Here is a 57,671-nt window from a genome sequence, read left to right as displayed (position 1 = left end):
TTAAATCAATTTCTGCTTCAAAAATGGCACCACCAATTACTTGAGCTCCCCTGAAATCACGTCGTTCTGCGAAAGGCACATTTTTAGCATTTAATTTAGTTTTCTTAAAATCTAATTTGATAAACTTTTTAGAATTTAACCAACGTAATGCATTACGATAACCTATTAAAACACCTCCGTTTTTTACAAAAGTTTTTAAATTATCAGTAGCATCATTTAATGTTCGACCAGAAGTATTTGCTACAATAATAGTGGTGTATTTGCTTAGGTCAACTCTACTTAAGTCTTTGGTATCTAATTTAGTTACCGGAATTTGATATCTTGTATCTAGTAAATGCCAAATTTCACCAGCATCATAAGATGTAATACCTTCACCTACCAGAACTGCAATTTTTGGTTGTTCTAAAATTCTAAAAGAAGAACTACCTAAATCTATTCCTTGGGTAAGTCCAGTAGTTGCAGCATTAAAATCTACTCCTGTTTCTTTAGCTAGTTGCTGTAATAAAGCATAAATCTGCTCACTTGACTTTTCTTGATTGGCAACAGGAACTAAAATTGTTCCATAATCATAAGTTTTACCTTCAATACTAAAAGGTTTAGTAGCTACTTTAGCTCTAATATTATTTTTTAAAATGGTATATAGAGCTTTAGCACTATAATACTCATCCCATTCAAATACATAGGCATAATCACTTTTCCCATTTACTTTTCCTTCTGGAAAATCAAGAGAAGTAACAACTTCACCCGCTGTTGACACGTTATTAGAATACCCATAATTTAAGTCGAATGCCATAGGCAATGTCCATGCCGAAACATCATAAAACAAACTATCTTGAAAACTAGTTCTAGTTTCAAACATTGCTTTAATCATTCTATAATTAGGCTGATTGGTAGGAATGATATAACTACTATTTTGCAAGAATTTTGTACCATTAACATTTACATCTTTATTCAGTTTATGAAATTTTATTTTTTGACGTTCTAACATTTTAGCAAACTGATACGTTTTTCCTTTGTCATGGGCATCTCCAAAAACTATAGCTTTATTTTTATCTTTATTTACTTCATTTTGAGCATTTTTATAAAAATTTTGTTGATACGTTAATAACTCTTCTCTAATATTTTTGCCTGCTTCTAATGTAGATAAGGCTGCTGTAAATTGATTGCGAATGGTAAAAGGAAAAGTTAACAATCCATTTTCAGAATTTTGTGCATGACCTCTAGAACTAGCCTGTTCAAATAAAATTCCTATACCACCATTAATATCAGGAAAAGTAGAACCTTTTCCGTAGTAAAAATCATCAAAGCTTTCTTCAGAATAGTATAAAGAACCTATTTTATCAAGAGCTTTTGCATGATATTCTCCAATTTTTGCAGTTAATTGTTGGTTTAATTTAGGTGTTAACGGATGCGTTCTTGACGGAATACCTGGTTGAAAAAAGAAAGTAGAATTTGTTCCCATTTCATGATGGTCTGTTAACACATTTGGTTTCCATTGATGAAAACTTCTAATACGAGCTTGCGATTCTGGCAATTGGGTAACCAACCAATCTCTATTCATATCAAACCAATAGTGATTTGTTCTTCCTCCAGGCCAAACCTCATCATATTCTCTATCATTATTGTCTGATGTTATGTTTTGATTTTTATGAATATTTACCCAAGTTGCAAAACGATTTAATCCATCAGGATTGTAAGAAGGATCAAACAGAATAACAGTATTGTTTAATAATTCATCTATTTCTTTTCCTTCAGCAGCTGCTAGATAATACGCTACTAACAAACCCGCATTCGCTCCACTAGGTTCGTTACCATGAATAGAAAACCCTTGATAAACTACAACTGGCATATTGCTAATGTTTACATCAGTTGCCGAAGCATCTGATAATTTTAAATGCTCTGTTCTAATCTTTTCAATATTCTGATGGTTTTTTGGAGACGTAATAGTTAGCAATAATAATGGTCTGCCTTCGTAAGTTTTTCCTCTATCTTCAATAGTAATTCTATCAGAAGAATTTGCCAATGTTTGCATATAATGTACCAGTTTATCATGAGATACATGCCACTCACCTACTTGAAATCCAATAACACTTTCTGGAGTTGGTATTTTAGGATTGTAATTGACATTTTGAGGTAAATAATAATTGAGATCTATTTTTTCTTGAGCATAATTACTAAAAAAAGATAAAACAAAAAGGAACGTAATAATTTTCTTCATATTTAGATTGAATTAAATGAGATAGTATAAATAGTTAAAATTAGTTGATACAAATTAGCTATTATAAAACATCAAATACATAGCCTAGCAACCAGTATAGAATAATAAATACAAAAAAGGTTCCAATGCAGCCACATTTGCCTCCACCTATTTTTTTTGCTCCAAACCACGCTATAATAACCCTTAATAATTTTTCCATTGTATATATTATTTAGGGTAAATATACTTTTATTTTAATAAATTAAAAAATGACTTCATTTACACAAGTTTTTATCTTAGTTTGCAGAAAGATAATTTTTTTGCATAAAAAAAGACTATCAGTTACGATAGCCTTTAATTCAATTTGAGTTAGTAATACTTTAAATATCGTCAAAACTTACATCTGTAAAGCTTGTTGTTGATTTATTTTCTTCTTCAACACCAACTTCAGAGCTTGGTTTTTGATAATCTTTTTGATGACGTTCAGAAATTACTTCTTCTCCCTTTTCATTAATAATAAAATCAGTTGCTTTAACTAACATTTCATTAAATTCATTAAAATCTTCTTTATATAAATAAATCTTATGTTTCTTGTAATGAAAAGAACCATCATCATGGGTAAATTTCTTACTCTCGGTAACAGTTAAATAATAGTCTCCTGCTTTAGTAGATCTTACATCAAAAAAATAGGTTCTTCTACCGGCTCTTAATACCTGAGAAAAGATTTCTTCTTGTTCTGTATATTCTTTATCACTCATAATAATCTTAACTTAATGTGGGTAAAATTTATAAATTATATCACAAATCTAAAAAAATAAATCATTTACACAACACTTTATTATATTTCTTTTATGTTTTAAATTTAATTATGAAGCACTTTGTTCTATAAGTTGTTGGTTATAAATATTTTGATAAAAACCCTTTTGATTAAATAATTCTTCATGCGTTCCTATCTGAACAATTTTTCCGTGATCTAAAACAATTATTAAGTCTGCATTTTTAGCCGAAGAAACTCTATGACCAATAATAATTGTAGTTTTATTTTTACTAATCTTATTTAAATTATTTAAAATAATTTCTTCTGTTTCTGTATCAACAGCAGACAAGCAATCGTCAAAAATTAGTATTTTAGGTTCTTTTATTATGGCTCTTGCAATAGATATTCTTTGCTTTTGACCACCAGATAAAGTTACACCTCTTTCTCCTACAAATGTATCGTACTCTTTAGAAAAATCTACTATATTAGTATGGATATGAGCATTTTTAGCAGCATTTATAATTACTTCTTTTACAGCTTGTTCATCTCCAAATTTAATATTATTTGCTATTGTATCAGAAAATAAAAATGCTTCTTGAGGCACAAAACCAATGGCATTTCGCAAACTTGTTAAATTAACCTGATTGATTGGCTTATCATCTATTAATATTTCACCTTTATCAACATCATACAACCTTGCAATAAGTTCAGCAATTGTAGACTTTCCTGAGCCTGTCTTACCTAAAATAGCTAACATTTTACCTTTTTCGAGTGTAAAGTTCACATCTTTTAATGCTGTAGTATTTGTATCATCATAAGTAAATGTTACATTTTTAAAAGCTATTTTTCCTTCAATATTAGTAGGCTCTTCCACTAAATTTTGTATTTCAGGTTCTTCTTCTAAAAACTCATTAATTCTTTTCTGAGATGCTTCAGCTTCTTGTACAATAGAAGTTAACCAACCTATAACCGTAACTGGCCATGTTAACATATTAACATAGATAATAAACTCAGCTATTACTCCAAAACTAATATATCCATTAATATATCTTGTTCCGCCAACATATACAACCACAATGTTACTTATACCTATTAGCAATAACATTAATGGAAAAAATAACGCTTGTAATTTATAAACAGCAATATTTTTTTCTTTACTCTCTTCTGCTACTTCATTAAAATCTTTAAATGTTGGTTTTTCTATTCCGTACGCTTTAATCACATTCATTCCAGAAAAAATTTCTTGAGTAATAGAAGTTAATTTCGATAGTGTTTCTTGTTTTATTCTACTTCGCTTATTAATTTCTCTACTTAAAAAATAAATTGACAAGGATAAAATTGGCAGTGGAGTTAGTGCATATAATGTTAAAGTGATATCTTTTTGAACCATATATGGAATTACCACTACAAAAAGGGTAATTATATTAATGGTATACATAATAACAGGTCCAAAATACATTCGTACTTTAGAAACATCTTCACTTATTCTATTCATTAAATCACCTGTTCTATTTTTTTTATAAAAATTCAGTGATAATTTTTGATAGTGTTTAAATATTTCATTTTTCAGATCAAATTCAATATACCGAGACATATTAATTATGGCTTGTCTCATAATAAAAGTAAATACACCAGAGAGCAAAACAGCACCTAACATTAATAAAATGTTATGTAATAATTGATCTTTTACAGCTTGTAAACTGTGAGTTTGATTATTAATATATTTTTCTACACCGTCTAAAGAATCTCCAATAAAAATAGGGACTACTAAAGATAATACTCTTGCAATTATGGTACATAAAACACCAATTATTAATCGATATTTATATTTTAAAAAGTATTTATTTAAATAACGTAAAGATTTCACAAGATAAATTTGAATTGATAAGCATTAAAATTTTGACACGAAAGAGTAATACTCTACCTTTGCCAAGATTTTTTTCAACGCCGAATATACAAGTTTAAAATGATAGTACAAATTCTAAGTTCTTTGACTTATAAAACATTTAATTTATGTTAAACAGGAGACACCTGAGAATAAAAGTAATGCAATCCGTTTATGCCTTATTACAATCAAATAGTGATGATATAGTTAAGGAAGAAAAATTCTTAAATTATAGCATCTATAAAATATATGATTTGTACGTTTTGCAATTGAGTTTAATGGTAGAGGTAAGAAATTTAGCCGAAAAGCATCAAGAAATTGCCAAAAAGAAATATTTAGCAACTTCAGAAGATAAAAATCCGAATAGAAAATTTATTGATCATCCTTTTTTACTAGGGCTAAAAAATAATGAATCTTTAAAAGAATACATTAGTACCCAAAAATTAAAAAATTGGAAAGAAGATAGTGAATATGTTCGATTAATTTGGGATGCCATTAGAGAAAGTGATATATATGTAGATTTTATAAAAAATTCACAGTCAGATTCTCCTAAAGGAGATTTAAATTTTATAAGTGAATTGTATAAAAAAGTAATAGCACCAAATGACAAGTTATTTGACTACTATGAGAGTCAACTTATAACTTGGGTAGATGATATTCCTTTTGTAAATACTTGGATTATTAAGAATTTAAAAAAAATAAATGTGAATACCCGTTTTGATAAAAACAGCATTTATAAAGATTATGAAGATAAAGAGTTTGTTGTAGACTTGTTTAAAAAAACGGTATTGCACCATCATGAATTTAATGAAGATATTGATGCCAAAACCCCAAATTGGGATACTGATAGAATTGCTGAAGTAGATTTTATCTTAATGAAAATGGCCTTAACGGAATTAAAATATTTTCCATCAATACCTACAAGAGTAACAATTAATGAATATATTGAAATTGCAAAAGATTATTCTACCACTAAAAGTAGTTTTTTTATAAATGGCGTTTTAGATAAATTATTGAAAGAATATACCGCAGCAAACAAGATAAAAAAAATAGGAAGAGGATTAGTTTAAAAATTATTAATTTTATACCCTGAATAATAGTAATATTAAAATTAATAATACCAATTTGTAAGAATAAAATAATAAATTAAAACTTATGAGATTACCAATAAAAATATTGACTGTTTTAGTAGTATTTTCTATGATTTCATGTAAAGAAAATGCAGCTTCTAAAATTAAAGAAGAAAATTTAAAACTTGCTAAAGAACGAGATTTTAAAATGTCAGAAGGAGCTCCAGCGGTTTCTTTTTCAAAAACCGAACACGATTTTGGTGTTATTAATGAAGGTGATATTGTAGAAACAACTTTTGATTTTAAAAACACAGGGAAATCGGCTTTAATAATATCTAATGCTACAAGTACTTGTGGTTGTACCGTACCAGAATATCCGAAAGAACCAATACCTGTTGGAGGAACTGGATCTATTAGAGTTAAATTTAATTCATCTGGAAAACCAAACCAGATAAACAAAGTTGTTACATTAACAACCAATACAGCTAACGGAAAAGAAACGGTTTTAATAAAAGCAAATGTAACCCCAAAACAAAACCCAAGTTAAAATAAATAAATATGTATTCAGCAATAGTATTACAAGCCGGAGATGGCGGAATGGGAAATTTTATATTAATTCCGGCCATGTTATTGGTTATTTATCTTTTTATGATAAGACCACAAATGAAGAGAGCAAAAAATGAAAAAAAATTTCAATCTGAAATAAAAAAAGGAACCAAAGTGGTTACCACAAGTGGTATTCATGGAAAAATAGTTGATTTAACCGATGATGCAGCTATTATTGAAACAGGAGCCGGTAAAATAAAGTTTGAACGTACTGCAATTTCAATGGAACTTAGTAAAAAATATGTAAGTCCAGCGGAAACAAAAAAGTAGGATTATCAAAATTAAGTAAGAAGTGAGTTTTATAACAATAGAACTCACTTTTTTTGTTTATATTTAAAGGTTTATGGCAGTAAAAGAGAACAAAACCCCAATAAAAATTAAAAACGCAAAAAAAACCAAAATGATTTTGGGTTTCTTAATATTGTCATTTTTATTTTGGATATTAATAAAGCTGTCTAAAGAATATATAGATGTTATACCCGTTAAGGTAGATTATTATAATTTACCTGAAGGCAAAATGCTTCAAAAAGAGCCACAAAAAGAAGTCTTTTTAACAATAAAAACTTATGGTTTTGACTTGATTAAATATCATTTCTTTAAAAGAAACGTAAAGGTAGATTTAAAATCAATAAAACCAAAAAGTAAGCATATTTATTACCAAACATCTCAAGAGTTAATGACAGAAATTAAAAGTCAATTGCTATCAGATGTTGAAGTTTTTTCAGTAAAACCAGACACTCTTTTTTATAACATAGGCCAAAGCACCACAAAAACAGTAAAGATTGAACCAAATATACACATTGCATATCAATCTGGTTATAATTTATTTGGAGATTTAAAAATAGAACCTAGTGAAATTACCATCTCAGGCCCCGAAATTTTAATAGACTCAATAAAAAAAATAACTACTACTAAAACAGAGTTAAAAAATGTAAATTCTAATTTTGAGGTAATGGCTCCACTACTACAATTGGCTTCAAATTCAAAAGTGAGATATTCTGCCGATAAAATTAAAATTAGTGGTGTTGTAGAAAAATTTACGGAAGCCAAATTTTCCATACCTATTACAATAGAGAATTTACCAAAACAATTTAATATTACCACGTTTCCTGAACAAGTTGAAATAATTTTTCAAGTAAGTATTTCTGATTATAACAAAATCAATAAAAACGATTTTAAAATAAGTTGTGATTATGAACGGTCTGTAAAGGATGATTTAAATTATTTAATTCCAAAAGTAGTATTAAAACCATCATACATAACCAATATTAGAATAGTACCCAACCAAATTGATTATTTAATAAAGCAATGATAAAAGTAGGATTAACAGGTGGTATTGGTAGCGGAAAAAGCACAGTAGCTAACTTTTTTAAAGAACATGGAGTTCCTGTATATTTTGCAGATATAGAAGCAAAAAAACTCATGGAAACCTCATCGAGAATAAAAAATAAATTGATAGAGGCCTTTGGAGATCAAACCTACACAAACAACACATTAAACAGAGCCTATTTGGCTAAAGTTATATTTAATAATAAAAAAAAGTTAGCCATTATCAACAGCATCGTTCATCCAGAAGTTGACAAACATTTTGCCAATTGGGTAAAACAACAAAATACACCATATTGTATCCAAGAAAATGCAATAATTTTTGAAAATAAAAAAGCTGCTAATTTCGATTATATCATTTCAGTTACTGCCCCTTTAGAAACTAGAATTAATAGAGTTATTAGTAGAGATGGTGCTACCAAAGAGCAAGTTCTAGCAAGAATTAACAATCAGTGGAATGAAACTAAAAAAAATGAATTGGCTGATTTTGTCATAGTAAACGAACAACTTTCAGCGACTAAAAACCAAGTAAAAAAAATTCACAACACGTTATTAAATTTTGCCAAAAAAAGCAACTTTTCTTAAATTACTGTTAAATATATTTACATTTAGTTAATCTTAGTTAAATCAATCCTAAAAGTAAAATAGTTAAGTTAATTTTGTTAAAATGAGTAAACGGGTATTTGTACTCCTAATTATATTAATGAGTATTGCTTTAATAGGTATTATTGCAGTACAAATTTATTGGATAAACAGTTCTATAAACATACGTGAAAAACAATTTACGAATGATGTTAAATTTGCATTGGCAAAAGTTTCTGATAATATCCAAAAAAGGGAGGTAAGTGATTATTTTAAAGAATACAAAACGCTAATTGATAGTGCCTCAAGATCTGGAGAACTTATTAAAAAAGAATTTGTATTTCAACAAATTGATACTGCAAAAAATCAAGTTTATTCATTTAGAAAAAGTATATTAGAAAATGATTTTAAATCTTCTATACCTCTTTTCGATAACGATTCTTTGACATTCAAATCTTTTTATGGTGAAAAGGAAGAAAAAATTACCAAGTTAGAAGATTTTAAATTAAGTGATGTAGACGAACAAACACCCGAAGAACGAATATACGAAGTAGGAAGAATGATGAAGTTAGAATCAGTAGTGTTCGAAGATATTTTTAATGATTTAGCACCGCGAAAACCTATTTATGATAGGGTGAGTTCAAATGAAATAAAATTAAATCTAGAAAACGAATTAAGAGACAGAGGGGTTGATACTAAATTTGAGTTTGGTGTTTATGGAGATGGGTTAGCGACTAAAGTGAAATCAAATAAATTTAAAAATATAGAAGGCAAAAGTTATGGTGTTCCTTTATTTATTGATAATAATGGAAATAGTGATTATGAATTAAGAGTAGCTTTCCCTTCCAAAGATGAATATATATTAAGTTCAATTACTAGTATTTTAATATTGGCAGCTGTTTTTATTTTGGTAATTATTTTTGCCTTTGGAAGTGCCCTTTATCAATTGATAAAACAAAAACAAATTTCGGAAATAAAAACCGATTTTATAAATAACATGACACACGAGTTTAAAACACCTATTGCTACAATTAATTTAGCATTAGATGCCATTAAAAACCCGAAAATAATTAATGATACAGAAAAGGTGTTGCGTTATTCTGAAATGATTCGCCAAGAGAATAAAAGAATGCATGGGCAAGTTGAAAATGTATTGCGAATTTCACGATTGGAAAAAAATCAATTGGATATAACGAAAGGAGTTAATGATTTACACGACATAATAGAAGATTCAATTACTCACGTTGAGTTAATTATTAAAAACAAAGGTGGTTATATTAATTTGCATTTAGAAGCATTACAAAGTGAAGTAATGGTTAATAAATTTCATTTTACCAATGTAATTACAAACATATTAGACAATGCAATAAAATATACTAATGAACCTCCTAAAATTGATATATATACTGAAAATGCAGGTAATTATATCATTTTACATGTTAAAGATCAAGGAATTGGAATGAATAAAAACGTTCAAAAACACGTTTTTGATAAGTTTTATAGAGAACAAAAAGTAAATATACACGATGTAAAAGGCCATGGATTAGGCTTGTCTTATGTAAAAAAAATAGTAGAACACCACCACGGTAATGTTTATGTAGAAAGTGAAAAGGGAAAAGGAAGCACTTTTACAATAAAATTACCCTTAATTTAATTTTAAATATTATGGCAAATAAAAAAATATTATTAGTAGAAGATGATCCAAATTTTGGAACTGTGCTAAAAGATTATCTAATGTTAAATGATTATTCCGTTTCTCATGCAAAAGATGGTCTAGAAGGGTTAATTATGTTTAAAAATGAAGAATTTGATCTTTGTATTTTAGATGTAATGATGCCAAGAAAAGATGGTTTTTCATTAGCAAAAGACATTAGAGCCACCAACACCGATGTGCCTATTGTTTTTTTAACAGCAAAAACCATGAAAGAGGACGTTTTAAAAGGGTATGAATCTGGTGCTGATGACTATTTAAATAAACCTTTTGATTCTGAAGTATTACTTCATAAAATAAAGGCTATATTACAGCGTAAAGAAATTGACATGAGTACCGATGATGAAAAGCATGAATTTCAAATTGGTAAATTTTTCTTAAACTCAAAATTAAGACATTTATCTTTTGATGGTGGCGAACCTCGTAAATTATCACCTAAAGAAAATAAATTATTAAAAATGTTAGCAATCCATTTAAATGACTTAATGCCAAGAGAGTTGGCTTTAACAAAAATTTGGAGAGACGACAACTATTTTACTTCTAGAAGTATGGATGTTTATATTGCTAAATTACGTAAATACTTAAAGCCAGACCCTAATGTGGAAATTATTAACATTCATGGTGAAGGTTTTAGACTTATAGTTGGTGAAGACAATAATTAAGAATAAAAAAAAGACTATCAATTAATTGATAGTCTTTTTTTTTATTTTGGATTTTATAAAATCAAGTTTCATCTGATTCAATCCCCAAAACTTTTCCTTTCTCACTTACTAATAATACATAAGGAAAATTTTTACGTTCTATTTTAAATCTATATACCTTATCTGATTTTGTATTTGTAGACCTTAATTTATAACTTACATCTTTAGATATTGTATAGCCTGAATAGTTTTTCAATGTTTCTTTAACACTATCAGGTACTTCAAGCATTTGAACTTTATACACTTTATCATCATCTTGTTTATCTGATGTAGATTGAGCATAGCTATTGCACAGACCAAAATATCCTAAACAAAATAATACGGCAATAATTTTTATATTTTTCATTTTTTTGATTTTTTTTAATTCTATTATTTTCTTGAACTCCAGCTTGTATTAAACCTACCGGCATCAAAATCGTAACCTAACACTATTAATGGCGTTCCGTAAGAACCTAGTTCTACAGATTCATTAATATTAAATTGATACCCCAAACCAAGGTACATTTTATCTTTTTTCAATCCTAATAAAGGAGAAATAGATAATGGTTTAAAGCTTTGATCATTTAAGAATCTTGAATTAATACCTGCCCAGTAATAACCATCGTCGGTTAATTTTCTAGCCTTAAAGTTAATATCAGAAACAGAGCGACCATCAGCTTCAAAATATTTAAAGAATAAAGAAGGCTCATACTCATACTCATCATTGTCACTCAAAAATGTATAGCCAGTATACAAGTAATAAGTTCTTAACTTAACAGGCTCTGTATTCGCAAATATTTTAGTGGTCTTATTTAAAAGATTTGAAGCATTAAGTCCTATAAAATAATTCTTCACCCTATACAATCCTCCTACTTCAAAGTTATGATTTGCAGTAGACTGGCTAGCTCCTACACTTGGATCATTATGTCCTGTACCGGTACCATCATCAAAATTACCTGTATCAATTTTAAAATGGTTGAATTTATAAGATAGTCCAAATGAAAGATACTCATCATTTCTTTCTGAAATAACAATATGATATGCATAAGACAACTGAGCTCCCATTTGTTTCGTGTTACCATTTCTATCGTTATACAAAATAACACCAACACCTGCATTTTCACTTATTCTAGTATCGTAAGACAATTGTTGAGTTAATGGTGCATCTTTTATTCCTATCCATTGAGCTACTCCACTTAATCGCAATTTATGTACATCATCAATACCTGCATAAGCTGGAGAAATAACAAAGGTATTTTCAACTAAATACTGCGAATATGGAGATAATTTTAACTCTTGTGAATTTGCCATTAATGTAAAGGCAAATAATGCTATATAAATATATTTTTTCATTGGGTTAACTAGTTTTAATGTTATCTATATAAGGTAAAGTTGCCTTTAAACTCTCTTTTGTCATTTGGTGCATTAAGCTTAATTAGATACCAATAATCTCCTGATGGCAACAATTTACCTTTATAAACACCATCCCAAGAATGTTGAGTTCCTTGATAACTAACAATTAATCGTTGATACCTATCAAATATTTTTACCGTGATATCTGGATAAATTTCTATATTTCTAGGATACCAAGTATCGTTAATACCATTACCATCTGGCGTAAAGAAATTTGGAATTTCTATATCCTTTACTTCAATTATTTCAGAAACAATACATCCTTTATTATCTTTTACATAGAATGTATAAAAGCCAGCTCCACTTACAGAAAATGTATTTAAACTTCCAAAATCACTATCATTAACTTCAGGAGAAGTAAATTTATCTGTATTTTTAAGCATTGCATATTGATATTCTGGTTCGCCATTTCTTGCATTGACAACATATTCTACTAATGAATCTGTGTTTTCAATATCAAAACTTACAGGAGTATAAGCTTCTACATAAACTGTTACTGGCTCGTCAGTACATCCTGTAGTAGTATTTCTTACCCTTACAGTATGTTCACCATTTGAAACATCTTCAAATATATTAGAAGATTGATAAGGGCCTCCGTCTAAACTATATTCTACTTCGTTTTGATACTCTGTTGCAACATTTGCAATAATCTGATTTTCTGACCCTTCACATTTAAAACCAGCATCTGCTGTAAATTCTAAATATGTCAATTGATTTAAACTTACAGATTCTGTAGTTTCACAAGTATTTACACCTTTTACTTTTCTAATAATAATTTGATAATCACCACTTGATAGTCCAGTAAAAGATGATGAAGATTGGAATGTATTACCTCCATCAATACTATAAGACAATGTATTACCTGCTGTATTTTGACTTACATTAATAGTAATTGATCCGTCACTACCTCCATAACATAAAACATCTTGTTTTTCTACTGTATATTCTATTTCTTCGTCGAAATCAATATTAGCTACTGTCGTTGTTGTACAACCATTAGCATCCTTTACAGTAATTGTATGATTTCCTTCTGTTGTTACTTCAAAAATGTTTGATTCTTGATAACTAGCACCGTTATTAATACTATACTGATATGGTGGCGTACCTCCGGTTCCAGTTACTTCAATTCTTCCACTCAAAGCATTCCCATTACAAGGCATAATATTGTCTAAAACACTATTACTTGCCTCTAATAAAGTTGGCTCCGCTATGGTAAATTCTTGTACATCAAAACAACCATCTGCATTTGTAACCCTTGCCGAATAGGTTCCTATATCTAATCCTGTAAAATCATATGATTTATCAGCTGTTGGTCCATACGTAGCAATTACGCTACCTCCTTTTGATAATTCATAGGTAAAACTGTTAGAATTATCATCAATAGTTATATTTACTTTTCCATCTGCACTATCTTTACACAAAGCATCTGAGGGTGTAAAAGTAACATCTAAACCAAGTACAGTTATAGTTCTTGTAGTAACCGTACATCCTGTTTTTGTTTGAGTTACTGTATAAACGCCAGGTCCATCAACAACAATTTCTTTACCTGTACCTAAATCATTACCATTTTGATCAACCCATTCATATAAGTTATAACCATCATGGCCTGAAATTGTTAAATTATTATTACAATATTGCTCAGTACTATCAAATTGACAAGAGCTAGTGTCTACATATAAATCCATAGACCCTTCTGTAGGTAAACCACAACCATTAATACCAATTAATCCTGGCTGATCAGATACATTTTCTCCTGATGTAACTCCTCCATACGAAGAACTAATTGTATTTTGTAATAAATTAGTACAAGCATCAGTATAATCGAAACAGTCATTTGAGGCTGTAACTTTATATCTAATATTATAAGATTCAATATTTTTTAACACAAGAGAATCATCTATAGTAAATGTTATTTGTCTGTTGGCAGCATTATACGAATAGTTAATTAAGCCTGGTGCTAAAGGTGTACCAAATTCATCTAAAAATTCAAATGTTGTATCATCTAATGTTACATTTAATGGTAGTGTATTTGTTACTACAACATCTTTAGCATCATCAGTACCAATATTTCTAAAATTAATATTATACCATACCGTAGCTCCTAAAGGAACAGGTGAGTTATAAGTAATTGGATTGTTTGAATCGTCTTCAACACTTGTCAAAACTTGTAAAATAGGCTCAATAATATTGATTGAGAACGTATTTAAAAAAGTAAAAATATGATCTCCTCCTGCAGTATTGGTAACACGTACAGTGGCTCCTGTTTCTCCATTACCTATTAATGAATTTCCTGTGTTTAATGGGGTAAAGTCTAATATTTTTTGATCCCATCCTAAAGTATTAGTACTATTTAAGTTTCTATCACTAACAATAACACCATCGTGAGTTATATTACTACTGAAAAAATTGTTCACATCATTTGCATCATCATATAACGGTGTAAAACTGGCATTACCATCAGCTTTAAATTGCATTTGATCACCATACAAACCTAAATCACCTTCTAATGCAGCAACACCAACTTTACCTTCAACAGGTCCAGATGGCGGCGTTGTAAATCCTGAATAACTAAAATCTACCGTTCTATAAGCTCCATTTCTAACCGCTGACATACCATCAAAAGTACTGATGTACTTTCTAGGTTCAGAAGGATCTTCATATACAATTACTAAAGACCATCCTGCAGAACTGTTTCTCCCTACGTTTGTACTTATATCTGCCACATAATAATCACCGTTAGGGTTTGTATTAGAAGCTACTATACTGGTAACATCTTTATAAAAAACTAAATCTAAATCTTCTCTTTTAGAAGCGTCCGCAATATCAGCGGTTATCACCTGATAACTTCCTCCTGGTATTTTAAATTTAACTTCATTGGGTGCTGGAGATGAAGGTGCACTTACTGCTCCCCAGTATAAACCAGCATAAACAACACGATTACATGATCCTGTTGTAAAGTTTGCACTACTCGAGTTAAAAGTAGAAGGATCATTATCAATATCAACAAAAACCATATCAATGTCATTGTTACGGTCTGTACCATTGTACGGCATATCACTGGTTTCTCCTAAAATAGAATTTCCAATGATAGTTAACTCACCATTAATCCCCGAAGTTTCATATCTCTTTTCAAAAGGAATAGTTGTTTGTGCTTTAACAAACAACGGAATAAATAATAGTGCTAATAAAAGTAAAAGTGTTATGTAAATAAAATTACACTTTTGTGTAGTCTGAGTTGATTTCATAAATACAAATGTTTAGCGATTGCATGATTTAAACGATTTGTTTTACGAATTATTATATACAACTCTAATGCTTATAGGTTATATAATCAAATATAAAATTATAAATATCTGTTTGAAAAGATGTTGTAAAAAATTAGAGAGCACAAAAATTACATTTTTTGTACTGAATTTTTAAGAATCGATAACATTATATACATTAAAATAATAATAGGAATTGACACAAATTTAAAACTAATGATTAAGACTAAACTAATTAGCAAAAATACAAGTTCTATACTATTATTTTTTAAAGAAAAATTCTTAAATTTTAATGAAAAAAGCGGCAACTCAACATTCATTAAATAACTAAAAAACAACGTAATACCAATCAAAAAATACGAATTTGATATTAAATTAATTATAGATACAATATTACTAAATGCTAAAATTATTGGCAAGCTAAGCACAAATAATGCCATTGCTGGTGTTGGCAATCCGATAAATGAAGTAGTTTGACGTTTATCTAAATTGAACTTCGCCAATCGATACGCAGCAGCTAAAGTTAGTAAAAGCCCTATAAAAGGTACTAATTGAATGGTTTTAAACTTAAAACCAACCCAAGTCATCATGGTTGCACTATCAAAAAAAGAAGCCTCAAAAGAATTTTGATTCACAGACCTTAATAATAACTGAAACATAACAATACCTGGCACTACTCCACTTGTAACCACATCTGCTAACGAGTCTAATTGCAAACCTAATTCACTTTGAACTTTTAACAATCTAGCTACTAGCCCGTCAAAAAAATCAAAAAAGATACCTAATAGTACAAAAATAGCTGCAGTTACCAAATCGTTATTTGCAGCAAACATCACTGCAATTACACCTGATAACAAATTTAATAATGTAATAATATTCGGAATCTGTTTTTTAATACTAGTTGATTTTTAAGTGTAAAGCAAATTTAAAGAAATTAATAACAAACCAATAACTATGTTAATAAAATGTACCAATACTTTTTTATATTTTATCTTGTTTTGTTATTTTAGCAATCACACAAAAAATCACACATCATTTAATGTCAGAACAAACCAAATATACCGAAGATAATATTAGATCGTTGGACTGGAAAGAGCATATTCGTATGCGTCCAGGAATGTATATTGGAAAACTAGGTGATGGTTCGTCACCAGATGATGGTATATACATTCTTATAAAAGAAGTTATTGACAACTCTATTGATGAGTATGTAATGGGAGCCGGTAAAACCATAGAAATCTCTGTTAGAGATAAAACTGTAACTGTAAGAGATTATGGACGAGGTATTCCTCTTGGTAAAGTAGTTGATGTTGTTTCTAAAATGAATACAGGAGGAAAATATGATTCCAGAGCATTTAAAAAATCAGTAGGACTAAATGGAGTGGGTACAAAAGCTGTAAATGCTCTTTCTTCTCAGTTTAGAGTACAATCTGTAAGAGATAGTAAAACAAAAATTGCAGAATTTGAAAAAGGAAATTTAGTTAATGAAAGTGAAATTCAAGACTCTTCATTAAGAAAAGGTACTAAAGTTAGTTTTACTCCAGACGATAGTATTTTTATAAATTACAAGTATCGTAACGAGTATATTATAAGAATGATTAAGAATTATGTTTACCTCAATCCAGGGTTAACTATAATTTTTAATGGTGAAAAATATTTTTCTGAAAATGGATTAAAAGATTTATTGGAGGAAAACATCTCTGAAGAGGATATGGTCTACCCTATTATTCACCTCAAAGAAGACGATATTGAAATTGCATTAACTCATAGTAAATCTCAATATAGTGAAGAGTTTTATTCTTTTGTAAATGGACAACACACAACCCAAGGAGGTACACATCAAAATGCATTTAGAGAAGCTTTAGTAAAAACAGTAAGAGACTTTTTTGGAAAGAATTATGACGCATCAGATATAAGAAAATCTGTAGTTTCCGCTATAAGTGTAAAAGTAATGGAACCCGTTTTTGAAAGTCAAACTAAAACGAAATTGGGTTCAACTGAAATGGGTGGTAAATTACCAACTGTACGTACATTTATTCTTGACTTTGTTAAACGAAATCTCGATAATTATTTACATAAAAATCCTGATTCCGCTGAACAAATGCAGAAGAAAATCCTTCAAGCTGAACGCGAACGTAAGGATTTATCAGGTATTAGAAAATTAGCTAGAGACAGAGCTAAAAAAGCCAATTTACATAACAAAAAACTACGTGATTGCCGTGTTCATTTAGGAGACATGAAAAAAGACAATCGCTTAGACAGCACTCTGTTTATCACAGAGGGTGATTCTGCAAGTGGGTCTATTACCAAATCTAGAAATGTAAATACACAAGCAGTATTTAGTTTACGTGGAAAACCATTAAATTCATTTGGCATGAGCAAAAAAATTGTTTATGAAAATGAAGAATTTAACTTACTCCAAGCTGCATTGAATATTGAAGATGGTATTGAAAATTTACGCTATAACAATATTGTAATTGCTACAGATGCCGATGTTGATGGAATGCACATTAGACTTTTACTAATTACGTTTTTCTTACAGTTTTTTCCTGAATTAATAAAAGAGGGACATTTATATATTTTAGATACACCACTATTTAGAGTAAGAGATAAAAAACAAACTTTTTATTGCTATTCAGAATCAGAAAAACAAGATGCTATTGAAAAGTTAAGAGGAAAAGCTGAAATTACTAGATTTAAGGGGTTAGGAGAAATTTCACCAAATGAGTTTGCTAACTTTATTGGAGATAGTATTCGATTAGATCCAGTAATGCTAGATAAAGAGATGTCTATAGAACAATTATTAACTTTTTACATGGGTAAAAATACTCCCGATCGGCAAAAATTTATCATTAATAACTTAAAAGTTGAACTTGATTTAGTTGAGGAATTATAATGCAAGAAGAAAACCAACCCAAGAATAATTCAGAAAATCATTCAGAAGAGACCATCACCAAAGTAACTGGTATGTATAAAGACTGGTTTTTGGATTATGCCTCTTATGTAATTTTAGAACGAGCCGTACCTGCTATTGTTGATGGTTTAAAACCTGTACAGCGTCGCATCATGCAATCTATGAAAGATTTAGACGATGGGCGTTATAACAAAGTAGCTAATTTAGTAGGTCATACCATGCAATACCACCCACATGGGGATGCTAGTATAGCAGATGCTATGGTTCAACTTGGTCAAAAAGAACTTCTTATTGACATGCAAGGTAACTGGGGTAACATCCTTACAGGAGACAGTGCTGCTGCATCACGTTATATAGAAGCGAGATTATCTAAATTTGCCTTAGAAGTTGTTTTTAATCCTAAAACTACAGTTTGGCAATCTTCTTATGATGGAAGAAGAAAAGAACCTATTAATTTACCGGTAAAATTTCCTCTACTCTTAGCTCAAGGAGCTGAAGGTATTGCTGTAGGACTTTCTACTAAAATATTACCTCATAACTTTAATGAACTTATTGATGCTTCTATAAAACATTTAAAAGGAAAAAGTTTTAAGTTAATTCCCGATTTTTTAACTGGAGGAATTGCCGATGTTACCAATTATAATGATGGCAAACGCGGAGGAAAAGTTCGAATTCGAGCAAAAATTACTCAGTTAGATAAAAATACACTGGTTATCAACGAAGTACCTTACGGAACCACAACTTCTTCTTTAATAGATTCTATATTAAAAGCAAACGACAAAGGAAAAATAAAAATTAAGAAAATTGAGGATAATACCGCTGCAGAAGTTGAAATTTTAGTACACTTACCAAATGGCGTTTCTCCAGATAAAACCATTGATGCTTTATATGCTTTTACTTACTGCGAACAATCCATTTCTCCACTTTGTTGTGTTATTGAAGACAATAAACCAATTTTTGTAGGTGTAAGTGAGGTTTTACGTAAATCTACAGACCATACAGTAGCTTTATTAAAACAAGAACTTGAAATTGAACTTGGCGAATTAGAAGAACAATGGCATTTTGCTTCTTTAGAGCGAATTTTTATTGAAAACAGAATCTATCGTGACATTGAAGAAGAAGAAACTTGGGAAGGGGTAATTACAGCTATTGACAAAGGCTTAAAACCACACATAAAACACCTTAAAAGAGCTGTTACTGAAAACGATATAATTCGTTTAACCGAAATAAGAATTAAAAAAATATCAAAATTTGATATAGACAAAGCCAAACAATATATTGAAAGCTTAGAAGATAAAATTGCACAAGTAAAACATTATCTTGCCAATTTAATTGAATTTGCTATCGATTATTTTAAAAATTTAAAAGATAAATACGGAAAAGGAAAAGAAAGAAAAACAGAAATTAGAATTTTCGAAGACATTGTTGCTACTAAAGTAGCAATGAAAAATGCAAAACTATATGTCAATCGTAAAGAAGGATTTTTCGGAACCTCACTTCGCAAAGACGAGTTTGTTACAGATTGTTCTGATATTGATGACATTATTGTCTTTTTAGAAGACGGTAGAATGATTGTCTCTAAGATAGACTCCAAAACATTTGTCGGAAAAAATATTATTCATATTGCTGTTTTCAAGAAAAAAGACAAACGGACCATTTATAATATGATATATCGTGATGGTAAAGCTGGTTCAACCTTTATGAAACGCTTTGCGGTTACCAGTATTACACGTGATAAAGAATACGATTTAACCGCTGGTAATAAAAACTCTAAAGTTTTATACTTTTCAGCAAACCCTAATGGTGAAGCTGAAGTAGTTATGGTTTATTTGCGAGCTATTGGCAGTATTAAAAAATTAAAATTTGAAATTGATTTTGCTGATTTAGCAATAAAAGGACGTGGTAGTAAAGGAAATACTGTAACAAAACATGCTGTTAAAAAAATTGAACTAAAAGAAAAGGGTATCAGCACATTAAAACCACGTAAAATATGGTTTGATGACACCGTTCAACGATTAAATGTTGAAAACAGAGGGGAATTATTAGGTGAATTTACAGCTGAAGATCGCTTATTAATAATCACACAGTCGGGTACTATAAAAACAATTATTCCTGATCTCTCTACTCATTTTGAAGAAGACATGATTGTTTTGGAAAAATGGATTCCTAACAAACCTATTTCCGCCATTCATTATGACGGAGAAAAAGAACGTTATTATGTCAAACGATTTATGATTGACAACCCTAACAAAGAAGAAGTTTTTATCTCAGACCATCCAAAATCACAATTAGAAATTGTAGCTACTGATTATAGACCTATCGCTGAAGTTGTTTTCTCAAAACGCTCTTTAGAAAATGAGATTGTAAACTTTGAAGAATTTATTGCAATAAAAGGTATCAAAGCAACTGGAAATCAACTCACTACCGAAAAAATAAAACAAGTAAACTTATTAGACCCACTGCCCTATGAAGACCCTGAAGTAAATTCAGTTGATGTAATTGATGAAGACGATGTAAGTAGTAAAAATAATGATGATGATGAAGGTCAAATAACCCTGTTTTAAAAAGGAAAATTTAAGTAGTACTTTTCCATTTTATATTACATCCAATACTAGGTTTTTGAGTCTTAGTATTTTTTGTGCCTTGCAATAAACAATCAAGAGCATTACGTAAGTCATTTCCCGTAACCTCTATACCATTTCCAGGCCTTGAATCATCTAATTGCCCTCGGTATACCAATTTTAAATCTTTATCAAAAACATAGATATCAGGTGTACAAGCCGCATCATAAGCTTTTGCCACCTCTTGTGTTTCATCATATAAATAAGGAAAAGGATAATCTAAATCTTCTGCAACCTTTTTCATTAAATGAGGTGCATCTTGAGGATAGTTTTCAACATCATTGGAAGAGATTGCTACAAACGAAATTTTAGTTTTGCTATATTCATTTGCTATTCTTACCAATTCATTATTAACATGAATCACAAACGGACAATGGTTACAGATAAATAAAATTACCGTTCCAACATCTCCTTTCAAATCATCTAATGATAAAACTTTATCATCTAAAGCATTTCTTAAATTAAAATTAGGATCTTTAGTTCCTAAAGGAATCATATTTGAAGGTGTTCTCGCCATTTTTTTAGATTATATTTGTAATTTTACATTAAGAAAATTCCACAACAAAAGATAAAATTACAAAAAATATGTCAGACATTATTTCTTTTGAAGATTTCACGAAAGTGGACATAAGAACAGGTACTGTTATTGAAGTAAATGACTTTCCAAAAGCAAAAAAACCAGCATACCAATTAACTATTGACTTTGGTAAATTAGGGATAAAAAAATCTAGTGCACAGATAACCAAATTGTATTCTAAAGAAGACTTACTAAATAAACAAATAATAGCCATTATTAATTTTAAACCTAAACAAATAGCAAATTTTCTAAGCGAGTGCCTGGTCTTAGGAATTGAAAATAGTAAAGGAGAGGTAGTTCTTCTAAAATCAGCTTCAAAAACAATTAACGGAACACAGATAAATTAATATGCCCTCAACACTTCAACCTAACTTAATACAATTGTCAAATAAATTAAAAGGCCAACTTTATTTTGACAATCTATATAAAAGCATTTACGCCACCGATGCTTCTGTTTATAGAAAAATACCGTTGGCTGTTGCTTTTCCAAAAAACATAAACGATTTAAAAATTTTAATAGATTTTGCTCAACAACATAAAATTACATTAATACCTCGAACAGCTGGAACTTCTCTAGCAGGACAATGTGTAGGTGATGGTATTGTCGTTGATGTTTCAAAACATTTTACAAAAATTTTGTCTTTTGATGAAAAGGCTAAAACAGTTACAGTTCAACCTGGAGTGGTAAGGGATGAATTAAATCGGTATTTAAAACCTTACGGATTATTTTTTGGGCCAAACACCTCAACCAGCAATCGATGTATGATTGGCGGTATGGTTGGTAATAATTCTTCCGGAACTACATCTATTCAATATGGTGTAACCAGAGATAAAGTAATTAAGTTAGAAACCTTACTGTCAGATGGTTCTGAGACTGTATTTAAACCTTTAAATAAAGATGAATTCTATAAAAAATGTAAAGGAGATAGTCTAGAAAACAAAATTTACAAAACTATTTTTGACGAATTATCCAACCAAGAAAATCAACAAGAAATTTTAAAGGAATTCCCCAAAGTTTCTATACATAGAAGAAATACAGGATACGCCGTTGACGAATTATTAAAAACCAATGTATTTTCAGAGTCCGAAGAACAAATTAATATTGCCAAATTACTTTGCGGAAGTGAAGGAACGTTAGCATTTACTACATCAGTTACTTTACAATTAGACAATCTACCACCAACACAAAGTGTTGTGGTTGCTGCCCATTTCAATAGCATTCAAGAGAGTTTAGAAGCTACTGTAGTTGCCATGAAACATAATTTACACACATGTGAATTAATGGACAAAACCATACTTGATTGCACAAAAAATAACCGAGAACAAATAAAAAATAGATATTTTGTAGAAGGTGACCCTAAAGCCATCTTACTATTAGAAATCAAAGCAACCACAGATAAAGAAACTGATAAATTAGCAGACTTATTAATTGACGATTTAAAAAAACATAATTTTGGCTATGCATATCCAAAATTATTTAATGAAGAAAGCGAAAAAACAGCAGAACTTCGTAAAGCTGGCTTAGGCTTATTAGGTAATATTGTTGGAGACAATAAAGCTGTAGCTTGTATTGAAGATACCGCTGTAGATTTAGAGGATTTACCCGCTTATATAAAAGAGTTTAGTGCGATGATGGATAGTTACAAGCAACAAGCTGTATACTATGCTCACGCTGGTGCAGGCGAATTACACCTCCGCCCTATTCTTAATTTAAAAAAGAAAGAAGATGTTTCTCTATTTAAAACTATAACCACAGAAACCGCCAAACTCGTAAAAAAATATAATGGTTCTTTTAGTGGTGAACATGGTGACGGCATTGTTAGAGGAGCATTTGTGCCATTTATGATAGGCAATAAAAACTATGAGCTTCTTAAGCGAATCAAATATACATTTGACCCTAATACTATTTTTAATAAAGGAAAAATAGTAGATGCTTTTCCGATGGACGAATCTTTTCGTTATGAAATAGATAGAAAAGAGCCTGAAATTTCGACTATTATGGACTTTTCAGATTCTCAAGGAATTTTAAAAGCTGCTGAAAAATGTAATGGTTCTGGTGATTGTAGGAAAACTACTAATGCTGGAGGAGCAATGTGTCCAAGTTATAGAGCTTCTTTAAATGAAAAAGATACTACACGAGCAAGAGCCAATGCTTTACGAGAATTTTTAACCAATTCAGAATCTAATAATAAATTCAATCACGAAGAACTAAAAACAGTTTTTGATTTATGCCTTAGCTGTAAGGCATGTGCAAGTGAATGCCCAAGTAACGTTGATGTTGCAAGTTTTAAGGCTGAATTTCTATACCAATATCAAAAAATAAACAAACCATCTTTTAGAACTAAAATGTTTGCTAATAATACTAAATACAGTAAACTAGGTAGCGTTTTTCCTCCCCTTACTAATGCAATTTTAAACACTTCTATTTCTAAAAAAATAATGGGTATTGCTAAAGAACGTAGCGTGCCAAAAATAGCCCATACCACTTTAAAAAAATGGATTAAAAATAATCAATCCGAAATCACCCCCAAGTCTTTAAAAGGTGAACTAACTCTATTTTGTGATGAGTTTACTAATTTTTATGATGTTCAAGTTGGTATAGACACTATTCACTTACTTACAAAGTTAGGCTATAAGATAAACTTTATAGAACATGAAGAAAGTGGTAGAAGTCATATTTCTAAAGGCTTTTTAGACGAAGCAAAAATTTTAGCTACTAAAAATGTTGCTATTTTTAAAAGCAACATCAATAAAGACAATCCACTTGTAGGGATAGAACCTTCAGCAATTTTATCTTTTAGGGATGAATATTTACGTTTAGCTGATGATAAAGAAGCCGCAAAATCCCTAGCTACTCATGTTTATACCATTGAAGAGTTTATTAATAATGAAATTTTAGTTGGAAATATTCACACATCTCAATTTACTTCTAATAAAAAAGAAATAAAAATTCATGGGCATTGTCATCAAAAATCATTATCCACTATTTCGGCAACTTTTACAATGCTAAATCTTCCTGAAAATTATAATGTTACCATTATCAATTCAGGATGTTGTGGCATGGCTGGTTCTTTTGGATACGAAAAAGAACATTATGATCTCAGTATGCAAGTAGGTGAACAATCTCTATTTTCAAAAATTAGAAAATTTGACCCTAAAACTGAAATTTCAGCTGCCGGAACTAGTTGCAGACATCAAATATACGATGGCACTAAAAAGGTTGCTTTACATCCAGTTCAAATACTAAAACAAGCTCTTATATAAGACTTTACTAGTGTCAATTTTTCTTAAAAAATTTGTTTAATTGGTTTTTAATTGACATTTTAGCATTCTAATCCAAATAATATATAAGATGAAAAACAAACTACATTTCATGTTATCACTAATTTTAGTGTTAGCAGTGCAACTTACGTATGCACAAAAAAAGACCGTAACAGGTACGGTTACGGACGATTCAGGTCCTTTACCGGGAGTGAGTATTCTTATTAAAGGTACATCAATGGGTACCGAAACTGATTTTGATGGAAACTATTCCATTCAAGTCAACACTGGTGACATACTCGTATTTAGTTTTGTGGGTATGGCAACACAAGAAAAAACTGTTGGTTCTTCAAACACAATTGATGTAGTGTTAACTGCAGACAATTTACTTGATGAGGTAATGGTAGTTGCTTATGGAACAACTAAAAAGAGTGATTTTACCGGATCAGCAGCACAAATTAATAGCGACGATTTAGCTAAAATCACAATGTCAAATCCAACTAGTGCAATTGAAGGTTCTGCTGCTGGGGTTACTGCTACATTTGGAAGTGGTCAACCTGGTTCTGGGCAAAATATTCGTATTAGAGGTTTTGGGTCATTTTCTGCTAGTAGTTCTCCTTTGTATGTTGTTGACGGTGTCCCTTTTACAGGATCAATTAATTCGATTAACCCAAACGACATCGAAAGCCTTACCATTTTAAAAGATGCTTCTTCTACCGCACTATATGGTAATAAAGCAGCTAATGGTGTTGTAATGATTACTACAAAAAAAGGAAAAAACAGAAAGGGTGAATTCTCTTTAAATGTATCTGCTAGTATTGTTGATCGTTCAATTCCTGAATATGATAGATTAGGACCAGATCAATATTATGAAATCATGTGGGAAGCATTGCGTAATGGAGAGGCAATACCTGGTATTGACGACCCTGCAGATGTAACTGCAGCTAATTTATATGCTACCAATAACATCTATGATGAATTGAAAAATAATCCATACAATGTACCTAATGACCAAATAGTAGGTATAGATGGTAAAATCAACCCTAGTGCTAGCTTGTTGTATCCTGATGATTTAGATTGGGAAGATGCAATTACTAGAAAAGGATTTCGTCAAAATTATGATATGAGTTATCAAGGAGGTACTGAAAAAAGTGACTTTTATGCGTCATTAGGGTACTTAAAAGAAGAAGGTTATATCTTAAACTCAGATTTTGAAAGAATTTCTGGACGTGTTAACGTAAATCACCAAGCAACAAAATGGTTAAAAACTGGATTAAATGTTGGTATTTCAAATTCAGCTGGTAACCAAGCACAAGCTACATCTGCTCAAACTTCTTCATTTGTAAACCCTATACGTTTTACAAGAGGAATTGGACCAATTTATAACATACACAAACATGACGCGTCGGGTAATTATATTTTAGACGATAATGGGAATAAAATATATGATTTAGATGCTAAAAGAGCTAGTGGTGCTAGTGACGGTAGACATATAGCTGCCGAAATAGATTTTAATGAAGATTTGGATGAAATCACCTCAATTAATGCAAAATCTTATGTTGACATAACATTGACGGATGGATTGGTTTTTACAGTTAATGCTAGTTTTGACCAACGCCATTATTACAATACAGATTTCGAAAATAAATATGTAGGTGACGGAGCTCCTGGTGGTAGAGCTGGTCGCACATATGAACGAAGAACTGCTGTTGGTTTTAATCAATTGTTAAACTACAGCAAAACTTTTAATGACAAGCATAATTTTAAAGCTTTATTAGCTCACGAATCTCTTGATTATAAAATTGATTATTTAGATGGTTCTCGTCAACAACAAATTGTTGATGGAAACTCAGAGTTAATCAATTTTGTAACTACGTTAAGTTTAACCTCTATATTAGATACAAGAACTGATGAAAGTTATTTTGGACGTTTAAATTACGATTATGATGGAAAATATTTTTTAAGTGCATCATATAGACAAGATGGTTCTTCAAAATTTTCAAAAGATACCAGATGGGGTGATTTTTGGTCAATAGGTGCAGCATGGCGTCTTGATCAAGAAAGCTTTATACAAGATTTAGATTGGATAAATGCTTTAAAACTTCGTGCTTCTTATGGAGAATTAGGTAATAATTCAGGTATTAGTTTTTATGCCTACCAAGGATTGTACGATTTAGGTTATAACAACCAGTCAGAACCTGGAATATTACAAGCAGGCTTAGCTGCATCTAACTTACAATGGGAGGCTAGTGAAAGCTCTGATGTTGCCCTTGAATTTCGTTTATTTGACAATAGGCTTGATGGTGTTATAGAATATTACAACAGAAATTCTGACAATCTATTATTTGATGTACCATTACCTCTTTCTAGTGGTAGCACATCGATTCCTCAAAATATCGGATCTATGTATAACAGAGGTATTGAAGTTAGTTTAAATTACGATGTAATAAAAACAGAAAACTTTAACTGGAACTTTGGAATAAATGCTACTACCATAAAAAATGAGTTTACCAAATTACCTCAAGAAGAAATTATTAATGGTTCAAAAAAATTAATGGTTGGTAGATCTATTTACGACTATTGGTTAAGAGATTGGTATGGAGTTGACCCTGCTGATGGAGAAATTTTATATGTTGCTGAGGAGGGAGCTTCAGGCTCTTCTGTTAGAGAAATAGACGGAATGACCTTAACTACAGATGATGCTCAAGCAAGATATCACTATGCTGGTACTGCAATACCTGATTTAATGGGTTCAATTAACAATAACCTTTCTTATAAAGCTTTTAATTTATCATTTTTATTAACCTATCAAATAGGTGGTGAAATATTAGATAGCAATTATCAAGGTCTTATGAGCTCTGGAACTTACGGCTCTGCATTAAGTGTTGATATTTTGGATAGATGGCAACAACCTGGAGACATTACTGATGTACCTAGAATGGATCCTAGCAACACTACAGATTTTAATGCCACCTCAGATAGATGGCTAACCGATGCTTCATATCTGAATTTAAAACGTGCTAATTTATCTTACAATTTACCTGAAAGTGTACTTAGTAGTATTGGCGTATCAAATGCATTAATTTATGTTAGTGGAGAAAATTTATTTTCTGTAAATGCAAGAAAAGGATTGACTATACAACAAAATTTTAACGGTACCGTAAATAATGTTTATACGCCATCAAGAATTGTAAGTATCGGTTTAAATGTTAAATTTTAAAATGAAAAAAATGAAAAAAATATTTATAATTTTTATCGGAATACTTGCCACAAACGTTTTGTTTACAGCTTGTGACAAAGACTTTTTAGAAACATCTCCTACAGATCAGATTGGAGCAGATGTTGTTACAGCAACTACAGACAACGCTATGGCCGCTTTAAACGGAATACATAGAGCCTTATATATACGATATGGTAGCCAAGGCCGTGGAGGTGCAGGACATTTTAATATGCATATGTCTGAAATGGGAGAAGACCACGTTTTCAATTCTAGTACCTGGACAACTGCTTTAAGATGGATTTTAACTGATTCTCCAACTAACTCATATAATACGGCTCATTGGGCTATGTTTTATGAATGGATTGCAAATGCCAACATTTTAATAGCTGGTATTGATGATGCCGTTGGAGAACAAGATGATAAAGATAATATAAAAGGACAGGCTTTATTATACAGAGCATATTGTCACTTTATGTTAGTTCAAACTTGGGCTGGACGTTATGTAAAAGGACAAAACAACGATCAGTTAGGTGTACCATTAAAAACAGAACCTTCTACAGAACCTATAGCACGTTCTACAGTAGAAGAAGTTTATACACAAATAAACAAAGATATTGATGATGCTATTGTTTTATTAGAAGGTAAGTCACGTCCAAATAAATCTCACCTTAATCAAAGCATTGCTAAAGGACTAAAAGCTAGAGTTGCTCTTGTACAAGGAAATTGGGATATCGCAGCCCAATATGCTGTTGAAGCCAGAGATGGGTATGATTTAATGGATCAAGAAACTTATAAAAAAGGGTTCTCTACTTCTTTAGATCAAAATAGTGAATTTATGTGGGCCAGTCATATTGTAGAAGATCAAACAAATTATTTTGGAAATTTAGGAGCTTATATTTCTAGAAACTATAGTTCTTCTTCAATACGAGCAAACCCTAGATCTATTAACAAACCTTTGTATGACATGATACCTGAAACTGATGTACGTAAGATATTATGGTCAGAAGATGGTGAACATGCAGATTTACCTGATGGTTATGAAATTTCATCTAATCATAGTAGATATCCATATACAAATCAAAAATTTCTTGCTGAAAGTACATCAGTAAGTTTAATGGATGTACCAATGATGCGTGCGGCAGAAATGTATTTAATAGAAGCTGAAGCCTTAGCCAGAGATGGTCAAGATGGTTTAGCTGCACAAGTTCTATTTGATTTAGTATCTACCAGAGATGATAACTATGTGTTATCTACTAACACTGGGCAAGATTTAATTGATGAAATTATGATACAACGTAGAATAGAATTATGGGGAGAAGGATTCCGTTGGTTAGATCTAAAACGATTAGCATTACCTTTAAACAGAGAAGAACCTGGTTCTAACCATACTTCAAGTCGAGTTGGAGGTGTATTGCGTGTAGAGCCTGATGATAACAGATGGGTATGGTTAATTCCTCAAGATGAAATGGATGCAAACCCTTTAATGGAACAAAACCCATCAAATTAAACTGTATTAATTTTTATTTAAATAGTCAAAACTCCGAAGTAATGCTTCGGAGTTTTGTTTATTATAATAATTTGTACTATCTTAAATACACAAAAACAAATAAAATGGACAAAAATAAAGTTATATCTATAGTCTCAATTTTATTAATAGTACTTGGAATTTCCATGATATATATTGGCAGTTTTTATGGTCCAAAAGTAATGCTACCACCAATTATTACAGGTGTTGGCTTTTTCTTAATTTCATGGGTACTGAAAGTGCTAAAAGAATAGGTAAGTTATAGCCAGAGACAGTCCAGAGTATCTGTAATTAAGTGAAATAGTAAACCAACAGCTATAATTCTAGTTTTTTTAATAAATAGTATTATTACATAAATAAAAGCTGCAAAATAACTATGTAATGGGTGAAAATTAATACTACACCTATTCGCATCAAAAATTGGAGTTGCTAAAAGGTGATCTAAATCTATAAACATAGTTAAAATCATGATACCCCATGCTCTTTTCCATACTTTAGGAAATAAAAAATAAGCTAAAACTCCTGGAAAGACAAAATGTAAACTATAATGAATTAGACTTCTTATAACTTCTATTTCCATTCTACTTTCTGAGCTTCTAAATAATTAATAGCATTGGGACCTTCCATAAATAATAAATCTAAAATACTTAAGTTTTGGATATACCCATATTTATCGGAAAATACTTGGTAGTATTTAGATAAATTAAAGTCTTGTTTTGATTTTGCATTAGCTAAGAAACGGAAATCCGAACCTTCAGGATAATCTAGATGAAATTCGGTTGTTTTAGTAATTTGAATTTCCATTGGTAAATTATCAATAATAAACTGCTGAGTATCCAGGTTTAAGTCTAGCAAATATTTATGTTTTTTTAATAATAATGCAATCAATTCATCCTCATAAAACTCATAAAAGGGTGAAGATTTATAGGCTGAAGCCATAGATTTTATATGCTGTTGATGCCAATTTACACTATGGTCAAGCAGCACATCTTTAGTTTTTTGCTTGCTGTTGGCTTGCAATATAGGTACATTAAGCAATTGACGTCCGTTAGCTCCATAAATATAGCATCTTGTTCTATAGGTCTGCTTTTGATAATTATCTTCAACCTCAAAAAAAGCTTCATTTTTATGAGCCATAGCCACAAAATGAATTATTGGAGAAAAGTATGTAGGATAAAGAAGTAGCAAAGGTTTTATTCAGTGTTATTATTCTAATTACCGTTATTGTTTTATGACAATAATCTTACTAAATGTTATAAATAAGTACCCATAAATAACTAACTCAATCAAATAGATCTCAACCAATTTTAAAACTAAATAACTATGATATTATTTTTTCCTTTTTTTTCTAAAATAATCAAAAACAAAGAAAAGTACTACCAAGCCAACAAACCATTTAAAATAGGAAACTGGTTTTCCATTACCTCCAACTGTGGTAAAGAAACGTTCCCATCGAGGACTAGAGCCTTCCCAGCTCATCCAAATTAGCACAGGCTTTCCTACAACATGATCAAAAGGTACATATCCCCACGCACGTGCATCTAAAGAGTTTTGACGATTATCACCCATCATCCAATAATAATCTTGCTTAAAAGTGTAGTTATCTGCATCTTTTCCATTGATTAGAACTTCATCTCCATTAATAATTAAATTATTACCTTCATACTCTCTTATTATTCTTTTATAAAAAGGAATACTTTCTTTAGTTAATTTAACTGATTCACCTTTTTTAGGTATATAAATTGGACCAAAATTATCGATATTCCAACCTAGAGATGGTACATGAGGAAAAACACCTCCATCTCTACCTTTAGGCTGTATAGATTTTGTAACACTTTTTACAACAGGATTTTTAGCAATTAATGCAGCTTCTTCATCTGTTAAGGTTAAATGATAATTACCATCTTGAAGCCTCCCTCCTTCTCTAACATTATATCTGCCACTTAAAGCTGCCTGACTAATTGCTTGTCCGCCCGTATTTACAAAGAAGTTATACTGTATTTTAGCCCTATCATTATATGTTGTACGTTCTCCGTTTATATAGATATAACCATCTCTTATTTCTAATGTATCTCCAGGAATAGCGACACACCTTTTTACTAAATTTGTTTTTTTATCTATAGGTTTATAATAATTTCTATCAGGATAAAAATCATTCATATCCAGCAATGTATCTGCTGGTTGATTAAATACCACAATATCATTCCTTTTTATTTTCTGAAAACCAGGCAACCTCATGTATGGTAATTGCAACTTATTTTTCCAAGAAGTTTCTTTCTTCTCAATACGATCATCAAATAAATAAGATTTATTATTGGTAAAAGGAATGGTATCATGAACCATAGGCAGAGCTATAGGGGTCATAGGCACTCTAGCTCCATAATGAAACTTACTTACAAAAAGAAAATCACCAACTAATAACGTTTTTTCTAATGAAGAAGAAGGAATGGTGTAAGGTTGCATTACATATGTATGCACCAAGGTTGCCGCAATGATAGCAAAAATGATAGAACTTATCCACTCTCCTGCAGAAGATCTAGGTCTCAAACTTCTATTTTCTATATAGTCAACATCTGCAACGTAGTTGACATAAAATATATAGAATCCCAAAGTAATAATCACCAAAATAGTATCTATTCTAGAATTTTTACCAAAACTTCTAATGGTTTCCACCCATACAACTGGAAACATTAACATGTTAACCACAGGAATAAATAGTAAAATTACCCACCACCATGGACGGTTAATAATTTTCATCAAGACAATTGCATTATAAACAGGAACTGCTGCTTCCCATGCTTGTCGTCCTGCTTTTACATATAATTTCCAAGTTCCTAAAAAATGTATTACTTGAATAATCAAGAAAAATATAAACCATTCTGTAAATGTCATCTTAATTCTATTATTTATTCTTATTTAAATTAACCAAAACTATTAATAATCTAATTTACTAAAATTAAATCAGTCAGAAATTACAATTTATTTCAAACCCAAAACATCTTTCATTGTAAAAACTCCTTTTTTGTCTTTAAGCCATTCAGCTGCTATAACCGCTCCTAATGCAAATCCGTCTCTGTTTTTAGCGGTATGACTTATTTCAATTTCATCAATAGAAGATGTATATGAAACAACGTGTGTTCCTGGCACATTTTCTATCCGTTTTGATACTATTGGTATGGTGTGTTCATCTTCTGTTACACCTAAACTCCATTTTTCTTTTGTCGTTTGTTCAATTATGCCTTCAGCTAATGTGATTGCCGTTCCGCTTGGAGCATCTAATTTTTGAGTATGATGAGTTTCTTCTAAACTAATAGTGTAATCATTAAAATCTTTCATCAACTTAGCCAACTGGGTATTTAATTCAAAAAATAAGTTAACCCCTAAACTGTAATTAGAAGCATAAATAAAAGCTCCATTATGCTTTTCACAATTCTTTACTGCCTTACCAAAATCTTTTAGCCAACCTGTTGTTCCTGAAACAATTGGAATGTTTTTACTAAAGCATAAATTAATGTTGCTAAAGGCAACAGAAGGAACACTAAAATCAATAGCCACGTCTACTTCTGACAGCTCATAATCTTTAGAATCTACATCTATTTTAGCTACAATGGTATGTCCTCTTTCTAATGCTATTCTTTCAATGGTTTTGCCCATTTTACCGTATCCGAATAATGCTATTTTCATTTGTAATAATTAGTTAACAATCTTCTATTTTTCTATTCTTTTTAAACCTATCAATAGCTAAAAATTAAAACTCACTGTGGCACCAAATGCCGCTTGACTTGTAACAGGCATATTAAAGATTGTAGGATTAAATGAGATGTTAGTATTTAATGCTTTATCTGGCAAGTGAGCATCTACATTAGCTTCGATTATATTTAATATATAAATACCAATGGTGATAAATAAAGACAAATCTCTATTTTTTTTATAAAAAGTTTGAGCTCGTTCTAAACTTGCTTGTGTCAATTGAGGGTTTTCTCCAGTACCATCAAACTCATGAGGTCTTCCTGTAAGTTCTAACTTAAAAGCATCTCTATACCTATTGTATTTATTATTGTTATCAACATAAAAATACACACCAGTACCTATTGCTCCCCAAACAATTGGGGTTTTCCAATACTTTTTATTATAAATTTGACCTAAACCAGGAAAAACAGCAGAATAAAATGCTGCTTTAGAAGGAGCCAAAATATTTATCTCATCTTCAACAAACGTAGTATCTACTTTACTAACTTTTAAATCAGCAGGTATTTCTTGAGCAAAAACTGATGCAAAAGACCCCATTAAAAATAAGATAAATACCCACCATTTAATCATTTACTGCAATAATTTTTTAATACGATTAAAATCTTCTTTAGAACTAAAAGGAATTTCAATCTTACCTTTATTTTCACCCGAAAGTTTAATTTTCACCTTATTTCCTACAAAATCACTAATTTCTTTAGTGCTTTGTTTAATATAATCAGGAATAGTATTTGTATTTGTAGCGGGCACCTTTTCATTTGATTTCCCTTGACGTACATTTTTTACTAATTGTTCTGTTTGCCTTACTGAAAGATTATCTTTTATTATTTTTTCGTAAATTTCCAATTGTTTAGCAAAATTATCAACACTTATAAGTGCTCTTCCATGCCCCATAGATAAAAATCCATCTCTCATACCGGTTTGAATAATGGGGTCTAACTTTAGAAGTCTTAAATAATTAGTAACAGTAGACCTATCTTTACCTACTCGATTACTCAATTCTTCTTGAGTTAAATTAATTTCTTCAATTAATCTTTGATATGATAAAGCTACCTCTATAGGATCAAGATCTCTACGTTGAATATTTTCAACCAATGCCATTTCAAGCATCTCTTGATCATTAGCTAATCTAATATATGCCGGGATAGTTTTTAAACCTATAAGTTTAGAAGCTCTAAAACGACGTTCTCCAGAAACCAACTGAAATTTTTGACCATCTAATTTACGAACAGTAATAGGCTGAATAACACCAAGCTCTTTAATAGAACTAGCTAATTCTTTTAAATCATCTTCATTAAAATAAGTTCTTGGCTGAAATGGATTTACTTCAATAGAAACCAAATCAATTTCAACAATATTTCCTACTAATTTATCAGCATTTTTATCTTTTACAGAACGAATATCATCAACAGGATCTTTTAACAATGCTGATAATCCTCTACCCAATGCTTGCTTTTTTGTAGCTTTAGCCATTCTTGTTCTTTTTTAATATTTCGTGTGCTAAGTTAATATAATTTACGGCTCCTTTACTAGTTGCGTCATAAGCAATAATACTCTCACCATAACTTGGAGCTTCTCCTAATCGTATATTTCGCTGAATAATTGTTTTAAACACCATATTTTGGAAGTGCTTTTTCACTTCTGCAACAACTTGGTTAGACAATCGTAAACGAGAATCATACATTGTTAGCAATAACCCTTCAATATCTAACTCAGGATTATGTACCTTTTGAACACTTTTAATTGTGTTTAACAACTTTCCTAATCCTTCAAGAGCATAATATTCACATTGAATAGGTATAATTACAGAATCTGAAGAGGTTAATGCATTTAAAGTAATTAATCCCAAAGAAGGAGCACAATCTATAAGGATAAAGTCATACTCATTTTTAACTTCTTCAATCGCTTTTTTGAGCATGTATTCACGTTCATCTTGATCAACCAATTCTAGCTCAATAGCAACTAAATCTATATGTGAAGGTACAACATCCACATTAGGCGAGTTGGTTGAAACAATAGTTTCTTTGATATTTACAGAATGCTCTAACAATTGATATGTGCCTGATGTCACAGCTTCAACATCAATACCTAATCCTGATGTAGCATTAGCCTGTGGATCAGCATCTATCAACAAAACTTTCTTTTCTAGAACGCCTAGAGCTGCAGCTAAATTAACCGATGTGGTTGTTTTACCTACACCTCCTTTTTGATTTGCAACGGCTATAATTTTCCCCATTAAACTCGTTAAATTTTTAGGCCATAAAAATACAACTATTTATTAGTTATAGAAATGAAGTTGTAAACAAAGCATCAACAAAAAGTTATAAATAATTCTTAAAATAACTATCAGAAGAATAGAACAATATAAATATTATATTAAACAAAGTATACATAAAAGGAATTAATTTTTTGTATCAACCTTATTCATATTTATAAAAATAACAACTTTGCCGTCAACAAAATTGACTTTTATAATATTTTTACTACTAAAAAAATAACATAAAAAACTCCCCAACAGTTTAAAATCAGTGAGAAGTTCTTTTAACAAAATTTTATAGATTATTATTCTATTTATTCATGATTTTCAGGATGTAAAATAAGTACTCGTTTAACTTTTATTTTTTTTAGATCGAATCATAGTTTCTAACATATCCCACATTTCTTGCGGTATTTGTTCTAACATGTTAAATTGTCCAGCTCCTTGTAACCACTCTCCACCATCTATAGTTATTACTTCTCCATTTATATAAGCGGAAAAATCTGATATTAAATATGCTGCTAAGTTTGCCAACTCTTGATGTTCTCCAACTCTTCGTAAAGGAACTTTCTTTTTCATATCAAACTTATCTTTTAAATCTCCTGGCAATAGCCTATCCCACGCTCCTTTTGTAGGAAAAGGTCCTGGAGCAATTGCATTAAATCTAATATTATATTTTGCCCATTCCACAGCTAAAGAACGTGTCATTGCTAATACGCCTGCTTTAGCAGTTGCCGAAGGCACCACATAAGCAGAGCCTGTCCAGGCATAAGTAGTAACTATATTTAATACGGTAGCTTTTTCTTGCTTATTTGCTATCCAATGCTTACCAAAGGCAAGTGTACAATTTTTTGTTCCTTTTAAAACAATATCAATAATGGTATCAAATGCATTTGATGATAATCTTTCTGTAGGACTTATAAAATTACCAGCCGCGTTATTTAAAAGTCCATCAACTTTTCCATATTCAGCTATTGATGCATTTAGCATTGCTTCTACCTCATCATAATTTCTAACATCACATTGAACAGGCAAAACTTTGCCTCCTGTTTTTTCTTCTAATTCATCTTTGACAGCTATTAATTTTTCTAAATTTCTTGAAGTAATTACAACATTAGCTCCTAATTCTAAAAAATAAGTTGTCATCGACTTCCCTAATCCACTTCCTCCTCCAGTAACTACAATTACTTTATCTTTTAAGCTCCCTTTTTTGAGCATTGGTTCTTGATATGTATCCATTTATATTTATAATTTTTATAAATTTATTGAATATTTCTAGAAATAGAAAGTAAATTGTAAAAACATTTAGAGGAGTCTTACAATAACATAAGAAAATTGAATACTCTTTTAGATTAAAGATTTATTACATCAATAGTAACAATAATGGTATTTAAAATAAATTTAATATAGTTAATTGTTTCTTTAGCAGCTTTGGTAAGCTATTAAAAATTACATGATTAAGTAATAACAATTACAAACTTTAAATTAACCAAATTTTTATTTAAAAAACTGTTGCAGAAAACAAAAGGATTTGTATATTTGCCACCGATTTTAGCAAGGGCTTAACAGAAGCTCATTTAATTGATAAGAAGATTTTTAAAGATTTAGAAAATGAGTAAAAGAACATTTCAACCGTCAAAGAGAAAGAGAAAAAATAAACACGGCTTCAGAGAAAGAATGTCTAGTGTTAATGGAAGAAAGGTTTTAGCCCGAAGAAGAGCTAAAGGCAGAAAAAGACTTTCAGTATCTTCTGACCCTAGTCCGAAAAAATAATGATATTAGATCTCATAATACAAGGTGTTACTTTTTTTTAAGTAACACCTTTTTTTATATCTTCTTAATAAGTTTTCAAATTAATTGGTACATAAAAAATAGTTTTTTCAAATATTTGTACCCCTAAAAAAATAAATAATATAAAATGCCAAAAAATCCAGCCATAAAATCCGTTTTAATTATAGGTTCAGGTCCAATCATTATTGGTCAAGCTTGTGAGTTTGATTATTCAGGTAGCCAATCCATTCGTTCACTAAAAGAAGAAGGAATTGAAGTTACTTTAATAAATTCTAACCCCGCAACAATTATGACAGACCCATCATTGGCGGATAATGTTTATCTAAAACCATTAACTACAAAATCCATAATAGAAATTTTAGAACAACATCCTAATATAGATGCTGTTTTACCGACAATGGGTGGACAAACGGCACTTAACTTATGTATAGAAGCACAAGACAAAGGCATTTGGGATGATTATAATGTTACTTTAATTGGTGTTGATATTAATGCTATAAATATTACAGAAGATCGAGAACAATTTAGGAAGTTGATGCTTGATATTGGTGTAGGTCAAGCTCCTTCAACCACAGCAACATCATTTTTAAAAGGAAAAGAGATTGCTCAAGAATATGGTTTTCCTCTCGTGATACGTCCCTCTTTTACACTTGGTGGATACGGAGCTTCAATAGTTTATGATAAAAATGACTTTGACGAGTTATTAAGCCGTGGTTTAGAAGCTTCTCCAATTCATGAAGTTATTATTGACAAAGCATTATTAGGCTGGAAAGAATACGAGCTTGAGCTACTAAGAGACCAAAATGATAATGTAGTTATTATCTGTACAATAGAAAATATGGATCCTATGGGAATTCATACGGGAGATTCAATAACTGTTGCTCCTGCAATGACTTTATCAGATAAAACATTCCAAAAAATGCGTGATATGGCCATTCATATGATGCGTTCTATAGGTGATTTTGCCGGTGGCTGTAATGTACAGTTTGCTGTAAGTCCTGATGAAAACGAAGATATTATCGCCATCGAAATTAATCCTCGTGTTTCTCGTTCATCTGCTTTAGCTTCAAAAGCTACTGGATATCCTATTGCAAAAATTGCTACTAAATTGGCTATAGGTTATCATTTAGATGAATTAGAAAATCAGATAACCAAAAACACATCTGCATTATTTGAACCAACATTAGATTATGTAATTGTAAAAATACCAAGATGGAATTTCGATAAATTCGAAGGTTCTGATCGTACTTTAGGCTTGCAAATGAAGTCTGTTGGAGAAGTAATGGGTATTGGAAGATCTTTTCAAGAAGCTTTACATAAAGCTACTCAATCACTTGAAATTAAGCGAAATGGAATTGGTGCTGATGGTAAAGGAGAAAAAGATTATGATAAAATTATTGAAAAATTAAAAAACCCTAGTTGGGATCGTGTTTTTGTCATTTATGATGCTATCCAGATAGGAATGCCCCTAAGCAGAATTCATGAACTTACAAAAATTGATATGTGGTTCTTAAAACAATATGAAGAATTGCATTTTCTAGAAAAAGAAATATCTTCTTATAGTTTAGAAAGTTTGCCTAAAGATTTATTACTTGAAGCAAAACAAAAAGGCTATGGTGATAGACAAATAGCTCATATGCTTGACTGTTATGAAAGTGAAGTATATAAAAAACGTGAAGAGCTTAACATAAATAGAGTTTATAAATTAGTTGACACTTGTGCCGCTGAATTTAAAGCTCAAACACCTTACTACTACTCTACTTTTGAAAATAATAGAATAATAGATGGTGTAGCTTCTGCTGAAAATGAATCTATTGTTAGCAATAAAAAGAAAATTATAGTACTAGGCTCTGGGCCTAATCGAATCGGACAAGGAATAGAATTCGACTATTGTTGCGTACATGGTGTTTTGGCTGCTAAAGAAGCTGGTTATGAAACTATTATGATCAACTGTAATCCAGAAACTGTTTCAACAGATTTTGACACTGCTGACAAACTTTATTTTGAACCTGTTTTTTGGGAACATATTTACGATATTATCCAATACGAAAAACCTGAAGGTGTGATTGTACAACTCGGAGGTCAAACAGCATTAAAACTAGCTGAAAAGTTAGATAAATATGGAATTAAAATTATTGGAACGTCTTTCGAAGCACTAGATTTAGCTGAAGATAGAGGTCGTTTTTCAAATTTATTAGAAGAATTAAATATCTCATTTCCAAAATTTGGAACAGCCACTACAGCCGATGAAGCATTAGCAGTGGCAGACGAATTAGATTTTCCAATTTTAGTAAGACCTTCTTATGTATTAGGTGGTCAAGGAATGAAAATTGTTATCAATAAAGAAGAATTAGAAACCCATGTGGTTGATTTATTACAAAAAATTCCGAATAATGTATTGCTTTTAGATCATTATTTAGATGGTGCCATTGAAGCTGAATCAGATTCTATTTGTGATGGAGAAGATGTATACACTATTGGAATTATGGAACATATAGAACCTTGTGGAGTCCACTCTGGAGATTCTAATGCTACCTTACCAGCTTTTAATATTGGAGAGTTTGTTATGCAACAAATAAAAGATCATACAGCTAAAATTGCAAAAGCTTTGAAAACTGTAGGTCTTATAAACATTCAATTTGCAATAAAAGATGACACTGTATACATTATAGAAGCTAATCCAAGAGCGTCTAGAACCGTTCCTTTTATAGCAAAAGCCTATGGTGAACCTTATGTTAATTTCGCTACTAAAGTTATGTTGGGTGATAAAAAAGTAAAAGACTTTACTTTTAAACCTCAACTAAAAGGTTTTGCTATTAAACAACCCGTATTCTCATTTAATAAATTTCCTAATGTAGATAAAAAACTTGGGCCTGAAATGAAATCTACAGGAGAGAGTATTTTATTTATTGACAGCTTAAAAGATGACCAGTTTTACGAATTGTACTCTAGACGAAAAATGTATTTGAATAAGTAAATAGAAATGATTTATTAATAAAATATGTAAGCTAAAGAATAATTGTACATTAATTTCTGTGGTTGTATTTTGTAGATTTTAAACTGATTTTTATATTAAAAACAAACCCATTAACTATCTAAAAATATTGATAAAATGTTCAAAAATCTATTTAATAAAAACTCAGAGAAAAATATAGAAATTAAACAAGACTGGGCTTCATATTTTACAAGAGTTGACGACAATCCTGCAAGTATTCGTTTAAATTTAGGGCTTTATGAAATAGCTCCTATTGAAAAATACGAAAATAGACTTTGGTTTTCTGTGCAACTTTTAAATCCAGACCATAACGGATTTACCACAAGGGAAGAATTTCCTGCAATATGTAAAATTGAAGATGACATTTCTGATGCATTAGAAAAAAAAGGTGCCATTGTTGCTGGAGCATTAAAAACCAATGGTACTTTTGATCTCTATTTTTATACTACAACAAAAATAGATATCGCTAAACTTGCTAGCGAAGTAATGCAAAGACATCCTAATTATAGATATGCCACTGATAGTAAAATAGATGTTAAGTGGAGTGATTATTTTGACTTCCTATATCCTAATGAGTATGAATATCAAACCATTTTAAATCAACGTGTATTAAATAATCTTCATCAAGAAGGAGACAATCCTAATTCTGAAAGACCAATTGATCATTGGATTAACTTTCAGACAGAAGCAGATAGAAACTCATTTATAACTGCTGTTGAGAAAATAGGATTTAAAATTTTATCTAAAGAAAAAACAGAAAAAAATTTATTTCAATTAAATATTTCTAAGATAAGTGACATTAATTGGAACACTATTAATGATTCTGTTTGGGAGCTTATTACTATCGCTAAAGATAATAATGGCTTTTATGATGGTTGGGGTTGCCCTATTTCAAAATAGATTGTCAAAAATTATATTTTAAGGTAATAGTATCTTCTCTTTTACTTTTTCTATCTTCGCAATATGCAACAAGAAAAAGCTCTAGCTATATTAAAGTCAGGAAAAAATGTATTCTTAACAGGTTCTGCTGGCACAGGTAAAACTCATGTTTTAAATGAGTATATAAAGTATTTGCGTGCTAGAAAAGTACCTGTTGCAGTTACAGCTTCTACAGGAATTGCAGCAACTCATATGAATGGGATGACTATTCATTCTTGGGCTGGCATTGGAGTAAAAGAACATCTCACACAGGGAAATTTGGTAACAATGAAAACCAAAAAATACCTAAAGAAAAACCTTGAAAAAGCTCAAGTTCTAATTATTGATGAAATTTCAATGTTACACAAAAACCAATTAAATTTGGTTGATAGAGTATTGCGTTTTTTCAAAGAAAATCAAGAACCTTTTGGTGGAATTCAAGTTGTATTAAGTGGTGATTTTTTTCAGCTTCCTCCTATTGGTAAATATGGTGAAAAAAGTAGAGATAAATTTTCATTTATGTCTGAAGCTTGGGTAAATGCCAATTTAAATGTTTGTTATTTAACTGAACAATACAGACAAAGCGACTCTAAATTAAATACTATTTTAAATGAAATTCGTAGTGGTAAGGTGTCGCAACACAATTTAAAAATTTTAGAAAAAGCCACTAAAAACACTCTTAAAAATAAAGAAGTTCCCACTAAACTTTTTACTCATAATGTTGATGTAGATAAAATTAATATTGAATATTTAGCAGAACTTGAAGGACGAACTAGAACTTTTAAAGCTACATTTAAAGGAAATAAAAAATTAATTGATTCTTTAAAAAATTCAGTTTTAGCAAGTGAAAATTTACAATTAAAAATTGGAGCTAAAGTAATGTTTGTAAAAAACAATACTGAAAAAGCATTTGTTAATGGCACTATTGGTAAAATAACAGGATTTAATGAAGAAGGACAACCTAAAGTAAAAATAGCTAATGGTAGAATTATTACTGTTGCTAAAGAAGATTGGTCTATACAAGACGATCACAATAAAGTGTTAGCAAGTTTTAGTCAATTTCCTTTACGATTGGCTTGGGCTATTACCATTCACAAATGCCAAGGAATGACTCTAGATGAAGCAGAAATTGATCTTTCTAAAACTTTTGAACTCGGTCAAGGTTACGTTGCTTTGTCACGATTAAAAAAAATTGAGAATTTACTATTAAAAGGTTTTAATGAAATGGCGTTAAAAGTTGATCCTTTAGCATTTAAAGCCGACATCCGTTTTCAAGAACTTTCAGAGCAAATTGATAAAAAATATTCTATTAACGACTTACTAAAATTGGCTCCAGCATTTATTAGAAAATGTGGAGGAACAACTAATATAAAAGATATTCGTAAAAATTCTAATAAAATAAAAGAGAAAAAAACAAGCCAAAAATCTACTTACGAATTAACTTTATCTTATTTACAACAAAAAAAATCCATAACACAAATAGCAGAAGAAAGAGGATTAACAACTAATACAATTAACACACATATTATTAAGATTCTTGAAAATTTCCCAAACGAAGATTTAAGTTTTTACAAGCCAAAAAAATCCATTTTAAAAAAAGTTAAAAGTGTATATGATTTACAACCTAAAAACAAACCTGTAAGCTCTAAAGTAATTTTTGACGCTTTAAATTCTGAAGTAAGTTATGAAAATATTAAGTTGTGTATTGCTTTTCTTAAATAATTTTAATTAATGCGATTTCAAAATTTAATTAAATGAAAATTTTAGATATTATTTTTGGTAAAAAAAATACAATTAATCATCCAATTTTAGGGAAATTGGTCAGCGATAGAATTAGAGGCAATAATCAAACTAAATCATATACTTGGGTTGGAAGTAAAACTTTAGGAAATACTACTAAAGAAACAACCCTAATAATGGAAGGAAATCCAACAGGTCCAAATCCATTACATATTAATTTTATAAGTGATTTAGTCCAAAATTGGGAACAAGAATATCTACCTAAAATTGAACGTATTATTTCTGAAAAAAGGATTGATAAAAAAGAAGTTTTTTTAAAGTGGAAAAACGATTTCTATGTAGGAGGAATTGTACCTTTAGACAATAGAAAGTCTGAGTTTGAGTTAACTATTGAACCTTTAGATGATAACGTTTCAAAATCAATAGGTATTGAATTTAAAAACCATAACATTATCAAAGTATATACATATTAATACCACTATAAACGTAAGATTTCCTTTAACAAGAATTTAGAATTTCATAATCGCATTTTTATGTAATTTTGCATTAAATTAATTAATTTGAAAAATTTTTTACTTCTAGTATTATTTATAACAACATTTATTGTGCATGCTCAGCAAAAAAGGGTTGAGATTTTACATGCTGATATCAGTATTATAGATGAAGAAAAATATCCGAATCAAGAAATAGGTTTGGGTGATGTGGTTGTGGTGCATGAAGGAATTACGCTTCGTTGCAAAAAAGCAATTCGATACAAATCGCAAAATATCATAAGAGCCTATGGAGATGTAGTGCTGAATCAAGGTGATACTATTATCCAAACTAGTGATTATGTACAATATAATGGAAATACTAAAAAAGCTAAATCATGGGGTAAAGTAGTATTGAAAGACCCCTTAATGACCTTAACTACAGATACCTTAGATTTTGACCGTGTTAAGCAGCTGCTATACTATAATAATGGTGCAACAATTAAAGATACCACAAATGTTTTAGTTAGTAAAAAAGGTAATTATTTTTTAAGAACTTCTAAATTTCAAGCTCTTTCTGAAGTTGTTTTAACCAATCCTGATTATATTCTAGAATCTGACCATCTCAATTATTTTACAAACAACGGACAAACATTTTTATATGGCCCCTCTACAATAACAGGAGAAGATGTTCATATTTACACTGAACATGGATTTTATGATACAAAAAAGAACATTTCACACTTTACAAAAAACTCTACAATAACCTATAAAAATAGATCAATTACTGCTGATAGTTTATATTATGATAGAAATAAGGCTTTTGCTTCGGCTACTAATAATATAAAAATGTTAGACACAGTAAATAATGCTGTTGTACGTGGTAATTATGGAGAGTTTTACCAAAAATTAGATTCTGCTTTTGTTATAAATAGAGCTGTTGCTATAACCGAAATTGAAAAAGATTCCATGTATATACATGGTGATACATTACTTATTACAGGTAAACCTGAAAATAGAATTATAAGAGCATATCATCGTGTTAAATTTTTTAAAAGTGATTTAAGTGGTAAATGTGATTCCATCCATTCTAGTCAAAAAACAGGTTTAACACAAATGTTTGTAAACCCTGTATTATGGTCTCAAGAAAGTCAAATTACAGGAGATACAATTCACTTACTTTCTAATCCTAAAACCGAACAATTAGACAGTTTAAAAATTTTAAAAAATGCATTTGTAATTCAGAAAGATTCTGCCGGTTATAATCAAATTAAAGGTAGAAATATTCTCGGAAAATTTAATAATAATCAATTAGAGAATGTTGATGTTATTGGAAATACAGAAAGTATTTTTTATGCAAGAAATGAGAACGATGAGCTAATAGGAATTGATAAAATGACATGTAGTAAAATCAATTTTAAAATTAAAGATAATAAAATTGTTGCTATTACTTATTTTACAAACCCTGAAGGTCCATTATCACCTCCTTCAAAGGTTAAGTTGCCTGATCGTAAGTTTCCGGGTTTTAATTGGCGTATTAAAGAAAGGCCTTTAAAAATGGAAGATATATTTATTAAAGATGATGTAGATAAAACATTGGAAAAAAATGTAACTAAAAACGAATTAAACTCCAATAAAAAACTTATTAAGAATCAAGAATAGCTGTATGAAATCAGATTTTCTAAAATATCAAGCACAAACTTCTTCACATCCACTATCTATTGAAATAGCACGTGCGGAAGGTTCTTATGTATATGACATTAATGAAAAAGTATATTTAGATTTTATAGCGGGTGTTTCTGCAAATAGTTTAGGTCATAATCATCCAAAAATTAATAAAGCTATAGTTAATCAAGTTCAAAAATATACCCATGTTATGGTATATGGAGAGTTTATTCAAAAACCAGCAGTTGAACTATGCAAACTATTAACTTTACAATTACCAAACTCAGAAAATTGGTCTGTATATTTGACAAACTCAGGGACTGAAGCTACTGAAGGAGCACTAAAACTCGCCAAAAGATTTACAGGTAGATCAGAAATTATTGCTGCCAAAAATGCATACCATGGTAATACACAAGGAGCTATGAGTATTTGTGGTAATGAAAATCAAAATAGAGCCTTCAGACCCTTAATTCCAGGTGTTAAATTTATCACCTACAATAAAGAAGATGAAATTTTAAAAATTACTAATAAAACGGCTGCGGTAATATTAGAAACAATACAAGGTGGTGCTGGATTTATTGTTCCACAAAATGACTATTTAGTTAAAGTAAAAAAACGTTGTATAGAAGTTGGAGCATTGTTAATTTTAGATGAAATACAAACAGGAATTGGAAGAACAGGAACTTTTTTTGGCTTTGAAAATTACGGTACTACCCCAGATATTATTATTACTGGTAAAGGGTTAGGTGGAGGTATGCCAATTGGTGCATTTATTGCTCCTAGAAATATAATGTCTACTTTAAAAGAAAATCCAAAATTAGGGCATATTACTACTTTCGGGGGGCATCCAGTGATTGCAGCTTCGGCTTTAGCCACTGTAAATGAAATAACTTCTTCAAAACTTATGACAGATGTTTCCCATAAAGAAACTTTATTTAGACAATATTTACAGCACCCAGCTATCAAAGAAATTAGAGGAAAAGGATTATTATTAGCATTAATTGTTGATACGCCAGAAATGGCTTCACAAATTATATTAAAATCTCTAGAAAAAGGGTTATTACTATTTTGGTTACTTTATGAGAATAGAGCTGTAAGAATAACGCCCCCTTTAAATATTTCTGATACTGAAATTAAAAACGGATGTGAGATTATACTCAATGTTATCGATGACATAACAAAAAAATAAATAACTTATTTACTCCGAAATTAAGTCGTTTAATAATTGTTTTACTTTATCGCTATTCCAATTGGCTGCTCCTGTTTCAAATAGGGCTACTTTTCCATTTTTATCTAAAATATATGTAGTAGGAAGCGTAGTATAATCAATTTGTTTAGGAAGTTTTGAGATTAAATTGTATGTTGGAAAATTATAATTATTTTTTGTGTAAAATTGTTTAACCTTCTTTTGATCTTCATTGGTTACAAAAAGAAATTCTATTTTACCATTATAATCTGTATAAAGACTTTTTATCATAGGCATTTCAGCTATACAAGGTGGACACCATGTAGCCCAAAAATTTATAAAAACAACTTTACCTTTTAAGTCTTTTAAATTTATATCATTGGCAGAAACTAGTCCTTTTAAATTTACATTATATGTATCAAGAGAAATACGTTCTTCAGATTTTTCTACAGAAGGAGAAAACACTAAAGTTCTAACATAAGCCACACCTTGTGTTAGTTTAGCTCTTGTCCCTAATCCAAAAGGAGTGAAAAGAAAAATTATAAATCCGAAAAATAAAATATTAGAAATGGTACTTCTGTTAAACTTCATAATTATTACTTGCTTAGAGTAACTATTTTTACAATGTTAAAAAATAGAAAAAAAAGATATAATTATTGTTATATAAACAATAGATTATCTTCTTTTGCTATTATTCAAATTAAATAATATCATTAAAAATGACATGATTATACTCAATAAAAAAAGTAGGCAATAAGCCGGATTCTGTTTTTCAGTTGAACTGAAACCCTTATCATTTATCTACGTTGTGCATTACTGCATAACTTTAGCTGTTTACCCCTTGAAATTGGACGCGAAATCCTTACCCTTTCGGGACTTCAATATACGTAACATTGCATCTCATAGAGTTTACCTGATTTCACTACAGCCTAACTGTACTTGCTTTCTGTTGCACTTGTCCTTGGCTTACGCCAGACGGATGTTATCCGCTATGATTCGCTATGATGTCCGGACTTTCCTATTCTACTATTGTAGAATCGATAAGGTAGCCTACTTTTAAATTTTCGTTCAAAAATAAAACTAATAAAAATGGAAATCTATAAATTTAAGTTAAAAAAATCCCACTCCTCAATAAAAAAGAGTGGGAAAATTGCTATGAAAAAGAAATATTACTGAACTACTGCTCAGCAATACAAATATAATAACGCAGTCTATAATATTTTATTGCAACTTTTAACCAATTATTAACAGTACTCGACACAAAAACCATAAACACCTGTAATACAACAAGATACAAAATGTTAAAAAGTGAAGTAAAAAAAACCCACTCTAAGTTAGAGTGGGAAAATTGCTATGAAAAAGAAAAAGTGTTGAATACTATAGTTCAACACCACAAATATATGAATTATATTGTAAAAACATAATATTATTATCAAATAAATAATAATATTATGTTAAAATTAAGAAAACATATCTTTAACTTTTTCAAAAAATGATTTATCAGATTTAGTTGGAATCGGTGTAAAATGTTCATCATCTTTCATTGCTTCAAAAAATGCTTTTTGATCTTTAGATAAGCTTTTTGGGGTCCAAACATTTACATGAATTAGCAAGTCTCCTTTACCATATCCTTCAAGACTTGGCAACCCTTTTCCTCTCAATCTAAGTATTTTACCTGATTGTGTACCAGCCTCAATTTTAATTCTAACTTTACCTGTTAAGGTATCAATTTCTTTACTTTCACCCAGAACTGCCTCAGGTATACTAATATACATATCATAATGTAAATTATTACCTTCACGTTTTAATTTATCATGTGCAACTTCCTGAATAACAACTAATAAATCTCCTGAAATGCTATTACCAGGAGCTTCATTTCCTTTGCCTGATACCTTTAGCTGTACACCATCAACAACTCCAGGTGGAATTTTAATTGACACACTTTCTTCTTTTTCTACCAACCCTTGAGCATTAGCACCACTTGGTCTATTATCAATAATTTCACCTGCACCTTGACATGTTGGACAAGTGGTAGCAGTTTGCATTCTTCCTAATATAGTATTTGTAACTCTAGTAACTTGGCCTTGTCCATTACATGTATCACAGGTTTTATATGTAACACCTTGGGCTTTAACCAAACGCTTTACTTTTACCTTTTTTTCAACACCATTAACAATTTCTTCTAAAGTTAGTTTAACTCTAATTCTCAGATTACTACCTTTTACCCTAGCACCACCTCTACTTCTACCTCCGCTAAATCCAGAAAATCCACCACCACCAAAAGCACCACCAAAAATATCTCCAAACTGACTAAAGATATCTTCCATATTCATACCTCCTCCGCCAAAGCCACCGTGACCACCTTCAAAAGCAGAATGCCCAAATTGATCATATCTAGCTTTTTTATCTGCATTACCTAAAACTTCATAGGCTTCTGCAGCTTTTTTAAAATTTTCTTCCGCTTGTTTATCGCCAGGGTTTTTATCAGGATGATATTTTATAGCCATCTTTCGATAAGCTTTTTTTATTTCTGCAGAAGTAGCATTTTTATCAATACCTAATATTTTATAATAATCTTCTTTCATCTATACTATTTATTATTTTTAATTGGTAGTCTCTTTTAACACAATATTTTTGTTAAGAATAACTTTATTGCCCAATTACCACTTTTGGATAACGAATAATTTTATCTCCTAATTGATATCCGTTTTCAGTAACATCTATTACTTTACCTTTTAATTTTTTTGAAGGTGCAGGAATTTGAGAAATTGCCTCGTGAATTTCAGCATCAAAAGTATCGCCTTTTTTTACTTTCATCTTTAACAAGCCTTTTTGTTCTAAAGATTTAATTAATTTTTGATAAATTAATAATATTCCTTTACGTAATTCCTCTGCCTCTTTATCTTCTTCAATATGTGCCAATGCTCTTTCAAAGTCATCAATGATTGGCAATAAAACTGTCATAACTTCTTCATTGGCAGTTTTAAACAACTCTATTCTTTCTCTTGAAGTTCTTTTTTTATAATTCTCAAATTCTGCAAAAAGTCGTAAATATCTATCTTTTTCCTTTTGAACTAATTCTTCTGTAGTAGGCTCTGCTTGCTCTTCAGCTTTAGGTTCTTCCTGTTCTACTTGTTCTTTTTCAATATCTTGTATTTCTTCTTGGTTTTTATTTTCTTCTGTACTCATTACTAAGGTATTTTAAACATTAAAAATTAAGCTTGCAAAAGTACTGCCAATTACTTTAAAATGCCATAATGTCAGCAGATAATTTTTTCAAAAAAAAGTTATAATTTCAAAATTAACTACCTTTATTAATTCTAAAATTTTGTTCAAGACTAAAGATCCAATTTTACACAGATAAAATTGGATCTTTGATATGCATTATAACTTTATAAACTTATTCTACACGAATAATTTTTGCTCCAATAGCTTTTAAACGCTCATCTATACGCTCATACCCTCTATCTATTTGTTCAATATTATGGATAGTTGAAATGCCTTCTGCTGAAAGTGCAGCAATTAATAGTGAAACTCCTGCTCTAATATCTGGAGAAGTCATTGTAGTAGCCTGCAATTTAGATTTAAAATTGTGACCTATTACGGTAGCCCTATGTGGGTCACATAAAATAATTTTTGCTCCCATGTCAATTAATTTATCGACAAAGAACAAACGGCTTTCAAACATTTTTTGATGTATAAGTAAGCTTCCATTTGCCTGTGTTGCCACTACTAAAATAACACTTAATAAATCAGGAGTAAATCCAGGCCAAGGAGCATCTGAAACTGTTAAAATAGATCCGTCAATATAACTTTGTATTTTGTAACCATCTTTATGTTCTGGTATATGAATATCATCTCCTTGACGCTCTACAGTAATTCCTAATTTCCTAAAAACATTAGGAATTACACCTAAATCATCCCAACTTACATCTTTTATGGTTAACTCACTTTTAGTCATAGCCGCTAAACCTATCCAACTTCCAATTTCTATCATATCAGGTAACATTTTATGTGTAGTACCTTGTAATGATTTTACACCTTCAATATGTAACATGTTAGAGCCTACACCTGTAATTTTGGCTCCCATTTTATTTAACATTTTACATAATTGTTGTAAATAAGGCTCACAAGCTGCGTTATATATTGTGGTTTTCCCTTCTGCCAATACAGCTGCCATAACTATATTAGCTGTACCTGTTACTGAAGCTTCATCTAACAACATATAAGTTCCTTTTAACGACTTAGCTTCAACTCCATAAAAGTGATCTGTCTTATTAAAACGAAATTTCGCTCCTAACTTCATAAAACCCTCAAAATGAGTATCCAAACGTCTTCTTCCAATTTTATCGCCACCAGGTTTGGGGATATATCCTTTTCCAAAACGTGCTAACAAAGGTCCTACAATCATAATAGAACCTCTCAAACCACTTCCGTCAATTTTAAATCTTTCTGATTCTAAGTATTTTAAATTGACATCATCTGCCTGAAACGTATAAGAACCTTGTCCATTTTTTTGAATTTTAACGCCAAGATTTTCTAAAAGGTTAATGAGTTTATTAACATCTACAATATCTGGTATATTAGAAATTGTAACTTTTTCTGGTGTTAATAACACCGCACATAAAATCTGTAAGGCTTCATTTTTTGCACCTTGAGGTGTAATTTCACCTTTTAGCTTATGACCTCCTTCTATTTTAAAAGTACCCATTAATTGTTAGGTTTTTAGGTTTAGTTATTATGCTTTTATAGTAAGCTACACTATAAACAAACAGATTATCTTTTTCTACGTTGTTTGCTTGATTTATTATTTTTATTCTTATTCGTAGTTTTTTTTCTTAATAGGTTTTTACTATCAGAAAGCGTTTCGTCTTTCTCTGATAAATCTATTTCTCCATGAGACAACTCTTTCAGATGCTTAAATATTACTGCATCTTCTACAGTATCTTTATTCCAATTCAAATAACACTTTTTCATGTGATTTGCAATAGTATAGATAAGAGCGTCTTTAAGTTCTCCATCTTCCCATGTTAATGCCGTGTCAATCATTGTTTGAATATTATGACCGTAGAATTTGTATTTAGACGCTGCTTTCGGATAATTTAAACGCTCAGGATGTGCAGATAATTCTTCTTTTGAAAGCGTAGGATATGGAGAATCTGCATCTAATTTAAAATCAGACATAATAAAAAGTTGATCCCATAGCTTATGTTTAAAATCTGGAACATCTCTTAAATGTGGCTGTAAGTTACCCATAACATCAATAATGGCATTTGCCATTTCATTACGTTTTTCTTTCGTTTCTAGTTGAATACAATGGTGTACCAGCTTTTGAACATGTCTTCCGTATTCTGGTATTATCAAGTGTTCTCTAGCTGAATTGTATTCTAAATCAAATTTGTCCATATTTATATGTGTGTAGTATTTTTGTTTTTAATTAAAGGATACTAATTTTTGGGAAACAACTAAAAAGTTAAAAGTTGCATTTACATTAAGAATAGTACTATTAATAGCTAACGCAATATCTTAACAACTATTTTATTATCCTAATATTTTAAGTTTGGCAAATTGCAATAATAATTTTTTATTTCCAACAGAATCAAAGTTTATTTCTGCTTTTTTATTTGAACCAACACCTTCTAGACTAACAACTTCTCCTTTTCCAAATTTTGAATGCTGAACCACATTACCTACAGTAATATTACTATCAAATAAGTTTTGATTAAGGTTACTCACTTTTTTTAAGTTTTTAGGAGCACTTATTTGTATTGTTTTAGGAACCGTCTTTGGCTTTTGTTTAGACTTTGGCTTTATAATAGCTCTTTGCACTGGTTTTTTGAATCGTACTTTATCTTGTGGCACATCTCCAAAAATATCTTCATTAATAAATTTATTAATATTGGGAGATACTTTAGGAGTCATAAAATCGATATACTTATCATCAATTTCTTCCAAAAAGCGACTTGGTTCACAATCTACCAATTTGCCCCATCTATAACGTGAATGGGCATAAGATAAATAAGCTTGCTTTTCGGCTCTAGTTAAAGCCACGTAAAATAAGCGGCGTTCTTCTTCCAATTCACTGCGGGTATTCATGCTCATAGCAGAAGGGAATAGATTTTCTTCTAACCCAACTATATAAACATATTCAAATTCTAATCCTTTGGCTAAGTGAATTGTCATTAAAGAAACACTGTCTTCATTTTTATCCTTTTCATTATCCAAATCAGTAGCTAATGCAACATCTTCAAGAAAAAAAGCTAATGAAGTATCTGTTTTTCTTTCAGTTCCATCTTCTGGCTCTTCATTTTGCTCGTCGATAAAATCTTTAATACCATTTAACAATTCTTGAACATTTTCTACCTTACTAACAGCTTCTGGTGCTGAATCTTTCTCAAGTTCTTTAATTATTTTAGTTTGCTTGATTACAAAATCTGCAACTTCAAAAGCATTTTTTATCTGGGCTTCAATTTGAAAACTCTTAATCATAGTTACAAAATTTTGTAGTTTTAATTTTGTTCCTGAATTAATTTTCAAATCGACTTTATCAATGTTTTCTAATATTTCGAAAATTGATTTTTTATAATGATTGGCTGCTACACTTAACTTTTCAATAGTAGTTTGTCCTACACCTCTAGCTGGATAATTTATTACTCGTTTTAAAGCCTCTTCATCATTAGGGTTTACAATTAATCGCAAATAAGACAATACATCTTTAATTTCTTTACGCTGGTAAAAGGATAAACCTCCATAAATACGATACGCAATATCTTTTTTACGCAATGCATCTTCAATTGCTCTTGATTGAGCGTTAGTTCTATATAAAACCGCGAAGGACCTATTTTTAAGTTGGTGATTCATTTTGTTTTCAAAAATTGAATTCGCCACAAAACGCCCTTCTTCCCCTTCAGAAAGAGTACGCATCACCTTTATTTTCTCGCCCTTACTATTATCTGTCCAAATTTCTTTATCTAATTTCGTCTTATTTTTATCAATTACACTATTAGCAGCTTCAACTATATTACTAGTAGAACGATAATTTTGCTCTAATTTAAATATCTTAACATCTTCATAATCTCGTTGAAAATTTAAAATATTTTGAATATTTGCTCCACGAAAAGCATAAATACTTTGAGAATCATCACCTACAACGCATATATTTTGAAACTTATCTGCTAATGCTCTAACAATTAAATATTGCGAATGGTTGGTATCTTGATACTCATCAACTAATATATATCTAAACCTATCTTGATATTTAGCTAACACATCTGGAAAACGAGTTAATAACTCATTGGTTCTCAACAATAAATCATCAAAATCCATAGCTCCTGCTTTAAAGCATCGGTCTACATATTGCTGGTAAATTTCACCAATCCTAGGACGATTGGCCATTTTATCAGTCTCTTGCAATTCAGAATTGTTGTAATAGGCTTTTACTGTTATTAAACTATTTTTAAAGGATGATATTCGGCTTAATACTTGTTTAGGTTTATACCTATCCTTATCTAGTTGCATTTCTTTTATGATGGCAGATATAAGTCTTACTGAATCTTGTGTGTCATATATTGTAAAATTTTTAGGAAAACCTAACTTATCAGCTTCTGAGCGTAAAATCCTTGCAAAAACCGAGTGGAATGTTCCCATCCAAAGATTTTTTGCTTCACTATGCCCAACCATTTTTCCAATTCTATCTTTCATTTCTCTAGCCGCCTTATTGGTAAAAGTCAAAGCTAAAATACTAAAGGAATCAACGCCTTGTTTCATTAAATGAGCAATACGATAAGTTAGTACACGGGTTTTTCCCGAGCCTGCACCCGCTATTATTATCATTGCACCGTTTTTCTGTAAAACGGCTTCTCTCTGGGCTTCATTTAATTGATCTAGGTAATTTGTCACTAATGTAATTTTTATTTCTTCAAAAATACAACTGTAATTGCGTTATAGCAATTTTATTGTAAAAAATATTAATGGGCTATAATTTAGAATCGATTTTTAACTACAAAAAAAGTAATATCCTATAACATTTACCACAGGTGTATGTAATAAATTTCATAAGTCTGTTTTGCTATAAAAAATATCTTGCTCTCAACAATAGATAACCAAATCAACTTGTTATTTTTGTTAACATTGGGTATTTCTAAAAATTGTAAAATAGCATTATTTTTACAACAATATTGAATGTAAAAAATAAAACAAGTAATTAAAAATATGGTTATCTTTCTATTTTATCAATTTTAAAGGTCCATGCATATTTACTTGTAGGTTTATTTCTTAACTTTTCTGGTATAATCACTTTAAAACCTTTATTTAATTTTTCCCATTTTAGTCTTTTATCAGCCCCCAACATGGTTATTTTTGTGCCCTTTTTTGGTGTAATTGATTCAACTATTATTTCATTGGGTATTGTTCTTTCATTATCATCTGCCAAATAGAAAAAAAAGACATTTTCCTTTTTATTTTGAGTAAAACATATATTCTTTTCTTTGTAAGGTGCAATAGGTTTTGTATTATATATTGCGGTTCCGTTTACATTAATCCAATCTTCATATTCTTTTAATAAATCATAAGCTCCTTGTTGCCATTTTCCATCGGGTCCAGGGGCAATATTTAATAATAAATTCCCTCCTTTAGCAACAATATCAACCAACATATGTATACCTTCTCTTCCTGTTTTATAAGTTGCATTAAAAGTATGAGACCATCCGCCTCCAGAAATAATACAAGATTCCCAAGGATATGGCAATGCTTTTTCTGGCACTCTATTTTCTGGCGTTAAATAGTTTTGATTTTTACCATGTACAGCTCGATCAACTACAATTAAACCTGGTTGTTTTTTTCTAGCTTTCTCTACCAATTCATCCATTTTAATATCTTGACTTACCACACGATGCTTAATAAAACCATTACCTGATTTATTTTCAGTGAACTTAGAAATGTATTGTTTTTTTATTTCTTCATCTGAAAGCTTAGTTACCCAACCACCATCCAACCACAAAATATCAACTTTACCATAATCTGTTAGTAACTCTAAAATCTGATTGTGTGTAAAATCTACAAATTTTTGCCATTTTTCAGGATATTCTTCAGGATCGTAATTCACATTTCTGTCTAAAGGAGGAAAATATGGATTCCAATAATTTTCATTATTCCAATCAGGTTTCGAAAAATAGGCTCCTATCCAAAAATCTTCTGCTCTAAAAGCATTAAAAATTTCTTTAGTAATATTTGATCTTGGATTTGTACTAAATGCACATTCTGGATCAGTGACTTTGTAATCTGTATATTTAGAATCAAACATTGAAAAACCATCATGATGTTTAGTTGTAAAAATCATATATTTCATTCCTGCTTTTTTGGCCGCATTTGCCCATTTTTCAGGATTAAATTCAGTAGGATTAAAAGTCTTTTTTAAGCCTTCATATTCTTTTTTATAATCATAATAATTCTTTGGGTTTTTACCTTTCTCTCTTTGCGTCCAACCATAATCTTCTGGACAAAGTGACCAAGACTCTACAATACCCCATTGGCTATAAGTACCCCAATGCATTAACAACCCAAATTTTTTATCTTGCCATTGATCAAGTTTTTCTAAAACTAACGGATCTGTCTCCTTTACATATCGCTCATCTTCATAAATGGCTTGAGAAAAACTGTAGGTAACTGTAAATAATAAAATAATTATAAAATTACGTTTCATTTTGCTAAAGTTTTAGTTTTTAATTTGATTTTTGCTTAAAGAGAATGGTGTATTTTCTGGCTTACTTGCCCAATCTTTGTTAGGAGTAGCTCCCATTTTAAAATGTAATTTTCCGCCATTTTGTAAATCATTAAACTTTAAAAAACTATTTTGATAGTCTACATTATTAAGCGTTGCACTTTGAATATAAACATTATCTTTATTATTATTTTCAGTACTGATTACAAAGGTGTTTCCATTTTCTAAATACAGTGTAGCTTTATCAAATAATGGGCTACCTAAAACATATTCATCTGCTCCAGGAGTAACTGGATAAAACCCTAAAGAACTAAACACATACCATGCTGAAGTTTGTCCATTATCTTCATCTCCACAATAACCATCTGGTGTTGCTGAATATAATTTGGTCAACACATTTCTAACTTTTTCTTGTGCTTTATAAGACTTATTAGCATAATTATACAGATAAATCATATGTTGTATGGGTTGATTACCGTGAGCATAATTCCCCATATTTACAATTTGCATTTCTCGAATTTCATGGATAGTAAATCCATAGTAAGAATCATCAAATACAGGAGGCATTTCAAAAACCTCATCTAGCTTTCCTACAAACTTTTCTTTTCCTCCCATTAAAGAAATTAATCCATCTATATCTTGAAAGACAGACCAAGTATAATGCAAACTATTACCTTCAGTAAAAGCATCACCCCATTTTAAAGGATTAAAAGGCGTTTGAAATTTCCCATCTTTATTTTTACCTCGCATCCAAGAAGTTTCTGGATCAAAAAGTTTTTTATAATTCATTGCTTTTTTATAATAGACATCAGCAATATCATTTTTACCTAATTCTTCAGCCATTTTAGCAATTGTAAAATCAGCGTATGCATATTCTAATGATCTGGCTGCATTTTCATTAATACCAACATCGTAAGGTACATAACCCAATTTATTATAATAATCTACTCCTGCTCTACCCACTGAATTTACTGGTCTTCCCTCATTTACAGTTGCGTTTTTTAACATTGCTTCCATAAGTAAATCTGTATCCATTCCTTTTACTCCTTTTAAAAATGCATCAGCAATTATAGGAGCAGAATTAGAACCTATCATTACATCTCTATGCCCAGGACTTGCCCATTCTGGCAACCAACCTGATTCTTTATAAGTATTTTCCAATCCTTTCATTATTTTACTATTTAACTCTGGATACATCATATTAAAAAATGGAAAAACAGCCCTAAACGTATCCCAAAATCCATTATCAGTAAACATATATCCAGGAAGCACTTCTCCATTATATGGACTATAATGAACTACCTCATTAGCATCATTAAACTCATAAAACTTTCTTGGAAAAAGTAATACTCTATACAAGCAAGAATAAAAAGTTCTGATATTATCTATGTTACTATCTTCAATTTGAATTCTATTCAATTCTGCATTCCAAGCTTGCTTTGCCTTCTCTTTTGTTTGGATAAAAGTATCTTTACCAATTTCTCTATCTAAGTTTAATTGAGCTTGCTCTAGACTAATAAATGAAGATGCCACTTTTACATGAACCGTTTCTCCTTTTTTGGTTTTAAAACCTACA

The 57,671-nt window shown here is 30.3% G+C and carries 45 protein-coding genes and 1 other RNA gene (2 of these 46 only partly in view); 21 read left to right on the top strand and 25 right to left on the bottom strand.

Going from position 1 to position 57,671, the window contains the following annotated elements:
• The 3 genes from EGM88_RS06590 to EGM88_RS06580 all read right to left on the bottom strand — a co-directional run.
• On the bottom strand, nt 1-2,218 hold the 5' portion of the coding sequence (locus tag EGM88_RS06590) for a M14 metallopeptidase family protein (protein ID WP_123897170.1). The gene continues 305 nt to the left of window position 1, outside the view; only the first 2,218 of its 2,523 coding nucleotides appear in the window; it begins with the start codon at nt 2,216-2,218; the stop codon falls past the left edge of the window.
• 359 nt (nt 2,219-2,577) lie between these two features.
• On the bottom strand, nt 2,578-2,955 hold the full coding sequence (locus EGM88_RS06585) for a PUR family DNA/RNA-binding protein (RefSeq protein WP_123897169.1): 378 nt from the start codon (nt 2,953-2,955) through the stop codon (nt 2,578-2,580).
• A gap of 108 nt (nt 2,956-3,063) precedes the next feature.
• Entirely contained in the window at nt 3,064-4,821 is a 1,758-nt protein-coding gene (locus EGM88_RS06580) for an ABC transporter ATP-binding protein (protein ID WP_123897168.1), read from the bottom strand.
• 146 nt (nt 4,822-4,967) lie between these two features.
• Between EGM88_RS06580 and nusB the strand changes: the two genes are divergently transcribed.
• The 7 genes from nusB (at nt 4,968) to EGM88_RS06545 (ending at nt 10,796) form a co-directional block, all read left to right on the top strand.
• Entirely contained in the window at nt 4,968-5,909 is a 942-nt protein-coding gene (nusB, locus tag EGM88_RS06575; protein ID WP_123897167.1) for a transcription antitermination factor NusB, read from the top strand.
• Nucleotides 5,910-5,994: 85 nt separating this feature from the next.
• Nucleotides 5,995-6,456: a DUF1573 domain-containing protein gene (locus tag EGM88_RS06570; protein WP_123897166.1), complete on the top strand. Its 462-nt coding sequence runs from the start codon at nt 5,995-5,997 to the stop codon at nt 6,454-6,456.
• Between the two features lie 11 nt (nt 6,457-6,467).
• On the top strand, nt 6,468-6,785 hold the full coding sequence (yajC, locus tag EGM88_RS06565; RefSeq protein WP_123897165.1) for a preprotein translocase subunit YajC: 318 nt from the start codon (nt 6,468-6,470) through the stop codon (nt 6,783-6,785).
• Nucleotides 6,786-6,858: 73 nt separating this feature from the next.
• The gene (locus EGM88_RS06560) at nt 6,859-7,827 is read left to right on the top strand and encodes a CdaR family protein (protein WP_123897164.1); all 969 of its coding nucleotides are present in this window, start codon (nt 6,859-6,861) and stop codon (nt 7,825-7,827) included.
• Entirely contained in the window at nt 7,824-8,426 is a 603-nt protein-coding gene (gene coaE, locus EGM88_RS06555; protein WP_123897163.1) for a dephospho-CoA kinase, read from the top strand. Before EGM88_RS06560 ends, coaE begins: the two co-directional genes overlap by 4 nt.
• A 118-nt stretch (nt 8,427-8,544) precedes the next feature.
• The gene (locus tag EGM88_RS06550; protein WP_238988395.1) at nt 8,545-10,077 is read left to right on the top strand and encodes a sensor histidine kinase; all 1,533 of its coding nucleotides are present in this window, start codon (nt 8,545-8,547) and stop codon (nt 10,075-10,077) included.
• A gap of 11 nt (nt 10,078-10,088) precedes the next feature.
• Nucleotides 10,089-10,796, top strand: a complete 708-nt coding sequence (locus tag EGM88_RS06545) for a response regulator transcription factor (RefSeq protein WP_123897161.1) — start codon at nt 10,089-10,091, stop codon at nt 10,794-10,796.
• Nucleotides 10,797-10,857: 61 nt separating this feature from the next.
• Here the strand turns inward: EGM88_RS06545 and EGM88_RS06540 are convergent, their stop codons facing one another.
• From EGM88_RS06540 to EGM88_RS06525, 4 genes are all read right to left on the bottom strand, one after another.
• On the bottom strand, nt 10,858-11,181 hold the full coding sequence (locus EGM88_RS06540) for a hypothetical protein (protein WP_123897160.1): 324 nt from the start codon (nt 11,179-11,181) through the stop codon (nt 10,858-10,860).
• Nucleotides 11,182-11,204: 23 nt separating this feature from the next.
• Nucleotides 11,205-12,167 (bottom strand): PorP/SprF family type IX secretion system membrane protein, encoded by a 963-nt coding sequence (locus EGM88_RS06535; protein WP_123897159.1) that lies wholly within the window; start codon nt 12,165-12,167, stop codon nt 11,205-11,207.
• A 20-nt stretch (nt 12,168-12,187) separates the two neighbouring features.
• The gene (locus tag EGM88_RS06530) at nt 12,188-15,472 is read right to left on the bottom strand and encodes a T9SS type B sorting domain-containing protein (protein WP_123897158.1); all 3,285 of its coding nucleotides are present in this window, start codon (nt 15,470-15,472) and stop codon (nt 12,188-12,190) included.
• A 149-nt stretch (nt 15,473-15,621) separates the two neighbouring features.
• Nucleotides 15,622-16,365, bottom strand: a complete 744-nt coding sequence (locus EGM88_RS06525; protein WP_394336877.1) for a CDP-alcohol phosphatidyltransferase family protein — start codon at nt 16,363-16,365, stop codon at nt 15,622-15,624.
• 164 nt (nt 16,366-16,529) lie between these two features.
• Here EGM88_RS06525 and EGM88_RS06520 point away from each other — a divergent pair, with 164 nt between their 5' ends.
• Together EGM88_RS06520 and EGM88_RS06515 are read left to right on the top strand one after the other, a co-directional pair.
• Nucleotides 16,530-18,386, top strand: coding sequence for a DNA topoisomerase IV subunit B (locus EGM88_RS06520; RefSeq protein WP_123897156.1), 1,857 nt, complete (start codon nt 16,530-16,532; stop codon nt 18,384-18,386).
• Nucleotides 18,386-20,968, top strand: a complete 2,583-nt coding sequence (locus tag EGM88_RS06515) for a DNA gyrase/topoisomerase IV subunit A (RefSeq protein ID WP_123897155.1) — start codon at nt 18,386-18,388, stop codon at nt 20,966-20,968. Before EGM88_RS06520 ends, EGM88_RS06515 begins: the two co-directional genes overlap by 1 nt.
• 10 nt (nt 20,969-20,978) lie before the next feature.
• Here the strand turns inward: EGM88_RS06515 and EGM88_RS06510 are convergent, their stop codons facing one another.
• Nucleotides 20,979-21,542: a thioredoxin family protein gene (locus EGM88_RS06510; RefSeq protein WP_123897154.1), complete on the bottom strand. Its 564-nt coding sequence runs from the start codon at nt 21,540-21,542 to the stop codon at nt 20,979-20,981.
• Nucleotides 21,543-21,610: 68 nt separating this feature from the next.
• Here EGM88_RS06510 and EGM88_RS06505 point away from each other — a divergent pair, with 68 nt between their 5' ends.
• From EGM88_RS06505 to EGM88_RS15755, 5 genes are all read left to right on the top strand, one after another.
• Complete coding sequence (locus EGM88_RS06505) at nt 21,611-21,949, top strand: tRNA-binding protein (protein ID WP_123897153.1); 339 nt, start codon at nt 21,611-21,613, stop codon at nt 21,947-21,949.
• A gap of 1 nt (nt 21,950) precedes the next feature.
• Entirely contained in the window at nt 21,951-24,866 is a 2,916-nt protein-coding gene (locus EGM88_RS06500) for an FAD-binding and (Fe-S)-binding domain-containing protein (RefSeq protein WP_123897152.1), read from the top strand.
• 88 nt (nt 24,867-24,954) lie between these two features.
• Nucleotides 24,955-28,083: a SusC/RagA family TonB-linked outer membrane protein gene (locus EGM88_RS06495; protein ID WP_123897151.1), complete on the top strand. Its 3,129-nt coding sequence runs from the start codon at nt 24,955-24,957 to the stop codon at nt 28,081-28,083.
• Between the two features lie 10 nt (nt 28,084-28,093).
• A complete protein-coding gene (locus tag EGM88_RS06490; RefSeq protein ID WP_203229436.1) occupies nt 28,094-29,590 on the top strand; it encodes a RagB/SusD family nutrient uptake outer membrane protein in 1,497 nt (498 codons plus the stop codon).
• 104 nt (nt 29,591-29,694) lie between these two features.
• Nucleotides 29,695-29,862, top strand: coding sequence for a hypothetical protein (locus tag EGM88_RS15755; protein WP_162497550.1), 168 nt, complete (start codon nt 29,695-29,697; stop codon nt 29,860-29,862).
• A gap of 5 nt (nt 29,863-29,867) precedes the next feature.
• On the opposite strand, the gene EGM88_RS06485 is transcribed toward EGM88_RS15755, so the two are convergent.
• The 8 genes from EGM88_RS06485 to EGM88_RS06450 form a co-directional block, all read right to left on the bottom strand.
• Nucleotides 29,868-30,188: a DUF6122 family protein gene (locus EGM88_RS06485; protein WP_123897149.1), complete on the bottom strand. Its 321-nt coding sequence runs from the start codon at nt 30,186-30,188 to the stop codon at nt 29,868-29,870.
• A complete protein-coding gene (locus EGM88_RS06480; RefSeq protein WP_123897148.1) occupies nt 30,179-30,796 on the bottom strand; it encodes a WbqC family protein in 618 nt (205 codons plus the stop codon). The genes EGM88_RS06485 and EGM88_RS06480 overlap by 10 nt, the downstream gene beginning before the upstream one ends.
• A 141-nt stretch (nt 30,797-30,937) precedes the next feature.
• Nucleotides 30,938-32,500, bottom strand: a complete 1,563-nt coding sequence (gene lepB / locus EGM88_RS06475; RefSeq protein WP_123897147.1) for a signal peptidase I — start codon at nt 32,498-32,500, stop codon at nt 30,938-30,940.
• Nucleotides 32,501-32,587: 87 nt separating this feature from the next.
• Nucleotides 32,588-33,292 (bottom strand): 4-hydroxy-tetrahydrodipicolinate reductase, encoded by a 705-nt coding sequence (dapB, locus tag EGM88_RS06470; RefSeq protein WP_123897146.1) that lies wholly within the window; start codon nt 33,290-33,292, stop codon nt 32,588-32,590.
• Nucleotides 33,293-33,349: 57 nt separating this feature from the next.
• Nucleotides 33,350-33,928 (bottom strand): DUF5683 domain-containing protein, encoded by a 579-nt coding sequence (locus tag EGM88_RS06465; protein ID WP_123897145.1) that lies wholly within the window; start codon nt 33,926-33,928, stop codon nt 33,350-33,352.
• Nucleotides 33,929-34,828 (bottom strand): ParB/RepB/Spo0J family partition protein, encoded by a 900-nt coding sequence (locus tag EGM88_RS06460; RefSeq protein WP_123897144.1) that lies wholly within the window; start codon nt 34,826-34,828, stop codon nt 33,929-33,931.
• Nucleotides 34,821-35,591 carry a ParA family protein gene (locus EGM88_RS06455; RefSeq protein WP_123897143.1) on the bottom strand — a complete coding sequence of 257 codons (771 nt, stop codon included), beginning with the start codon at nt 35,589-35,591 and terminating at the stop codon, nt 34,821-34,823. The genes EGM88_RS06460 and EGM88_RS06455 overlap by 8 nt, the downstream gene beginning before the upstream one ends.
• Before the next feature lie 372 nt (nt 35,592-35,963).
• Nucleotides 35,964-36,851: an SDR family oxidoreductase gene (locus EGM88_RS06450; RefSeq protein WP_123897142.1), complete on the bottom strand. Its 888-nt coding sequence runs from the start codon at nt 36,849-36,851 to the stop codon at nt 35,964-35,966.
• 372 nt (nt 36,852-37,223) lie between these two features.
• On the opposite strand from EGM88_RS06450, the gene rpmH reads away from it, so the two are divergent.
• The 7 genes from rpmH to EGM88_RS06415 all read left to right on the top strand — a co-directional run bounded on the left by rpmH (nt 37,224) and on the right by EGM88_RS06415 (nt 46,380).
• Nucleotides 37,224-37,385 carry a 50S ribosomal protein L34 gene (gene rpmH, locus EGM88_RS06445; protein WP_123897141.1) on the top strand — a complete coding sequence of 54 codons (162 nt, stop codon included), beginning with the start codon at nt 37,224-37,226 and terminating at the stop codon, nt 37,383-37,385.
• Nucleotides 37,386-37,530: 145 nt separating this feature from the next.
• Nucleotides 37,531-40,380, top strand: coding sequence for a carbamoyl-phosphate synthase large subunit (gene carB / locus EGM88_RS06440; RefSeq protein ID WP_123897140.1), 2,850 nt, complete (start codon nt 37,531-37,533; stop codon nt 40,378-40,380).
• Nucleotides 40,381-40,515: 135 nt separating this feature from the next.
• Nucleotides 40,516-41,298, top strand: coding sequence for a DUF695 domain-containing protein (locus tag EGM88_RS06435; protein ID WP_123897139.1), 783 nt, complete (start codon nt 40,516-40,518; stop codon nt 41,296-41,298).
• A 63-nt stretch (nt 41,299-41,361) separates the two neighbouring features.
• Nucleotides 41,362-43,038 (top strand): AAA family ATPase, encoded by a 1,677-nt coding sequence (locus EGM88_RS06430; RefSeq protein ID WP_123897138.1) that lies wholly within the window; start codon nt 41,362-41,364, stop codon nt 43,036-43,038.
• 32 nt (nt 43,039-43,070) lie between these two features.
• Complete coding sequence (locus tag EGM88_RS06425; RefSeq protein ID WP_123897137.1) at nt 43,071-43,529, top strand: hypothetical protein; 459 nt, start codon at nt 43,071-43,073, stop codon at nt 43,527-43,529.
• Nucleotides 43,530-43,616: 87 nt separating this feature from the next.
• Nucleotides 43,617-45,188: an OstA-like protein gene (locus EGM88_RS06420; RefSeq protein WP_123897136.1), complete on the top strand. Its 1,572-nt coding sequence runs from the start codon at nt 43,617-43,619 to the stop codon at nt 45,186-45,188.
• Nucleotides 45,189-45,192: 4 nt separating this feature from the next.
• Nucleotides 45,193-46,380, top strand: a complete 1,188-nt coding sequence (locus EGM88_RS06415; RefSeq protein WP_123897135.1) for an aspartate aminotransferase family protein — start codon at nt 45,193-45,195, stop codon at nt 46,378-46,380.
• Between the two features lie 9 nt (nt 46,381-46,389).
• On the opposite strand, the gene EGM88_RS06410 is transcribed toward EGM88_RS06415, so the two are convergent.
• The 9 genes from EGM88_RS06410 to EGM88_RS06370 all read right to left on the bottom strand — a co-directional run.
• Nucleotides 46,390-46,968, bottom strand: a complete 579-nt coding sequence (locus EGM88_RS06410) for a TlpA family protein disulfide reductase (RefSeq protein WP_123897134.1) — start codon at nt 46,966-46,968, stop codon at nt 46,390-46,392.
• Between the two features lie 148 nt (nt 46,969-47,116).
• Nucleotides 47,117-47,434, bottom strand: an RNA gene (rnpB, locus tag EGM88_RS06405) — RNase P RNA component class A.
• A 403-nt stretch (nt 47,435-47,837) separates the two neighbouring features.
• Complete coding sequence (gene dnaJ, locus EGM88_RS06400) at nt 47,838-48,962, bottom strand: molecular chaperone DnaJ (RefSeq protein ID WP_123897133.1); 1,125 nt, start codon at nt 48,960-48,962, stop codon at nt 47,838-47,840.
• 64 nt (nt 48,963-49,026) lie between these two features.
• Nucleotides 49,027-49,566, bottom strand: coding sequence for a nucleotide exchange factor GrpE (locus tag EGM88_RS06395; protein ID WP_123897132.1), 540 nt, complete (start codon nt 49,564-49,566; stop codon nt 49,027-49,029).
• A gap of 211 nt (nt 49,567-49,777) precedes the next feature.
• Nucleotides 49,778-51,088: a UDP-N-acetylglucosamine 1-carboxyvinyltransferase gene (gene murA, locus EGM88_RS06390; RefSeq protein WP_123897131.1), complete on the bottom strand. Its 1,311-nt coding sequence runs from the start codon at nt 51,086-51,088 to the stop codon at nt 49,778-49,780.
• A 65-nt stretch (nt 51,089-51,153) separates the two neighbouring features.
• Entirely contained in the window at nt 51,154-51,783 is a 630-nt protein-coding gene (locus EGM88_RS06385) for a DUF4290 domain-containing protein (protein WP_123897130.1), read from the bottom strand.
• 135 nt (nt 51,784-51,918) lie between these two features.
• A complete protein-coding gene (locus tag EGM88_RS06380; protein ID WP_123897129.1) occupies nt 51,919-54,276 on the bottom strand; it encodes an ATP-dependent helicase in 2,358 nt (785 codons plus the stop codon).
• 316 nt (nt 54,277-54,592) lie between these two features.
• Nucleotides 54,593-56,077, bottom strand: a complete 1,485-nt coding sequence (locus EGM88_RS06375) for an alpha-L-fucosidase (RefSeq protein WP_123897128.1) — start codon at nt 56,075-56,077, stop codon at nt 54,593-54,595.
• A 12-nt stretch (nt 56,078-56,089) separates the two neighbouring features.
• Nucleotides 56,090-57,671, bottom strand: the 3' portion of a protein-coding gene (locus EGM88_RS06370) for a GH92 family glycosyl hydrolase (protein WP_123897127.1). It continues 746 nt past the right edge of the window; 1,582 of the gene's 2,328 nt are visible here — the last part of the coding sequence; its start codon lies off the right edge, out of view; the stop codon is at nt 56,090-56,092.

Source organism: Aureibaculum marinum, from assembly GCF_003813905.1.
Taxonomy (GTDB): domain Bacteria; phylum Bacteroidota; class Bacteroidia; order Flavobacteriales; family Flavobacteriaceae; genus Aureibaculum; species Aureibaculum marinum.
This window is presented reverse-complemented; position numbering and strand designations above follow the sequence as displayed.

What these genes read in the sequence shown, in the direction of transcription:
- EGM88_RS06415 (WP_123897135.1), top strand. Translation starts at nt 45,193, where the DNA reads ATGAAATCAGATTTTCTAAAATATCAAGCACAAACTTCTTCACATCCA.
- EGM88_RS06550 (WP_238988395.1), top strand. Translation starts at nt 8,545, where the DNA reads ATGAGTATTGCTTTAATAGGTATTATTGCAGTACAAATTTATTGGATA.
- EGM88_RS06545 (WP_123897161.1), top strand. Translation starts at nt 10,089, where the DNA reads ATGGCAAATAAAAAAATATTATTAGTAGAAGATGATCCAAATTTTGGA.
- EGM88_RS06500 (WP_123897152.1), top strand. Translation starts at nt 21,951, where the DNA reads ATGCCCTCAACACTTCAACCTAACTTAATACAATTGTCAAATAAATTA.
- EGM88_RS06535 (WP_123897159.1), bottom strand. Translation starts at nt 12,167, where the DNA reads ATGAAAAAATATATTTATATAGCATTATTTGCCTTTACATTAATGGCA.
- EGM88_RS06490 (WP_203229436.1), top strand. Translation starts at nt 28,094, where the DNA reads ATGAAAAAAATATTTATAATTTTTATCGGAATACTTGCCACAAACGTT.
- coaE (WP_123897163.1), top strand. Translation starts at nt 7,824, where the DNA reads ATGATAAAAGTAGGATTAACAGGTGGTATTGGTAGCGGAAAAAGCACA.
- yajC (WP_123897165.1), top strand. Translation starts at nt 6,468, where the DNA reads ATGTATTCAGCAATAGTATTACAAGCCGGAGATGGCGGAATGGGAAAT.
- EGM88_RS06465 (WP_123897145.1), bottom strand. Translation starts at nt 33,928, where the DNA reads ATGATTAAATGGTGGGTATTTATCTTATTTTTAATGGGGTCTTTTGCA.
- EGM88_RS06485 (WP_123897149.1), bottom strand. Translation starts at nt 30,188, where the DNA reads ATGGAAATAGAAGTTATAAGAAGTCTAATTCATTATAGTTTACATTTT.
- EGM88_RS06560 (WP_123897164.1), top strand. Translation starts at nt 6,859, where the DNA reads ATGGCAGTAAAAGAGAACAAAACCCCAATAAAAATTAAAAACGCAAAA.
- EGM88_RS06515 (WP_123897155.1), top strand. Translation starts at nt 18,386, where the DNA reads ATGCAAGAAGAAAACCAACCCAAGAATAATTCAGAAAATCATTCAGAA.
- carB (WP_123897140.1), top strand. Translation starts at nt 37,531, where the DNA reads ATGCCAAAAAATCCAGCCATAAAATCCGTTTTAATTATAGGTTCAGGT.
- EGM88_RS06455 (WP_123897143.1), bottom strand. Translation starts at nt 35,591, where the DNA reads ATGGGGAAAATTATAGCCGTTGCAAATCAAAAAGGAGGTGTAGGTAAA.
- EGM88_RS06510 (WP_123897154.1), bottom strand. Translation starts at nt 21,542, where the DNA reads ATGGCGAGAACACCTTCAAATATGATTCCTTTAGGAACTAAAGATCCT.
- dapB (WP_123897146.1), bottom strand. Translation starts at nt 33,292, where the DNA reads ATGAAAATAGCATTATTCGGATACGGTAAAATGGGCAAAACCATTGAA.
- EGM88_RS06540 (WP_123897160.1), bottom strand. Translation starts at nt 11,181, where the DNA reads ATGAAAAATATAAAAATTATTGCCGTATTATTTTGTTTAGGATATTTT.
- EGM88_RS06450 (WP_123897142.1), bottom strand. Translation starts at nt 36,851, where the DNA reads ATGGATACATATCAAGAACCAATGCTCAAAAAAGGGAGCTTAAAAGAT.
- EGM88_RS06460 (WP_123897144.1), bottom strand. Translation starts at nt 34,828, where the DNA reads ATGGCTAAAGCTACAAAAAAGCAAGCATTGGGTAGAGGATTATCAGCA.
- EGM88_RS06530 (WP_123897158.1), bottom strand. Translation starts at nt 15,472, where the DNA reads ATGAAATCAACTCAGACTACACAAAAGTGTAATTTTATTTACATAACA.
- EGM88_RS06570 (WP_123897166.1), top strand. Translation starts at nt 5,995, where the DNA reads ATGAGATTACCAATAAAAATATTGACTGTTTTAGTAGTATTTTCTATG.
- EGM88_RS06585 (WP_123897169.1), bottom strand. Translation starts at nt 2,955, where the DNA reads ATGAGTGATAAAGAATATACAGAACAAGAAGAAATCTTTTCTCAGGTA.
- EGM88_RS06430 (WP_123897138.1), top strand. Translation starts at nt 41,362, where the DNA reads ATGCAACAAGAAAAAGCTCTAGCTATATTAAAGTCAGGAAAAAATGTA.
- EGM88_RS06385 (WP_123897130.1), bottom strand. Translation starts at nt 51,783, where the DNA reads ATGGACAAATTTGATTTAGAATACAATTCAGCTAGAGAACACTTGATA.
- EGM88_RS06395 (WP_123897132.1), bottom strand. Translation starts at nt 49,566, where the DNA reads ATGAGTACAGAAGAAAATAAAAACCAAGAAGAAATACAAGATATTGAA.
- murA (WP_123897131.1), bottom strand. Translation starts at nt 51,088, where the DNA reads ATGGGTACTTTTAAAATAGAAGGAGGTCATAAGCTAAAAGGTGAAATT.
- EGM88_RS06425 (WP_123897137.1), top strand. Translation starts at nt 43,071, where the DNA reads ATGAAAATTTTAGATATTATTTTTGGTAAAAAAAATACAATTAATCAT.
- EGM88_RS06520 (WP_123897156.1), top strand. Translation starts at nt 16,530, where the DNA reads ATGTCAGAACAAACCAAATATACCGAAGATAATATTAGATCGTTGGAC.
- EGM88_RS06410 (WP_123897134.1), bottom strand. Translation starts at nt 46,968, where the DNA reads ATGAAGTTTAACAGAAGTACCATTTCTAATATTTTATTTTTCGGATTT.
- lepB (WP_123897147.1), bottom strand. Translation starts at nt 32,500, where the DNA reads ATGACATTTACAGAATGGTTTATATTTTTCTTGATTATTCAAGTAATA.
- EGM88_RS06495 (WP_123897151.1), top strand. Translation starts at nt 24,955, where the DNA reads ATGAAAAACAAACTACATTTCATGTTATCACTAATTTTAGTGTTAGCA.
- EGM88_RS15755 (WP_162497550.1), top strand. Translation starts at nt 29,695, where the DNA reads ATGGACAAAAATAAAGTTATATCTATAGTCTCAATTTTATTAATAGTA.
- EGM88_RS06435 (WP_123897139.1), top strand. Translation starts at nt 40,516, where the DNA reads ATGTTCAAAAATCTATTTAATAAAAACTCAGAGAAAAATATAGAAATT.
- EGM88_RS06505 (WP_123897153.1), top strand. Translation starts at nt 21,611, where the DNA reads ATGTCAGACATTATTTCTTTTGAAGATTTCACGAAAGTGGACATAAGA.
- dnaJ (WP_123897133.1), bottom strand. Translation starts at nt 48,962, where the DNA reads ATGAAAGAAGATTATTATAAAATATTAGGTATTGATAAAAATGCTACT.
- EGM88_RS06375 (WP_123897128.1), bottom strand. Translation starts at nt 56,077, where the DNA reads ATGAAACGTAATTTTATAATTATTTTATTATTTACAGTTACCTACAGT.
- nusB (WP_123897167.1), top strand. Translation starts at nt 4,968, where the DNA reads ATGTTAAACAGGAGACACCTGAGAATAAAAGTAATGCAATCCGTTTAT.
- rpmH (WP_123897141.1), top strand. Translation starts at nt 37,224, where the DNA reads ATGAGTAAAAGAACATTTCAACCGTCAAAGAGAAAGAGAAAAAATAAA.